Annotated in this window: 64 protein-coding genes and 1 tRNA gene (1 of these 65 cut by a window edge); 42 read left to right on the forward strand and 23 right to left on the reverse strand. The window is 67.4% G+C overall.

What is annotated here, in order from left to right; all coding sequences use genetic code 11:
• The 6 genes from nadC to ACFQZY_RS14740 form a co-directional block, all read left to right on the forward strand.
• Positions 1-503, forward strand: the 3' portion of a protein-coding gene (gene nadC / locus ACFQZY_RS14715) for a carboxylating nicotinate-nucleotide diphosphorylase (RefSeq protein ID WP_377417095.1). 367 nt of this gene lie to the left of the window's left edge; the window shows 503 of its 870 coding nt (coding positions 368-870); the start codon falls outside the window, past its left edge; its stop codon occupies positions 501-503.
• A 50-nt stretch (positions 504-553) separates the two neighbouring features.
• Entirely contained in the window at positions 554-1135 is a 582-nt protein-coding gene (gene purN / locus ACFQZY_RS14720) for a phosphoribosylglycinamide formyltransferase (RefSeq protein WP_377417097.1), read from the forward strand.
• An 8-nt stretch (positions 1136-1143) separates the two neighbouring features.
• Positions 1144-2400: an RsmB/NOP family class I SAM-dependent RNA methyltransferase gene (locus ACFQZY_RS14725; protein ID WP_377417099.1), complete on the forward strand. Its 1257-nt coding sequence runs from the start codon at positions 1144-1146 to the stop codon at positions 2398-2400.
• Positions 2401-2504: 104 nt separating this feature from the next.
• A complete protein-coding gene (locus ACFQZY_RS14730; protein WP_377417102.1) occupies positions 2505-3719 on the forward strand; it encodes an acyl-CoA desaturase in 1215 nt (404 codons plus the stop codon).
• A gap of 167 nt (positions 3720-3886) precedes the next feature.
• Positions 3887-4105 carry a hypothetical protein gene (locus ACFQZY_RS14735; protein ID WP_377417105.1) on the forward strand — a complete coding sequence of 73 codons (219 nt, stop codon included), beginning with the start codon at positions 3887-3889 and terminating at the stop codon, positions 4103-4105.
• Entirely contained in the window at positions 4102-4284 is a 183-nt protein-coding gene (locus ACFQZY_RS14740) for a hypothetical protein (RefSeq protein ID WP_377417107.1), read from the forward strand. The genes ACFQZY_RS14735 and ACFQZY_RS14740 overlap by 4 nt, the downstream gene beginning before the upstream one ends.
• Before the next feature lie 59 nt (positions 4285-4343).
• Here the strand turns inward: ACFQZY_RS14740 and rpmG are convergent, their stop codons facing one another.
• From rpmG to trxB, 3 genes are all read right to left on the reverse strand, one after another.
• Complete coding sequence (gene rpmG / locus ACFQZY_RS14745) at positions 4344-4514, reverse strand: 50S ribosomal protein L33 (protein ID WP_191820063.1); 171 nt, start codon at positions 4512-4514, stop codon at positions 4344-4346.
• 15 nt (positions 4515-4529) lie between these two features.
• Positions 4530-4763 carry a 50S ribosomal protein L28 gene (rpmB, locus tag ACFQZY_RS14750; protein ID WP_377417110.1) on the reverse strand — a complete coding sequence of 78 codons (234 nt, stop codon included), beginning with the start codon at positions 4761-4763 and terminating at the stop codon, positions 4530-4532.
• 232 nt (positions 4764-4995) lie between these two features.
• Positions 4996-5946, reverse strand: coding sequence for a thioredoxin-disulfide reductase (trxB, locus tag ACFQZY_RS14755; RefSeq protein WP_377417112.1), 951 nt, complete (start codon positions 5944-5946; stop codon positions 4996-4998).
• Between the two features lie 174 nt (positions 5947-6120).
• Between trxB and ACFQZY_RS14760 the strand changes: the two genes are divergently transcribed.
• The 8 genes from ACFQZY_RS14760 to ACFQZY_RS14795 all read left to right on the forward strand — a co-directional run bounded on the left by ACFQZY_RS14760 (position 6121) and on the right by ACFQZY_RS14795 (position 14887).
• Positions 6121-6795: a Crp/Fnr family transcriptional regulator gene (locus ACFQZY_RS14760; RefSeq protein WP_377417114.1), complete on the forward strand. Its 675-nt coding sequence runs from the start codon at positions 6121-6123 to the stop codon at positions 6793-6795.
• Between the two features lie 25 nt (positions 6796-6820).
• On the forward strand, positions 6821-9163 hold the full coding sequence (locus ACFQZY_RS14765) for a DNA translocase FtsK (RefSeq protein WP_377417117.1): 2343 nt from the start codon (positions 6821-6823) through the stop codon (positions 9161-9163).
• Between the two features lie 2 nt (positions 9164-9165).
• Positions 9166-9816, forward strand: coding sequence for an outer membrane lipoprotein chaperone LolA (lolA, locus tag ACFQZY_RS14770; RefSeq protein WP_377417119.1), 651 nt, complete (start codon positions 9166-9168; stop codon positions 9814-9816).
• A gap of 82 nt (positions 9817-9898) precedes the next feature.
• Complete coding sequence (locus ACFQZY_RS14775) at positions 9899-11203, forward strand: replication-associated recombination protein A (RefSeq protein WP_377417121.1); 1305 nt, start codon at positions 9899-9901, stop codon at positions 11201-11203.
• 150 nt (positions 11204-11353) lie between these two features.
• The gene (locus ACFQZY_RS14780; protein ID WP_377417124.1) at positions 11354-12283 is read left to right on the forward strand and encodes a branched-chain amino acid ABC transporter permease; all 930 of its coding nucleotides are present in this window, start codon (positions 11354-11356) and stop codon (positions 12281-12283) included.
• 16 nt (positions 12284-12299) lie between these two features.
• Complete coding sequence (locus ACFQZY_RS14785; RefSeq protein ID WP_377417128.1) at positions 12300-13388, forward strand: branched-chain amino acid ABC transporter permease; 1089 nt, start codon at positions 12300-12302, stop codon at positions 13386-13388.
• Positions 13389-13398: 10 nt separating this feature from the next.
• Complete coding sequence (locus ACFQZY_RS14790; protein ID WP_377417129.1) at positions 13399-14169, forward strand: ABC transporter ATP-binding protein; 771 nt, start codon at positions 13399-13401, stop codon at positions 14167-14169.
• 1 nt (position 14170) lies between these two features.
• Positions 14171-14887: an ABC transporter ATP-binding protein gene (locus ACFQZY_RS14795; RefSeq protein WP_377417132.1), complete on the forward strand. Its 717-nt coding sequence runs from the start codon at positions 14171-14173 to the stop codon at positions 14885-14887.
• A gap of 18 nt (positions 14888-14905) precedes the next feature.
• Here the strand turns inward: ACFQZY_RS14795 and ACFQZY_RS14800 are convergent, their stop codons facing one another.
• The 4 genes from ACFQZY_RS14800 to ACFQZY_RS14815 all read right to left on the reverse strand — a co-directional run bounded on the left by ACFQZY_RS14800 (position 14906) and on the right by ACFQZY_RS14815 (position 18144).
• Positions 14906-15502, reverse strand: a complete 597-nt coding sequence (locus ACFQZY_RS14800; RefSeq protein WP_377417134.1) for an outer membrane protein — start codon at positions 15500-15502, stop codon at positions 14906-14908.
• A 124-nt stretch (positions 15503-15626) separates the two neighbouring features.
• Positions 15627-16595 (reverse strand): tripartite tricarboxylate transporter substrate binding protein, encoded by a 969-nt coding sequence (locus ACFQZY_RS14805; RefSeq protein WP_377417137.1) that lies wholly within the window; start codon positions 16593-16595, stop codon positions 15627-15629.
• A gap of 45 nt (positions 16596-16640) precedes the next feature.
• Complete coding sequence (locus ACFQZY_RS14810; protein ID WP_377417140.1) at positions 16641-16955, reverse strand: hypothetical protein; 315 nt, start codon at positions 16953-16955, stop codon at positions 16641-16643.
• A 106-nt stretch (positions 16956-17061) separates the two neighbouring features.
• The gene (locus ACFQZY_RS14815) at positions 17062-18144 is read right to left on the reverse strand and encodes a CDP-6-deoxy-delta-3,4-glucoseen reductase (RefSeq protein ID WP_377417142.1); all 1083 of its coding nucleotides are present in this window, start codon (positions 18142-18144) and stop codon (positions 17062-17064) included.
• Positions 18145-18185: 41 nt separating this feature from the next.
• Between ACFQZY_RS14815 and ACFQZY_RS14820 the strand changes: the two genes are divergently transcribed.
• Positions 18186-19124 (forward strand): SDR family oxidoreductase, encoded by a 939-nt coding sequence (locus ACFQZY_RS14820; protein ID WP_377417145.1) that lies wholly within the window; start codon positions 18186-18188, stop codon positions 19122-19124.
• On the opposite strand, the gene ACFQZY_RS14825 is transcribed toward ACFQZY_RS14820, so the two are convergent.
• Complete coding sequence (locus ACFQZY_RS14825) at positions 19039-20703, reverse strand: hypothetical protein (protein ID WP_377417148.1); 1665 nt, start codon at positions 20701-20703, stop codon at positions 19039-19041. The genes ACFQZY_RS14820 and ACFQZY_RS14825 overlap by 86 nt on opposite strands.
• A gap of 306 nt (positions 20704-21009) precedes the next feature.
• Positions 21010-21459, reverse strand: a complete 450-nt coding sequence (locus tag ACFQZY_RS14830; protein ID WP_377417151.1) for an ATP-binding protein — start codon at positions 21457-21459, stop codon at positions 21010-21012.
• Between the two features lie 154 nt (positions 21460-21613).
• Here ACFQZY_RS14830 and ACFQZY_RS14835 point away from each other — a divergent pair, with 154 nt between their 5' ends.
• Together ACFQZY_RS14835 and ACFQZY_RS14840 are read left to right on the forward strand one after the other, a co-directional pair.
• Complete coding sequence (locus ACFQZY_RS14835) at positions 21614-22816, forward strand: PP2C family protein-serine/threonine phosphatase (protein ID WP_377417154.1); 1203 nt, start codon at positions 21614-21616, stop codon at positions 22814-22816.
• 67 nt (positions 22817-22883) lie between these two features.
• Entirely contained in the window at positions 22884-23354 is a 471-nt protein-coding gene (locus tag ACFQZY_RS14840; protein ID WP_377417157.1) for a type III secretion system chaperone, read from the forward strand.
• Between the two features lie 14 nt (positions 23355-23368).
• Here the strand turns inward: ACFQZY_RS14840 and ACFQZY_RS14845 are convergent, their stop codons facing one another.
• The 3 genes from ACFQZY_RS14845 to sctD are packed head-to-tail and all read right to left on the reverse strand — an operon-like array spanning position 23369 to position 25225.
• A complete protein-coding gene (locus tag ACFQZY_RS14845) occupies positions 23369-23608 on the reverse strand; it encodes an EscF/YscF/HrpA family type III secretion system needle major subunit (RefSeq protein WP_377417161.1) in 240 nt (79 codons plus the stop codon).
• Between the two features lie 40 nt (positions 23609-23648).
• Positions 23649-23864 carry a hypothetical protein gene (locus ACFQZY_RS14850; RefSeq protein WP_377417163.1) on the reverse strand — a complete coding sequence of 72 codons (216 nt, stop codon included), beginning with the start codon at positions 23862-23864 and terminating at the stop codon, positions 23649-23651.
• Between the two features lie 11 nt (positions 23865-23875).
• Positions 23876-25225 carry a type III secretion system inner membrane ring subunit SctD gene (gene sctD, locus ACFQZY_RS14855; protein WP_377417166.1) on the reverse strand — a complete coding sequence of 450 codons (1350 nt, stop codon included), beginning with the start codon at positions 25223-25225 and terminating at the stop codon, positions 23876-23878.
• A gap of 74 nt (positions 25226-25299) precedes the next feature.
• Here sctD and ACFQZY_RS14860 point away from each other — a divergent pair, with 74 nt between their 5' ends.
• On the forward strand, positions 25300-25632 hold the full coding sequence (locus ACFQZY_RS14860) for an STAS domain-containing protein (protein ID WP_377417168.1): 333 nt from the start codon (positions 25300-25302) through the stop codon (positions 25630-25632).
• Between the two features lie 11 nt (positions 25633-25643).
• Here ACFQZY_RS14860 and sctV read toward each other — a convergent pair whose 3' ends face one another.
• The 6 genes from sctV to ACFQZY_RS14890 are packed head-to-tail and all read right to left on the reverse strand — an operon-like array spanning position 25644 to position 30092.
• Positions 25644-27746 (reverse strand): type III secretion system export apparatus subunit SctV, encoded by a 2103-nt coding sequence (gene sctV / locus ACFQZY_RS14865; RefSeq protein ID WP_377417171.1) that lies wholly within the window; start codon positions 27744-27746, stop codon positions 25644-25646.
• Between the two features lie 7 nt (positions 27747-27753).
• The gene (locus ACFQZY_RS14870) at positions 27754-28095 is read right to left on the reverse strand and encodes a tetratricopeptide repeat protein (protein ID WP_377417174.1); all 342 of its coding nucleotides are present in this window, start codon (positions 28093-28095) and stop codon (positions 27754-27756) included.
• Between the two features lie 7 nt (positions 28096-28102).
• A complete protein-coding gene (locus tag ACFQZY_RS14875) occupies positions 28103-28510 on the reverse strand; it encodes a hypothetical protein (protein ID WP_377417177.1) in 408 nt (135 codons plus the stop codon).
• Between the two features lie 15 nt (positions 28511-28525).
• Positions 28526-28927: a hypothetical protein gene (locus tag ACFQZY_RS14880; protein ID WP_377417179.1), complete on the reverse strand. Its 402-nt coding sequence runs from the start codon at positions 28925-28927 to the stop codon at positions 28526-28528.
• Positions 28928-28930: 3 nt separating this feature from the next.
• Complete coding sequence (locus tag ACFQZY_RS14885; protein WP_377417182.1) at positions 28931-29227, reverse strand: TyeA family type III secretion system gatekeeper subunit; 297 nt, start codon at positions 29225-29227, stop codon at positions 28931-28933.
• Between the two features lies 1 nt (position 29228).
• Complete coding sequence (locus ACFQZY_RS14890; RefSeq protein WP_377417185.1) at positions 29229-30092, reverse strand: HrpJ domain-containing protein; 864 nt, start codon at positions 30090-30092, stop codon at positions 29229-29231.
• A 220-nt stretch (positions 30093-30312) separates the two neighbouring features.
• On the opposite strand from ACFQZY_RS14890, the gene ACFQZY_RS14895 reads away from it, so the two are divergent.
• Genes ACFQZY_RS14895 through sctC form a run of 21 tightly spaced genes read left to right on the forward strand, consistent with a single transcriptional unit; the run spans position 30313 to position 45952 of the window.
• Positions 30313-30606 carry a hypothetical protein gene (locus ACFQZY_RS14895; RefSeq protein ID WP_377417188.1) on the forward strand — a complete coding sequence of 98 codons (294 nt, stop codon included), beginning with the start codon at positions 30313-30315 and terminating at the stop codon, positions 30604-30606.
• Positions 30607-30655: 49 nt separating this feature from the next.
• Positions 30656-31579: a hypothetical protein gene (locus ACFQZY_RS14900; protein ID WP_377417191.1), complete on the forward strand. Its 924-nt coding sequence runs from the start codon at positions 30656-30658 to the stop codon at positions 31577-31579.
• Positions 31580-31611: 32 nt separating this feature from the next.
• Entirely contained in the window at positions 31612-32115 is a 504-nt protein-coding gene (locus ACFQZY_RS14905) for a SycD/LcrH family type III secretion system chaperone (protein WP_377417194.1), read from the forward strand.
• Entirely contained in the window at positions 32105-33295 is a 1191-nt protein-coding gene (locus tag ACFQZY_RS14910; protein ID WP_377417197.1) for a hypothetical protein, read from the forward strand. Before ACFQZY_RS14905 ends, ACFQZY_RS14910 begins: the two co-directional genes overlap by 11 nt.
• A gap of 28 nt (positions 33296-33323) precedes the next feature.
• Positions 33324-34085, forward strand: a complete 762-nt coding sequence (locus tag ACFQZY_RS14915; protein ID WP_377417199.1) for a hypothetical protein — start codon at positions 33324-33326, stop codon at positions 34083-34085.
• 19 nt (positions 34086-34104) lie between these two features.
• Entirely contained in the window at positions 34105-34572 is a 468-nt protein-coding gene (locus tag ACFQZY_RS14920; protein ID WP_377417202.1) for a tetratricopeptide repeat protein, read from the forward strand.
• On the forward strand, positions 34573-34947 hold the full coding sequence (locus tag ACFQZY_RS14925) for a tetratricopeptide repeat protein (protein ID WP_377417206.1): 375 nt from the start codon (positions 34573-34575) through the stop codon (positions 34945-34947). It begins immediately after the preceding gene.
• 1 nt (position 34948) lies between these two features.
• Positions 34949-35407: a type III secretion system inner rod subunit SctI gene (gene sctI / locus ACFQZY_RS14930; protein WP_377417208.1), complete on the forward strand. Its 459-nt coding sequence runs from the start codon at positions 34949-34951 to the stop codon at positions 35405-35407.
• A complete protein-coding gene (gene sctJ, locus ACFQZY_RS14935; protein WP_377417210.1) occupies positions 35404-36156 on the forward strand; it encodes a type III secretion system inner membrane ring lipoprotein SctJ in 753 nt (250 codons plus the stop codon). The genes sctI and sctJ overlap by 4 nt, the downstream gene beginning before the upstream one ends.
• Before the next feature lie 3 nt (positions 36157-36159).
• Complete coding sequence (locus ACFQZY_RS14940) at positions 36160-36852, forward strand: SctK family type III secretion system sorting platform protein (RefSeq protein ID WP_377417212.1); 693 nt, start codon at positions 36160-36162, stop codon at positions 36850-36852.
• Positions 36822-37463, forward strand: a complete 642-nt coding sequence (locus tag ACFQZY_RS14945; protein ID WP_377417214.1) for an HrpE/YscL family type III secretion apparatus protein — start codon at positions 36822-36824, stop codon at positions 37461-37463. Before ACFQZY_RS14940 ends, ACFQZY_RS14945 begins: the two co-directional genes overlap by 31 nt.
• Before the next feature lie 16 nt (positions 37464-37479).
• On the forward strand, positions 37480-38808 hold the full coding sequence (gene sctN / locus ACFQZY_RS14950; protein WP_377417216.1) for a type III secretion system ATPase SctN: 1329 nt from the start codon (positions 37480-37482) through the stop codon (positions 38806-38808).
• A gap of 2 nt (positions 38809-38810) precedes the next feature.
• A complete protein-coding gene (locus ACFQZY_RS14955; protein WP_377417218.1) occupies positions 38811-39317 on the forward strand; it encodes a YscO family type III secretion system apparatus protein in 507 nt (168 codons plus the stop codon).
• Positions 39314-39865 (forward strand): hypothetical protein, encoded by a 552-nt coding sequence (locus ACFQZY_RS14960; protein ID WP_377417220.1) that lies wholly within the window; start codon positions 39314-39316, stop codon positions 39863-39865. Before ACFQZY_RS14955 ends, ACFQZY_RS14960 begins: the two co-directional genes overlap by 4 nt.
• On the forward strand, positions 39862-40974 hold the full coding sequence (gene sctQ, locus ACFQZY_RS14965) for a type III secretion system cytoplasmic ring protein SctQ (RefSeq protein WP_377417222.1): 1113 nt from the start codon (positions 39862-39864) through the stop codon (positions 40972-40974). The genes ACFQZY_RS14960 and sctQ overlap by 4 nt, the downstream gene beginning before the upstream one ends.
• On the forward strand, positions 40971-41618 hold the full coding sequence (gene sctR / locus ACFQZY_RS14970; RefSeq protein WP_377417224.1) for a type III secretion system export apparatus subunit SctR: 648 nt from the start codon (positions 40971-40973) through the stop codon (positions 41616-41618). Before sctQ ends, sctR begins: the two co-directional genes overlap by 4 nt.
• Positions 41619-41624: 6 nt before the next feature.
• Positions 41625-41894 (forward strand): type III secretion system export apparatus subunit SctS, encoded by a 270-nt coding sequence (gene sctS / locus ACFQZY_RS14975; protein ID WP_377417226.1) that lies wholly within the window; start codon positions 41625-41627, stop codon positions 41892-41894.
• A 7-nt stretch (positions 41895-41901) separates the two neighbouring features.
• Complete coding sequence (sctT, locus tag ACFQZY_RS14980) at positions 41902-42717, forward strand: type III secretion system export apparatus subunit SctT (protein ID WP_377417228.1); 816 nt, start codon at positions 41902-41904, stop codon at positions 42715-42717.
• Positions 42714-43760: a type III secretion system export apparatus subunit SctU gene (sctU, locus tag ACFQZY_RS14985; RefSeq protein ID WP_377417230.1), complete on the forward strand. Its 1047-nt coding sequence runs from the start codon at positions 42714-42716 to the stop codon at positions 43758-43760. Before sctT ends, sctU begins: the two co-directional genes overlap by 4 nt.
• Positions 43761-43763: 3 nt before the next feature.
• Complete coding sequence (locus ACFQZY_RS14990) at positions 43764-44186, forward strand: hypothetical protein (protein ID WP_377417232.1); 423 nt, start codon at positions 43764-43766, stop codon at positions 44184-44186.
• A gap of 11 nt (positions 44187-44197) precedes the next feature.
• Positions 44198-45952, forward strand: coding sequence for a type III secretion system outer membrane ring subunit SctC (gene sctC / locus ACFQZY_RS14995; protein ID WP_377417234.1), 1755 nt, complete (start codon positions 44198-44200; stop codon positions 45950-45952).
• 46 nt (positions 45953-45998) lie between these two features.
• Here the strand turns inward: sctC and ACFQZY_RS15000 are convergent, their stop codons facing one another.
• The 3 genes from ACFQZY_RS15000 to ACFQZY_RS15010 form a co-directional block, all read right to left on the reverse strand.
• Positions 45999-46529, reverse strand: coding sequence for an RNA polymerase sigma factor (locus ACFQZY_RS15000; protein ID WP_377417262.1), 531 nt, complete (start codon positions 46527-46529; stop codon positions 45999-46001).
• Positions 46530-46716: 187 nt separating this feature from the next.
• Positions 46717-47130 (reverse strand): hypothetical protein, encoded by a 414-nt coding sequence (locus tag ACFQZY_RS15005; RefSeq protein WP_377417235.1) that lies wholly within the window; start codon positions 47128-47130, stop codon positions 46717-46719.
• A gap of 98 nt (positions 47131-47228) precedes the next feature.
• Positions 47229-47313, reverse strand: a tRNA-Leu gene (locus ACFQZY_RS15010).
• A 43-nt stretch (positions 47314-47356) separates the two neighbouring features.
• Here ACFQZY_RS15010 and cysM point away from each other — a divergent pair.
• From cysM to ACFQZY_RS15025, 3 genes are read left to right on the forward strand one after another with little or no spacing between them, the layout of a single operon-like run.
• The gene (cysM, locus tag ACFQZY_RS15015) at positions 47357-48259 is read left to right on the forward strand and encodes a cysteine synthase CysM (protein ID WP_377417237.1); all 903 of its coding nucleotides are present in this window, start codon (positions 47357-47359) and stop codon (positions 48257-48259) included.
• A gap of 6 nt (positions 48260-48265) precedes the next feature.
• Positions 48266-48799 (forward strand): NUDIX domain-containing protein, encoded by a 534-nt coding sequence (locus ACFQZY_RS15020; protein WP_377417239.1) that lies wholly within the window; start codon positions 48266-48268, stop codon positions 48797-48799.
• 26 nt (positions 48800-48825) lie between these two features.
• Positions 48826-49053, forward strand: a complete 228-nt coding sequence (locus ACFQZY_RS15025; RefSeq protein WP_377417241.1) for a sulfurtransferase TusA family protein — start codon at positions 48826-48828, stop codon at positions 49051-49053.
• A gap of 21 nt (positions 49054-49074) precedes the next feature.
• Here ACFQZY_RS15025 and galU read toward each other — a convergent pair whose 3' ends face one another.
• Both galU and ACFQZY_RS15035 read right to left on the reverse strand, forming a co-directional pair.
• Entirely contained in the window at positions 49075-49962 is an 888-nt protein-coding gene (gene galU, locus ACFQZY_RS15030) for a UTP--glucose-1-phosphate uridylyltransferase GalU (protein WP_377417243.1), read from the reverse strand.
• A 154-nt stretch (positions 49963-50116) separates the two neighbouring features.
• Entirely contained in the window at positions 50117-52942 is a 2826-nt protein-coding gene (locus ACFQZY_RS15035) for a valine--tRNA ligase (protein WP_377417245.1), read from the reverse strand.
• Positions 52943-52992 lie beyond the last annotated feature (50 nt).

Below are 52992 nucleotides of genomic sequence, written 5' to 3' on the forward strand. Positions count from 1 at the left end.
TCCGTGGCACCCGCGCCGCCATCCTCGACACGCGCAAGACCATCCCCGGCCTGCGCATCGCCGAGAAATACGCGGTGCGCTGCGGCGGCGGCAAGAACCACCGCATGGGCCTGTACGACGCGATCCTGATCAAGGAGAACCACATCGCCGCGGCCGGCGGCCTCACCCCGGCCTTCCGCGCGGCCCAGGCCCTGGCGGCCACCCGGCCGGTGGAATTCATCCAGGTCGAGGTCGAGACGCTGGCGCAGCTGCGCGAGGCCCTGGACGCGGGCGTGACCATGGTCCTCCTGGACAACATGGACATCGCCACCATCCGCGAGGCGGTGAAGATGGCGGGTGCGGGTTGCAGCCTGGAGATCTCCGGCGGCGTCACCTTCGACCAGCTGCGCGAGTACGCCGAGACCGGCGTGGACCGCATCTCGGTCGGCGGCCTGATCAAGGACATCCAGGCGGTCGATTTCTCGATGCGCTTCTCGGACAAGCCGGTCGAGCGCAGCGCCTGAGCCGGCCCGATCGGGGCAGGGGCGCCGCGCTTGGGATAATCGCGGCCTCCATGAAGAACATCGTGATCCTGATCTCCGGTGGCGGCTCGAACATGTCCGCCATCGTCCACGCGGCCCGGCGCGAGGACTGGGAGTCCCGCTTCGGCGCCCGTGTGGCCGCCGTCATCAGCAACCGTGCCGACGCCAAGGGCCTGGCCTTCGCCGCCGGCTCGGGCATCCCGACGGCCATCGTCGACCACAAGCAGTTCGCGGGCCGCGAGGCCTTCGACGCCGCGCTTGCCGCCGAGATCGACCGCCACCAGCCCGCGCTGGTGGTGCTCGCGGGGTTCATGCGCATCCTCACCCCGGGCTTCGTCGCCCGCTACGAGGGGCGGCTGGTGAACATCCATCCCTCGCTGCTGCCCGCCTTCCCGGGGCTGCACACGCACCAGCGGGCCATCGAGGCCGGCTGCAAGTTCGCCGGCGCCACGGTGCACCAGGTCACCGCCGAACTGGACCACGGTCCCATCCTGGAGCAGGCCGTCGTCCCGGTGCTGCCCGGTGACACGCCCGAGGTGCTGGCCTCCCGCGTGCTGACGCAGGAACACCAGATCTATCCCCGGGCCATTGCGCGCCTGCTGCCCACCCTCTGAGGCCCGCCATGCATCCCAAAGCCCTGCTCGACGCCTGCGCCGAACTCGTCGGCCTCGCCCTCAAGTTCGAGCACCCGGCCGATGCCGTGGTCTCGCGCTATTTCCGCGACCACCGCAACCTCGGCCCGCGCGAACGCGCCACCCTGGCCGAGACCGTCTACGCCGTCCTGCGCCAGAAGCTGCTGTTCGACCACTTCGCGCCCTCGGGCAGCGGCCCCAAGGAGCGGCGCATGGCCATCCTGGGTTTCGCCGGCCCGCGCGATTTCCTCCAGGGCGCCCTGAACGACACCGAAAAGCGCTGGCTGGACCAGTGCGACGCGGTGCGCCCCGAGGACCTGCTGGAGCGCCACCGCCACAACCTGCCCGAATGGCTGGTGCAGCCGCTCAAGGAGCAGCTCGGCGACGCGTTCTGGGCCCTGGTCGACAGCCTGAACCGCCCCGCGCCGCTGGACCTGCGGGTCAACGCGCTCACCGCCAAGCGCGAGGACGTCGCCAAGGAGCTGAAGGCCGCCGGCATTGCCTCGCAGCCCACGCCGTTCTCGCCCTGGGGCCTGCGCCTGGAGGGCAAGCCCGCGCTGACCAAGCTGGACGCCTTCACGCGCGGCGCCATCGAGGTGCAGGACGAGGGCTCGCAGCTGCTCGCCGCCATGCTCGACGCCAAGCGCGGCGAGATGGTCGTCGACTTCTGCGCCGGCGCTGGCGGCAAGACCCTGGCCATCGGCGCCACCATGCGCAACACCGGCCGGCTCTATGCCTTCGACACCTCGGCCCACCGCCTCGACGCGCTCAAGCCGCGCCTGGCGCGCAGCGGCCTGTCCAACGTGCACCCCGCGGCCATCGCCCACGAGCGTGACGACCGCATCAAGCGCCTGGCCGGCAAGATCGACCGGGTGCTGGTGGATGCGCCTTGCTCCGGACTGGGCACCCTGCGCCGCAACCCTGACCTGAAGTGGCGCCAGTCGCCCAAGGCGGTGGCGGAGCTCACCGCCAAGCAGGCCGCCATCCTGCGCAGCGCTGCGCGCCTGCTCAAGCCGGGCGGCCGGCTGGTCTACGCCACCTGCAGCGTGCTGCGCGAGGAGAACGAGGCGATCGCCCAGGCCTTCACCGCGGAGGACCCGTCCTTCCGCGTGCTGCCGGCTGCCGAGGCCCTGGCCGGCCTGAAGCTCGGCGATGTCCAGGCCCTGTGCTCGGGCGACTACCTGCGCCTGTGGCCGCACCGCCATGCCATGGACGGCTTTTTCGCCGCGGCGTGGGTCAAGACCTGAAAATCATGGGGTCATGGTGAGTCATTAAGTTCTCGGGGGTTGGCGTTGGGGAACCCTCAGCCGTAAAATCGATCGATTGACCTTTGAGGACTGACTCCCCCCCTATGATGCTTCCTGACTGGGCCGTGCTGAACGCGGCGATCGATTTCTTCGCCCACGGCCTGCTGGATCTGACCTGGTGGCAGATCGTCATCTACACCCTGGTGACGACCCACATCACCATCGCCAGCGTGACGATCTTCCTGCACCGCAGCCAGGCCCACCGCGCCCTGGACCTGGGCAAGATCCCCTCCCACTTCTTCCGCTTCTGGCTGTGGCTGGGCACCGGCATGGTGACCAAGCAGTGGGTCGCCATCCACCGCAAGCACCACGCCAAGTGCGAGACCGAGGACGACCCCCACAGCCCGCAGACCCGCGGCATCGAGACCGTCTTCTGGAAGGGCGCCGAGCTGTATCGCGCCGAGGCCAAGAACGCCGAGACCGTCGCCAAGTTCGGCCATGGCACGCCCGATGACTGGATCGAGCGCAACCTGTACACCCGCCACAGCGCGCTGGGCGTGTCGATCATGCTGATCCTGAACGTGCTCCTGTTCGGCGCCGCCGGCCTCACGGTCTGGGCCGTGCAGATGCTGTGGATCCCCGTCACCGCCGCCGGCATCATCAACGGCATCGGCCACTACTGGGGCTACCGCAACTTCGAGGCGCCCGACGCCTCCACCAACATCTCGCCCTGGGGCATCCTGATCGGCGGCGAAGAACTCCACAACAACCACCACACCTACCCGACGGCGGCCAAGTTCTCCGTCAAGAAGTACGAGTTCGACATCGGCTGGGTCTACATCCGCTTCTTCGAGAAGCTGGGCTGGGCCAAGGTCAAGAAGGTGCCGCCGAAGCTGCAGCTGGGCTCCATCCGCCCGGTGGCCGACGAGAAGACCCTGGAGGCGGTCATCGCCAACCGCTACGAGGTCATGGCCCGCTACGCCCGCGAGATGCGCCGCGCCTGCGCCGACGAGATCTCCGCCGTCACCGCCAAGGGCCAGGACTCCGCGCTGCTCAAGGCCTGCCGCCGGTGGCTGCACCGTGAGGACGACCGCGTGCCGGCCGACGCCCGCGCCCAGCTGGCCCAGGCCCGCGCCGCCCACCCGGCCATCGACAAGATGTTCACCATGCGCGAGGAGCTGCGCCAGATGTGGCTGAACACCAGCGTCTCGCGCGAGCAGCTGGCCGCCGACCTGGCCGCCTGGTGCAAGCGCGCCGAGGACAGCGGCATCGCCCGCCTGCAGCACTTCTCCCAGCGCCTGCGCGCCGCGCACGCCTGACGCGCCAGGCGTCGCCTTGAAAGAGCCCTGCACCGCGGGGCTTTTTCTTTTCCAGCGCGGCAACAGTTTTATCTCGACACCGACAACCCGTCCCCCCTACACTGCGCCGCGCACAGAGGGGGAGGGCGATCGTGGGAAACCACCGCGAACTGGTGAAGGAACAGCTCATGCACATGCTGTTCGGCACCTTCATCTTCGGTGTCCTGGGTGGGCTTGCGGTCGCGCTTGACCTGGCGGCCGGGTCGGTCCAGCGCCTGGGTGTGAGCTTGTTCACGCAGTGGGCGATCGAGTTCTCGGCCCACGTCATGCTGGCGATGGATTTGGTACTGTTTGCCCTGTATCTCGCTCGCAGTGGCTGGTCACTGGCCAAGGAGACGTTCAAATGACGAAGCAGCGCCTTGCACTCGGTCGTATCCTCAAGGACAGCATCCGCCTCTATTTCGCGCCCCTCACCGGCGCGTGGCGGGGTATCCGCATGGAGATCGACCGCATCGAACGCGAGATCGAAGCCCGCCGCCGCGCCGAGCGGGAAGCCTGCCCGCCCGAAGGCCGGCGCCCCGCCTGACCAGCGGCGCGCCAAAGAAAAAGCCCCGCGGTGCGGGGCTTTTCCTGGGGTGGGCCGAATTACTTCAGCTTCACTTCCTTGTACTCGACGTGCTTGCGAGCCTTGGGATCAAACTTCATGATCGCCATCTTCTCGGGCATCGTCTTCTTGTTCTTGCTGGTGGTGTAGAAGTGACCGGTACCGGCCGTGGACTCCAGCTTGATCTTCTCGCGTCCGCCTTTGCTAGCCATGTCTATTCTCCTTGATTAGGCCTGGCCGCGGGCACGCAGGTCCGCCAGCACGCTGTCGATACCGTTCTTGTCGATCAGGCGCAGCGCGGCGCTCGAAACGCGCAGGCGCACCCAGCGGTTCTCGCTCTCGACCCAGAAACGGCGGTATTGCAGGTTCGGCATGAACCGGCGCTTGGTTTTGTTGTTGGCGTGGGAAACGTTATTCCCGACCATCGGGCCCTTGCCCGTGACTTCACACTTGCGTGCCATGGAGCACTCCAGTCAAAACGGTGGTCGCTGTCGCGAGCACCTCACCTCGCCAGAATTATTCGGGTGGCGGTAACCCATCTGCCGGCATGTGCATTCCCAGGCACGGATCCAGCAAAGCCTGCGATTATAGCCCAGCCCGCAGCGGCTGCGCCACGGGCCCTGGCGGGGCACCCTCGAGGGCCCGGCAAGGCCGGTTCCGCGGCGGCGCGTGAACCGGCCTGTCGCGCCTCGATTACTCGTGCTGCTCGAGGAAGCGCTGTGCATCCAGGGCCGCCATGCAGCCGGTGCCGGCGCTGGTGATGGCCTGGCGGTACACGTGGTCCTGCACGTCGCCCGCGGCGAAGACGCCCGGCACGCTGGTCTGCGTGGCGAAGCCGTTGTTGCCGCCCTGGGTGATGAGGTAGCCGTCCTTCATTTCCAGCTGGCCCTGGAAGATCCCGGTGTTGGGCGAGTGGCCGATGGCGATGAAGCAGCCCTTGAGCTCGATGTCCTCGGTGCTGCCGTCGTTGACGTCCTTCACGCGGATGCCGGTCACGCCGGTCGCGTCGCCCAGCACTTCGTCCAGCGTCTTGAAGGTCTTGAGGACGATCTTGCCGGCCGCCACCTTCTCCATCAGCTTGTCCACCAGGATCGGCTCGGCGCGGAACTTGTCGCGGCGGTGCACCAGGTAGACCTTGCTGGCGATGTTGGACAGGTACAGCGCCTCCTCGACGGCGGTGTTGCCGCCGCCGACGACGCAGCAGGTCTGGTCGCGATAGAAGAAGCCGTCGCAGGTGGCGCAGGCGCTCACGCCCTTGCCCATGAAGGCCTCCTCGGAGGGCAGGCCCAGGTAGCGGGCCGACGCGCCGGTGGCGATGATCAGCGAGTCGCAGGTGTAGGTGCCGCTGTCGCCGGTGAGGGTGAAGGGGCGCTTGGACAGGTCGACCTGGTTGATGTGGTCGAACACCATCTGCGTCTTGAAGCGCTCGGCATGCTCCATGAAGCGCTGCATCAACTCGGGGCCCTGCACGCCGTGCACGTCGGCGGGCCAGTTGTCGACGTCGGTGGTCGTCATGAGCTGGCCGCCCTGGGCGATCCCGGTGATCAGCAGCGGGTTGAGGTTGGCGCGCGCGGCGTAGATGGCGGCGGTGTAGCCGGCCGGGCCGGAGCCGAGAATGAGGACTTTGGCGTGTTGTGTGCTCATGTTGGTAAAACTTGCGCGTACGGTTTCACGCGCGGTGTACATTTCTGGGCCAGTCGGCAAGTATCCCTCGCCTTGGCGGGCCGGGCACTTGTCCCTTTTGATGGCAGCGATTGTAAGAACCGATGGTCGAGGTTCGCCGCCACCCGGGCAGGCACCCGGCCGGGGAGGGTGGAGATGTCGATGCTTTCCAACCTGGAGCTCATTCGCCGGGTTCCCCTGTTCGCCTTGCTCACCTCGGCCCAGGCCGAGTCGGTGGCGGATGCCGTGGTCAAGCGCCGCTTCAAGCGCGGCGAGGTGGTGGTGGAGCAGGGGGACAAGTCCAACACCCTGTTCATCATCCTCACCGGCCGCACCCGCGTCATCACCTCGGACCGGCGCGGCCGCGAGGTCATCCTCGCCACCCTGCAGCCCGGGGACTACATCGGCGAGATGAGCCTGATCGACAACGAGGCCCATTCCGCCACCGTCCGCGCCGAGGTGCAGACCGACATGCTCGCCCTGGGCCGCGCCGAGTTCGCCCGCTGCCTGCCGGAGAACAGCTCGATGGCCTACGCCATCATGAAGGGCCTGGTGCAGCGCCTGCGGCAGGCCGACCGCAAGATCGAATCCCTCGCCCTGATGGATGTCTACGGCCGCGTCGCCCGCGCCCTGCTGGAGTTCGCCCAACCCGATCGCGAGGGCCTGCTCACCATCCGCGAACGCATCTCCCGCCAGGACATCGCCAAGATGGTGGGCGCTTCCCGCGAGATGGTCAGCCGCGTGATGAAGGACCTCGAAGAGCGCGGCTTCATCGAAACCCGCGAGGACGGGTCCATGCTGATCAAGGATCGGCTCAGTACCCTCGGATAATCTAGGCGGGTTCGCACCGCAGTCCATGACGTATTCGCTCCATACCCTGACCTCCCCCACGGCCTCGCGCGAGGCCGATGACCGTCCCGGCCTGGGCCGCTTCGCCCAGGAGATCGCCCTGGTGCTGGGGCTGCTGGCGCTGGCGTTCTGGCTGCTGGCCCTGGTCACGCACTCGGTGCAGGACGCGGCGTTCTCCACCTCGGGCACGGGCGGCCCGGTGCGCAACTGGGGTGGCCGCCTGGGCGCCTGGCTGGCTGATGCCAGCTTCTTCCTCCTGGGCTACTCGGTCTGGTGGTGTGTGGCGGCCGGCGTGCGGGCCTGGTTCGCGGCGCTGGCGCGCTGGATGCGCGCCGGCATGGACGATGCGCCCCCGCCCCGCGGCCTGCGTGACCGCCTGGCCTTCTGGGCCGGCCTGGCCCTGCTGCTGGTGGCCAGCTCGGCCCTCGAGTGGTCGCGCCTCTACCGTTTCGAGCCGCGCCTGCCGGACCACGCCGGCGGCGCCCTGGGCTACCTGGCCGGCCCGTCGGCCGTGCACTGGCTCGGCTTCACCGGATCGGGCCTGGTCTGCCTCACCCTGGTGGTGCTGGCGATGGGCGCCGTCTTCCGGTTCTCCTGGGGCCAGGTGGCCGAGCACATCGGCGCCCGCATCGACGGCTTCTTCGCGGCCCGCCGCGAGCAGCGCGAGATCCAGGAGGACCTCGCCTTCGGCCAGCAGGCCGCCCGCGAGCGCGAGGAAACCGTGCTCGAGGAGCGTCACGAGATCGAGGAGCAGCACCACACGCCGGTCCTCATCGAGCCGGTGGTGGTCGAGGTCCCCAAGAGCGAGCGCGTGGCCAAGGAGCGCCAGAAGCCGCTGTTCACCGAGCTGCGTGACAGCAACCTGCCCCAGGTCGACCTTCTCGACGGCGCCCCGGGCCGCCAGGAGACCGTCTCCGCCGAGACGCTGGAGATGACCTCGCGCCTGATCGAGAAGAAGCTCAAGGACTTCGGCGTCGAGGTGCGGGTGGTGCTGGCCCAGCCCGGCCCGGTGATCACCCGCTACGAGATCGAGCCGGCCACCGGCGTGAAGGGTTCGCAGATCGTCAACCTCGCCAAGGACCTGGCGCGCTCGCTGTCGCTGGTGTCCATCCGCGTGATCGAGACCATCCCGGGCAAGAACTACATGGCGCTGGAGCTGCCCAACGCCAAGCGCCAGTCCATCCGCCTCTCCGAGATCCTCGGCTCGCAGGTGTACAACGAGGCCAAGTCCCTCCTCACCATGGGCCTGGGCAAGGACATCATCGGCAACCCGGTGGTGGCCGACCTCGCCAAGATGCCGCACGTGCTGGTTGCCGGCACCACCGGCTCGGGCAAGTCGGTGGGCATCAACGCGATGATCCTGTCGCTCCTGTACAAGGCCGAGGCGCGCGACGTCCGCCTGCTGATGATCGACCCCAAGATGCTGGAGATGTCGGTCTACGAGGGCATCCCGCACCTGCTCGCGCCCGTGGTCACCGACATGCGCCAGGCCGCCCACGGCCTGAACTGGTGCGTGGCCGAGATGGAGCGCCGCTACAAGCTCATGGCCAAGCTCGGCGTGCGCAACCTCGCCGGCTACAACACCAAGATCGACGAGGCCAAGGCGCGGGAGGAGTTCATCTACAACCCCTTCAGCCTCACCCCCGACAGCCCGGAGCCGCTCGAGCGCCTGCCCCACATCGTGGTGGTGATCGACGAGCTCGCCGACCTGATGATGGTGGTGGGCAAGAAGATCGAGGAGCTGATCGCCCGCCTCGCCCAGAAGGCGCGCGCCGCCGGCATCCACCTGATCCTGGCCACCCAGCGCCCCAGCGTGGACGTGATCACCGGCCTGATCAAGGCCAACATCCCCACCCGCATCGCCTTCCAGGTCTCCAGCAAGATCGACAGCCGCACCATCCTCGACCAGATGGGCGCCGAGGCGCTCCTGGGCATGGGCGACATGCTGTACATGGCCAGCGGCACCGGCCTGCCGGTGCGCGTGCACGGCGCCTTCGTCAGCGACGACGAAGTGCACCGCGTGGTCAGCTACCTCAAGGAGCAGGGCGGCGAGCCCAACTACATCGAGGGCGTCCTCGAAGGCGGCACCGTCGACGACGAGGGCGGCCCCGGCGGCGAAGGCGGCGAGGGCGGCGAGGGCGGTGGTGAGAAGGACCCGATGTACGACCAGGCGGTCGAGGTGGTCCTCAAGAACCGCAAGGCCAGCATTTCTCTGGTGCAGCGCCACCTCAAGATCGGCTACAACCGCGCCGCCCGCCTGGTCGAGGACATGGAGAACGCCGGCCTCGTCAGTGCCATGAACGGCCAGGGCCAGCGCGACATCCTCGTGCCCAACCGGACCGCGGAGTGAGCGTGGCCCTGTTCCGACGTGCCCTGTGCCTGGGCCTGTGCGCCCTGCTGGCGGCCGCGGCGCTGCCCGCGCGCGCCGACGGCCTGGAGGCGCTCGAAGCGTTCCTGCGCTCCGCCCGCACCGGGCGCGCCGAGTTCACCCAGGCCGTCACCGGCCCGGTCCGCGAGGGGCAGCCGGCGCGCACCAAGGCCTCGTCAGGCACCTTCGAGTTCCAGCGCCCGAGCCGCTTCCGCTTCACCTACCGCAAGCCCTTCGAGCAGACCATCGTCGCCGACGGCCAGACCCTGTGGCTGCACGACCCGGACCTGAACCAGGTCACCGCCCGCCGCCAGGCGCAGGTGCTCGCCTCCACCCCGGCGGCGCTGATCGCCACCGCCGCCGACCTCGCGGCCCTGCGCCAGGATTTCGAGCTCGCCGCCGCGCCCGACCAGGGCGGCCTGCAGTGGGTGCAGGCCACGCCCAGGGCGAAGGATGGCCAGCTGCGCAGCGTGCGCGTGGGCTTCCGCGGCCCCGAGCTGGCGGCGCTGGAGATCCTCGACGCCTTCGGCCAGCGCTCGGTCATGAGCTTCTCGCGCGTGGAGGTCAACCCCGCGCTGCCCGAGTCCACCTTCCAGTTCCGGCCGCCTGCGGGCGCCGACGTGATCCGGCAGTGAACGCAGCGCCGGGCCGCCCCAAGCAAGTTCGTGCCCCCTCGGGGGGCAGCGAGGACACGCCGTCCCGGGCGCGGGGGCTCGAATGAGTTCCCCGAAGGCTTCGGCCCATCCCCCGCTCGCCGAGCGCCTGCGTCCCGCCACCCTGGCCGACGTCATCGGCCAGCAGCACCTGCTTGGCGAGGGCATGCCCCTGCGCATCGCGTTCGAGTCGGGCCAGCCCCACAGCTGCATCCTGTGGGGCCCGCCGGGCGTGGGCAAGACCACCATCGCCCGCCTGATGGCCCAGGCCTTCGACGCGCAGTTCATCACCATCAGCGCGGTGCTCGGCGGCGTGAAGGACATCCGCGAGGCGGTCGAACAGGCCCAGCACGCGGCCTCCGGCCTGCAGGCGCAGCGCACCATCGTCTTCGTCGACGAGGTCCACCGCTTCAACAAGAGCCAGCAGGACGCCTTCCTGCCGCACGTGGAGTCGGGCCTGTTCACCTTCATCGGGGCCACCACCGAGAACCCCTCGTTCGAGGTGAACTCCGCGCTGCTCTCGCGTGCCGCGGTCTACGTGCTGCAGCCGCTGTCGGAGGACGACCTCTCGCAGCTGGTGCAGCGGGCCCAGGCCATCGGCGCCGTGCCGGCGCTGGAGCCGGCGGCCCTGGCGCGCCTGCTGGCCTATGCGGACGGCGACGCGCGCCGCCTGCTCAATACCCTGGAGACCCTCTCGGTCGCCGCCGGCGCGCAGAAGCTCGCCGAGATCACCGACGCCTGGCTGCTCAAGGTGCTGGGCGAGCGCATGCGCCGCTACGACAAGGGCGGCGAGCAGTTCTACGACACCATCAGCGCCCTCCACAAGAGCGTGCGCGGCTCCGACCCGGACGCCGCCCTGTACTGGTTCGTGCGCATGCTCGATGGCGGCGCCGACCCGCGCTACATCGCCCGCCGCCTGGTGCGCATGGCTGCCGAGGACATCGGCCTGGCCGACCCGCGCGCGCTGCGCCTGGCGCTGGATGCCGCCGAGGTCTACGAGCGCCTCGGCTCGCCCGAGGGCGAGCTGGCGCTGGCCGAGTGCGTGGTCTACCTGGCCGTGGCCGCCAAGTCCAACGCGGTCTACACCGCCTACAACCAGATGCGCGCCTTCGTGCAGAAGGACGGCACCCGCCCGGTGCCCATGCACCTTCGCAATGCCCCCACGAAGCTGATGAAGGACCTCGATTACGGCAAGGGCTACCGCTATGCCCACGACGAGGAGGGCGGCTACGCCGCGGGCGAGCGCTACTTCCCCGAGGGCATGGCGCCGGCGCGCTTCTACCAGCCGGTGGAGCGGGGCCTGGAGATCCGCATCGCGGAGAAGCTGCGGATGCTGCGTGAGCGCGATCGCGAGGCTGGCAAGACGTAGCCACGGCGGCCGGCGCCGCGCAGGGAAAACCCGCCGGGGGCGCGTCAGCGCGGTGGCTAGAATCTTCTGCAGATCCGGGACCCGCGCATCACATGGCGGGTTTTTTGCTAACTGACTGACGGACCCGGGCCACAACGGAGAACACGCGTCATGGATATCCTGCTTCAGCAGATCATCAACGGTCTGGTCCTGGGCAGCATGTATGCCCTGGTAGCCCTGGGCTACACCATGGTGTACGGCATCATCAACCTGATCAACTTCGCCCATGGCGAGGTGCTGATGGTGGGGGCCCTCACGAGCTGGGCGATCCTCACCGGCCTGCAGGATGCGGTGCCCGGCATGCCAGGGTGGTTGATGCTGCTGGTGGCCCTGGTGGTTTCCTGCGTCGTTGCCGCCGCCCTGAACTTCGCCATCGAGAAGGTCGCCTACCGGCCCCTGCGCAACAGCCCCAAGCTCGCGCCCCTGATCACCGCCATCGGCATGTCCATCCTGCTGCAGACGCTGGCGATGATCATCTTCAAGCCGAACTACAAGCCCTATCCCTCGGTGCTGCCGGTGGCGCCCCTGAACATCGGCGGCGCGGTGATCACCACCACCCAGGTCCTGATCCTCGCCATCACCGCCATCTCGCTGGCGGTGCTGATGTACCTGGTGAACTACACCAAGCTGGGGCGCGCCATGCGGGCGACCGCCGAGAACCCGCGGGTGGCGGCGCTCATGGGCGTCAAGCCGGACATGGTCATCTCGGCCACCTTCATCATCGGCGCGGTGCTGGCCACTCTGGCGGGCATCATGTGGGCGCTGAACTACGGCACCGTGCAGCACACCATGGGTTTCCTGCCTGGCCTCAAGGCATTCACGGCGGCGGTGTTCGGCGGCATCGGCAACCTCGCCGGCGCGGTGGTGGGCGGGGTGCTGCTGGGACTGATCGAATCCATCGGCTCGGGCTACATCGGCATCCTCACCGGCGGCGTGCTGGGCAGCCACTACACCGACATCTTCGCCTTCATCGTCCTGATCATCGTGCTGACCCTGCGCCCCTCGGGCCTGCTCGGGGAGCGCGTGGCGGACCGCGCCTGAGACCGGAGACCCGCACATGCTGAACTTCCAGAACAAGCGCACCCTGGCCGTCACGGCGGTCCTCCTGCTGCTCCTGCCGCTGCTGCTGCAGTCCATGGGCAATTTCTGGGTCCGCATCGCCGACATGGCGCTGCTGTACGTCCTGCTCGCCCTGGGCCTGAACATCGTGGTGGGCTTCGCCGGCCTGCTGGACCTGGGCTTCGTCGCCTTCTTCGCCATCGGCGCCTACATGTACGGCCTGATGGCCTCGCCGCACCTGTCCGACACCTTCGCCTGGTTCGCGCAGATGTTCCCCACCGGCCTGCACACCTCCATCTTCCTGGTGGTGCCGCTGGGGGCGCTGCTCGCCGGCATCCTGGGCGTGATGCTGGGGGCGCCCACGCTGAAGCTGCGGGGCGACTACCTGGCCATCGTGACCCTGGGCTTCGGCGAGATCATCCGGGTGTTCCTGAACAACCTCGACCACCCGGTCAACCTCACCAACGGCCCCAAGGGCCTGGGCCAGATCGACCCGATCCGCATCTTCGGCCTGAACTTCGGCAAGCCGCTTGAGCTCGGCGGGTTCACCGTGTCCTCGGTCACCCTCTACTACTACCTGTTCCTGCTGCTGGTGGTCGCCAGCGTCGTGATCTGCCACCGCCTGGAGCTCTCGCGCATCGGACGTGCCTGGATGGCGATCCGCGAGGACGAGATCGCCGCCAAGGCCATGGGCATCAACACCCGCAACATGAAGCTGCTCGCTTTCGGCATGGGCGCCACCTTCGGCGGCGTCTCGGGCGCGATGTTCGCGGCCTTCCAGGGGTTCGTCTCGCCCGAGTCGTTCAGCCTGATGGAGTCAGTGATGATCGTCGCCATGGTGGTCCTCGGGGGCATCGGCCACCTGCCGGGCGTGATCCTGGGCGCGGTGCTGCTGTCGGCGCTCCCCGAGGTGCTGCGCTGGGTCTCGGGCCTGCTGGACCTGCAGGCCATGACCGGCGGGCGGCTGGACGCTTCCATCCTGCGCCAGCTGCTGATCGCCCTGGCCATGATCATCGTCATGCTGCTGCGCCCGCGCGGGCTGTGGCCCTCGCCCGAGCATGGCAAGTCCCTGAACAAGGCCGCCTGAGGAGACCGCCATGGCAGACATCGTCCTTCGCGTGGCCGGCATCTCCAAGCGCTTCGGCGGGCTGCAGGCCCTGTCCGATGTGGGCCTCACCATCGAGCGCGGCCAGGTCTACGGCCTGATCGGCCCCAACGGCGCGGGCAAGACCACGTTCTTCAACGTGATCACCGGTCTCTACACCCCCGACAGCGGCAGCTTCGAATTGGCGGGCAAGCCCTACCAGCCCACCGCGGTCCACGAGGTGGCCAAGGCGGGCATTGCGCGCACCTTCCAGAACATCCGCCTGTTCTCCGACATGACGGCGCTGGAAAACGTCATGGTGGGCCGCCACATCCGCACCGGCTCGGGCCTGGTGGGGGCGATCCTGCGCACCGCGGCGTTCCGCGCCGAGGAGGCCGCCATCGCGGCCCGGGCGCAGGAACTGCTCGATTACGTGGGCATCGGCAAGTACGCCGATTTCAAGGCCCGCACGCTGTCCTACGGCGACCAGCGCCGCCTGGAGATCGCCCGCGCCCTGGCCACCGACCCGCAGCTGATCGCACTCGACGAGCCCGCCGCCGGGATGAACGCCACCGAGAAGGTGCAGCTTCGCGAGCTGATAGACCGGATCCGCAAGGACAACCGCACCATCCTGCTGATCGAGCACGACGTGAAGCTGGTCATGGGCCTGTGCGACCGCGTCACCGTGCTCGATTACGGCAAGCAGATCGCGCAGGGCACGCCCGCCGAGGTGCAGCGCAACGAGAAGGTGATCGAGGCCTACCTCGGCACGGGAGGACACTGAGATGGCGGACGTACTGCTCAAGGTCGCGGGCCTGAAGGTCGCCTACGGCGGCATCCAGGCCGTCAAGGGCGTGGACTTCGAGGTCCGCGCGGGCGAGCTGGTCTCGCTGATCGGCTCCAACGGTGCCGGCAAGACCACCACCATGAAGGCCATCACCGGCACGCTGGGCATGGCCGGCGGCGACATCGAATTCCTGGGTTCGAGCATCAAGGGGCAGGGCGCCTGGGACCTGGTCAAGCGTGGCCTCGCCATGGTGCCCGAGGGCCGCGGCGTGTTCACCCGCATGACCATCCTCGAGAACCTGCAGATGGGGGCCCACATCCGCCACGACTCCGCGGACATCCTGGCCGACATCGACAAGGTCTTCACCATCTTCCCGCGCCTGAAGGAGCGCCGCGACCAGCTCGCGGGCACCATGTCCGGCGGCGAGCAGCAGATGCTCGCCATGGGCCGTGCCCTCATGAGCCGGCCGAAGGTGCTGCTGCTCGACGAGCCCTCCATGGGCCTGTCGCCCATCATGGTCGACAAGATCTTCGAGGTGGTGCGTGACGTCCACGCCCAGGGCGTGACCATTGTCCTCGTCGAGCAGAACGCCAGCCGCGCGCTGCAGATCGCCGACCGCGGCTACGTCATGGAGTCAGGCCTCATCACCATGTCCGGCGAGGCCCGCCGCATGCTGGACGACCCCAAGGTCCGCGCCGCCTACCTCGGCGAGTGAGCGGCGCGTCCGCGGGGGTCAGTACCGGTACTGCAGGCCCAGGCTGGTGGCCCGCACGCCCTCGCGGCCGGTGCCCGCGAACTTGAAGTCGTAGCGGTCCCATTCCAGCACCGCCGACAGCTTGGGCGTGAAGTCCCAGCTCACGCCCGCGCCGAAGGACAGGCCCAGCCCGTTCTCGGTGCCGGAGGGCAGGCCCGCGGCGGCCGCCGTGTTCACGCGTGTGTGGCCCCAGACCGCGCCCACCTTGCCGTAGGCGCCGAGGGACTGGGTCACCGGGACCCGGCCCACCAGGCTCAGGTCCAGCCCGTAGGCGCGGGTGCCGCCGCCCCCGCGGTCGGCTTCGCCCATGTGCACCAGGGACAGCTGGCTGCCCCAGCGGTCGCTGGCCATGTTGCGCCCGTACAGGCTCCAGTAGGTGTTTCGGTTGTCGCAGCCGAAGCCGGCGGCGCAGTCGGTGTGGAAGCGGGATCGGCCCAGGTTCAGCCCGATCGAGGTGCGGCCCGAGCCGGGCTCCCACCAGGAGGCGGTGGAGGGGTTGCCGCTGGTCTGCGCCATCGCCGGCATTTCAGCGGACAGGGCAGCCAGGGCGGACAGGAGCAGGAGGCGTGCTCGCATGATCGACCTTTCTTCGAGGCAGGCTCGAAGGGCCAATCTAGGAACCTGGCGTTGCCGGGCTCGTGGGACATGTCCCACGCCCGGCGTAGGACGGCGCGAGGGGCGCCGCCGGATCGACCGGCGCTCAGTCCACCTTGGCGCCCGAGGCCTTGACCACGCGCTCGTACTTGGCGAGCTCGGCGCGCATGAAGGCGCCGAAGGCCTCCGGCGTGGTGGGCACCGGCTCGGCCAGGAGCTGCCCGAAGCGGCTGCGCGTCTCGGGCGCACCCAGGGCCGCGACGAAGGCCTGGTTCAGGCGCTGCACCACGTCGGCGGGCGTGCCGGCCGGCGCCACCAGGCCCCACCAGGTGTCGATGGCGAAGCCCTTGAGCGTCTCGGCCACCGCGGGGATCTCGGGCAGCGCGGTGGAGCGCTGCAGCGTCGTCACCGCCAGGGCCTTGAGCTTGCCTGCGCGGATGTTGGGCGCGGCGGTGGCCAGGTTGTCGAAGTTGAAGTCGACCTGCCCGGACAGCAGCGCCAGCTGCGCGGGGTTGCCGCCGTTGTAGGGAATGTGCACCGCGAAGATGCCCGCATCGCGCTTGAACATCTCGCCGGCCAAGTGCCCGGCGCTGCCATTGCCGCCGCTGCCGTAATTGAGCCGGCCGGGGTTGGCCCTGGCGTAGGCGATCAGGTCGGCCAGGGTCTGGATCTTCAGGCGCTGCGCGGTCTCGGCGTTCATCACCAGCACGTTGGGCACCCGCACCATCTGGGTGATGGGGGCGAAGTCGCGCGCGGCGTCGTACGGCATCTTCGAGAACAGCCAGGGGTTGATCGCGTGGGTGGCCACCGCAGCGACGCCGATGGTCAGGCCGTCCGGCGCCGCCTTGGCCACCAGGTCGGCGCCGAGGTTGCCGCCCGCGCCCGGGCGGTTATCGATGATCACTGTGCCCAGCGTCTCACGCACCCGCTCGGCGAGCGCACGCGCGGTGACGTCGATCGGGCCGCCGGCGGCATACGGCACGACCAGCCGCAACGGGCGCGACTGGGCCAGCGTGGACAACGGGGCGGCGCAGGCCGCCGCGGCGGAAAGGGCAAGGAGGTGACGGCGTTTCATGACGCCGATTTTGACCCGGCCGCGGCCCGCCGCGCGACCGGTGCCTCAGAACTGGGGCGGAAATTCCGCTTCCACGGCCCGCAGTTTCGCCTCGGCGAATTCGTCCACCGTGGCGATGGAAGCCGCGATCGCAGCCTGCACAAATTCGCTGGGAGCCAGGGCCTGCTCCGTGCGCTGCGACAGCAGCACGTTGAGCGCCACGATGACGCCGGCAAGGGCGAGGCCCCCGAGTACCTGCAGCCCGCGGATTCCCAGTTGTTTGCGCCGGGCCTGCGTGACGCGGGCGGCTTTGGCCGCCTTCACGGGATGCTGCGCCGGGTGGCGGTGGAAGATGCCGTGGGGCAGGTGCAGGAGGCTCATGGCGGTCTCTCCTTGTTTCCAGGTGAGCGGGCCTGAAGTTATGGAAAGCCGCCGGGGTCTCATCAACCCCGGTTACGTGCTGTTACCGGGCGGCGGGTCAATGGCGTCAGCCGCCGTGCTTGTCCGCCTCGGAGGTGAAGGAGTCGGCGTAGAACTCCTCGGGCGGCAGGCCGGCCTGCGCGCTGTACTCGGTGCGAGCCGACTCCACCACGATGGGCGCGCCGCAGGCATAGACCTGGTGGCCGGACAGGTCCGGCAGGTCCTCCAGGACCGCCTTGTGGACGAAGCCGGTGCGGCCGGTCCAGTTGTCCTCGGGCAGGGCGTTGGAAACCACGGGCACGTAGCGCAGGTTCGGCATCTGCGCGCACTGTGCGCGCACCCAGTCGTCCATGTACAGGTCACCGGGACGGCGGCCGCCCCAGTACAGGACGGTGGGGCGGGTGATGCCCTTGAACTGCATGTGCTCGATCAGGGCCTTGATCGGCGCGAATCCGGTGCCGGAGGCGAGCAGGACGATGGGCTTGTCGGAGTCCTCGCGCAGGAAGAAGCTGCCGAACGGGCCTTCGACGCGCAGGATGTCCTTTTCCTTCATCGCGGTGAACACATGGTCGGTGAACTTGCCGCCCGGCATGTGGCGCACGTGCAGGTCCACCGCGGGGCCGCTGGCCACGCCACCTTCGTTGCGCACCATCAGGTGCGCGGCGTTGGCCATCGAATAGCTGCGGCGCGCGCCGTCTCGCAGGATGAACTCCACGTACTGGCCGGCATGGAACTTCATGGTGTCCGCGGCGGGCAGCTGCAGGCGCACCAGCATCACGTCGTGCGAGAGCTTCTGCAGGGCCTGCACGCGCACCGGCATCTTCTTGACCGGGAAGGCGCTCTCGTCGGTCACCTGGCGCGACTCCAGCACCACGTCGGACGAGGCGGTGGCGCAGCAGGTCAGGATGTAGCCCGAGGCCTCCTCGTCGGCGTTGAGCGCCTTGCTCTGGTGGGGGCCATGGGTCACGGTCCCCTCAAGCTTGCGGCACTTGCAGGAGCCGCAGGCGCCGTCCTTGCAGCCATAGGGCAGGCCGATGCCCTGGCGGATGGCGGCGGCCAGCAGGGTCTCGCCGGCTTCCGCGCCGAAGCTGCGCCCGCTGGGTTGCACGGTCACCTGGAAGGAGCCGCCCGCGGCGGTCACGCTGGTCATCTTGGGTATCCTCGTTTTCTTCGATATCAAACCCACGAATTTTGCCTTCAAACCAGACCCCCCTCGGCGCGCTGCCGGCCCGTTTCCGGCGCGAGCGCCTGCTGGTCGTCGGCTGCGGCGACGTCGGGCTGCGGGTCGCCCGCGCCCAGGCCGGCCGCGCGCGCCTGCTGGCCCTGAGTTCCTCGCCCGCACGCGCGCCCCTGCTGCGGGCCGCGGGCATCACACCGCTGGCCGGCAACCTCGACCAGCCTGCCACCCTCGCGCGGCTCGCAGGGCTGGCCACCCGCGTCGTCCACCTCGCGCCGCCCCCGTCGGAGGCGGGCGGCCAGTGGTGGCGGGACCCGCGGACCCAGGCCCTGCTGCGCGCGTTGCGCCGGCGCACGCCGCCGCGGTCCCTGGCCTACGGCTCCACCAGCGGCGTGTACGGCGATTGCGGCGGCGAGCGGGTCGACGAGAGCCGCCCCGTCGCGCCCTCCACCCCGCGCGCCCAGCGGCGGGCCGATGCGGAGGCGCTGGTGCGCCATTTCGGCCGCGCCGCTGGGGTGCGGTCGAACATCCTGCGTATCCCCGGCATCTATGCCGTCGACCGCGAGGGCGGAACGCCGCGTGAGCGACTGCAGCGGGGCACGCCGGTGCTGCGGGCCGAGGACGACGTCTACACCAATCACATCCACGCCGACGACCTCGCCCGCGCCATGCTCGCGGCGCTATGGCACGGCGCACCGCAGCGGGTCTACAACGCCAGCGACGACACCGAGCTCAAGATGGGCGACTACTTCGACCTGGCGGCCGACCTGTACGGCCTTCCGCGGCCGCCTCGGCTGGCGCGCAGCACGGCGCAGTCGCAGCTGCCGCTGGTGCTTCTGAGCTTCATGAGCGAGTCGCGCCGCCTGGTCAATCGGCGGATGAAGCAGGAGCTTCGGCTTCGCCTGCGCTATCCGCAGGTGGCGGCCGGCCTGCTGGGGCGCCCGGCGTACTGAGGGGCGATTCGAGGGGCGAGCCGAGCGCCTCCTCGGCCAGGCGCAGGCCGATCCACGCCGACAGCGAGGGCGCCCCCGCCGCCTCGAGGTCGGCCTGGAGCTGCCGCAGACGGTCCTCGCGCACCTGGGGCGGCGCCTCCAGCAGCCAGGACCGGGCCTGCGTCAGGGCCAGTCCCGCCACGCGTTGATCGACGAACGCCCGGGCCGGCACCTGCAACGCCTGGGGCAGCCGGGGCAGCACCTCGCGCTCGACGCGCAGGCGCTGCTCGACGAGGTCCGCCAAGGCCTCCGGAGGCACCAAGGCCACCGGGGTGGCCGTCTGGGCCGATGCGGCCTCCGGCGTTTTGCCGTCGTCCCGTGGCGCCATGAACGGCTCGCGCAACAGCGCCCGGAGGCCTTCGCGCAGGGCAGCGCGACCGGGGGGTAGGGTGAGTCGGTGATGGTCCCGATCCCAGGCCAGGCGGTCGGCGCTGCGGGCGAGCCGTTCGGCGAGTCGCGCCTGCAGCCGCTCGCGCCAGTCCTGCGCCGAGTGTTCGAGCGCTTGCGCGAACTCCGGCCCCAGCGAGGTCATCGTCCTCATGCGATCGACCAGCGCCTGGTGGGCCCTGCCGAACGGCGCGGCCTCGTCGCCCATCCAGCCATGCGGCTGTGTCGCCAGCAGCGCGTCGAGCGCCTCGAGCTGCCCAGAGGCCCGGTGCAGGCGCGCCAGGGCGGTGCCTTCTTCACGGTTGAACAGGTCGGCGCGCGCCGACAGCCAGGCCGCCTGCTCCAGGGCCAGGAGCGGGTTGTCCTCGACCAGTCGCCGGTGCAGCCTGTCCATGGCGGCGCGCACGCCGCAACGCATTGCTCCCTGTAGCCGCAGCGTCATCGCGTCGAACCCGGGGTCCTGCGGGTCTCCATGGGCGGCGAACCAGGCGAGGCTGCGCGGGGTCGACCCGCGCAGCGCCGTACCGAGGATCGAGTCCGCCAGGAGCCGCAGGTCGTCCGCGTGCGCGTGCGGGTGCCGCAGGCGGCGCAAGGCTGCGGTGGCCTGGTCCAGTCGTTCGGCCTCTTCGACCAGTCGCAACACGGCGATGAACTCGGGCGTCGCCTCGACCGGCAGCTCCAGCCCGCCGGCGGCAACCGGGGGGAGGCCGCACCCTCCGCCTTCCTCGAGGTATCCCGTGCCGGGGTGCAGGGACGCGCCGCTCGCGGCCGCCGCCCGGCGCTCGACCTCTCGGCCGAGCGCCTGTACCACGCCCTGGCCGAAGGTCCGCCCGATGCGGGCCAGGGCGCGTTCCTCGAGGTCATCGAACACCGACCAGGAGCCCGGCATGACCCATGTCCAGGCCGCACCGTCCTGCAGTCGCTCCACGGCCGTCATGAGCGCGATGGCGCGCTGGCGCTGCCACTGGGGCTGTGCGGCGCCGGCCGCTCCCCCTGGGCTGGCCCGCACCAGGGCGTCCGCCTGGACCTCGGCCAACACCTGTGCCATTTCCTGCTGCCAGGCCTGCAACCGCGCACTTGCCACCACCAGGCCCACGGCCCAGGCGCCCAGGATCGCGCCGACCGCGGTCTGGACCCGCACGGAAGGTTTCAAGGGGGGGGCGCCTCGAGAGCGTTCAGCAGCGTCCTGACGGGCCATGTCTGCCATCGCCATAGCAACTGCGAAACAGCCAACAACGCCAGCGCCACGATCGCATAGGGGACCCACCGGTGCAGGCTGGGCGCGATGCGCCTGCAGGGGGGGCAGGAAAGCCGCGGATGCATGGTCGTCGCGCGAGGAGCGCGGGGTCGTCGCGCCAGAAGCGACGCTAGCGCGGTCGAACCGGCGCCGTGTCGGCTGGCGCCGGTGATGCCTGTGGGCGGGCGGATGCGCCGCGTGCCGCCACGCGGCTCGCGGACCTCAGGCGACGCGCTTGGCGTACCTCAGCACGTTGGCCGGCCGGCCCTGCGCATCGAGGGACTCGTAGGCGAGGGCATCGGCGGTTCGGCGCACGAACAGCAGCCCGAGGCCGCCGATTTCCCGCTCCTCGAGATCCAGGCTGATGTCCGGCTCGTCGACCTCGAGCGGATTGAAATGCGGGGCGTGGTCGGTCAGCGTCACCTGCACCTGACCATCGACCAGCATGGCCTCGATGGCGACATCGCCGTCCGGATCGTCCCGGTAGCCGTGCATGACCACATTCGCGAACAGTTCGTCGAGTATCAGCACGACGCCCTGCATGGCACGGGCGGACACGCCCTGGGTCTCGCCCCAGGCCGTCAGCGACCTTGCGAGCGCATCGAACTCGCCGACCCGGCTGCGCAGGTCTCGCCGGAACGGTGCGCTGGGCGGAAGCGTGCTTGCGTTCATCTGGACGCCGTGTGAAAGGTCACAGTCGATCGATGTTAACCTGATGGTTCGCGTTTTGGCGCGAACGTGATGGTCTTGGCGCGAGTGGCTTGCGGGGAGGAACACCACATGAGTGATGGCGATGTCGTCTAGGGTTCGAACCGCGCCCCCCTTCGTGCTCGCCTGGGCTGGCCTGTGGATCGTATTCGCGGTGGCCCTCTGGCATCGTGACCGGCTTCCGTGGATGTCGCCGGAGCTGGCCTCTGCAGGGGCCAGCCTCCTCCTTGCGGCGCTTGGTTTGGGCCTGTCCTCGGTACGCAACGAGCTGCTGCGGATGCACGCCCTGAGCGAACCCTGCGATGCGCCGCGCATGCTCCAGGCCGGATCGATCCACCAGCAGTTGAGGCTCCTTGCCGACAGCCTCGACGCCGATGTCCGCTCCGACATTCTCCGTGCCCTCGAGGTCGTTCCGGGGGTAGCTGGGTCCGCCGCTGCCGGCGAGGACTCGCTGGCTGAACTCACCCGCATCCTCGCCCGAATGACCGGGCTCCTGAGCATCCAGCACGGCCGGCTGGTGGGGCTGCTGCGCGAACTCCACCAAGCCATGGCACACCAGACCGTACTGGCCGGCCTCCAGCAGGAGCTGGAGATCGCGCGCCACATGCAGCAGTCCATCCTGCCGCGTCACCCGCCGCCGGCGCGGGATGTCGAGGTCAACGCACTCATGGTGCCCGCCCGCGAGGTCGGCGGCGACTTCTACGACTACTTCATGATCGACGATGACCACCTCGCGCTCGTCGTTGCCGACGTGTCGGGCAAGGGCATCCCGGCCGCCTTTTTCATGGCGATCTCGCGCACGCTGTTCAAGAGCAATGCGATGTTCCTGCGTGAGCCCGCGCAGGTGGTGGCCCGACTCAACGACCAGCTGTGCGCCGAGAACGAGCAGATGATGTTCGTCACCGCCTTCTTCGCCGTGCTGGACCTGCGCAGCGGCGCGCTCGACTTTGTCAATGCCGGCCACAACCCACCGGTCATCCGCGATCGCTGCGCCGGGGTGTCCATGCTTCCTCGCAACCAGAACGCGGCGCTCGCCATCTTCGACGAGGTCGACTTCCTGTCGGGGCATGTGCAACTGCGTGCCGGGGACACCCTGCTGCTCTACACGGACGGCATCACCGAGGCGCATGACCCGGGAGGCGGCATGTTCGGCGAGGACCGGCTTCTCGACACCGTGATGGCCCATGGCGGCGTGGGCGACCTGCCGCAGGCCCTGCTGCGCCAGGTCCGGCGATTCGAGGGCGGGACGGCGCAGGCCGACGACATCACCTGCGTGTCGTTGCGCTATGTGCCTGGGGAGCGGGGACTGGCCTGCGCATGACATCTCGTCTTCACAAGCCACGTCGCGGCGGCTAAGCTGGACCATGTCGGCCGTTTCGGGGAACGCAATGAACGCAGCAGACCTTCTCCAGAACCTCGGGCGCGGGGTGAACCTTCCCGGCTTCACCTTCGACGCCAACGGGTGTGCGCGTCTGCTCGTCGACGGCAAGATCGCAGTCAACTTCGAGCACGATGCCGCCAACGACTGCCTGCAGATCTACAGCACGCTGGGGACCGTGCCGAGCGAGGGTCGCGAAGCCGTCTTCCTGCAGCTGCTTGAAGGCAATCTCTTTGGCGCACGGACCGCGGGTGCCACGCTCGCGGTCGACACCCTCTACAACGAAATCGTCTTGTGCCGTTCGGTGCCCCTCGAGGGTGCGGACCCGGCATCATTCGCGGACTTGGTGGCCCGCTTCATTTCGGCCGTCGAGGAATGGGGCGTACTCCTCGAGGCGCCAGCAGGCGCGCCCGCCGTCCAGGGGCAGCCAGACCCGGATCGGGGCGAACCACGCGTGCAGGCCCACTTCATGCGGGTCTGAGTGCGCAGGCGCCCTCAGTTCATCTTCGAGATCACGCCCTGCATCGCGTCCTTGAAGTCCTTGACCAGCGTGCTGTGGATCTGCACCAGCATGGTCCACCGGGTCATCTCCTGCTGCATCAGCATCATTTCGCCGGTACTCGGGTTCTCGCCGAGGCCCTCGATCCGGGTCAACAGTTTCGTCTCTGCGCTGTTGTAGACCGGCGTGAGCGTGGTGTTGAGGGACTCCATGCTGATCGAATTGCTTGCTGCCATCTTGACCTCCTGGGTGATGAGCGTTTCCTGGATGGTGGGATCAACGGTGCTTGCCCGTCGAGGGCCAGCGTTCGAGAACCTCGCGTGCGGCGAGGGTGGCATCGAGCAGCGCATTCGCAGTCGCAAATTCGCCCGCCGGAAGGCCGGCGTTGATCCGCGTGCGAAGGCGCTGCTCGATATGGTCCAGGGTCTGCTCTGACGCCCGGCGAACCTGGTCGCCCTGATGTCCCGCCAGTTGTCCTTCGAGTTCGGTCATGTGCTCCATCGTCATCGCTCCATGCTGACCCTGCGCCCGCCGACGCCTTCGAACACCACCGCGCGGGCCTGGATCTCGACCAGCGTCCATCCATCCGCATCGCCGCCTGGAATCACCTTGCGCCCATCGACCAGCACCACATAGGGCAGGGGTCCTCCCATGACGCTTCTTAGCGCGGGCTGTGGCGGGCCGGGCCGTGCTCGGGGCGGCTGGCGAAGCGTCATCGTCGCGCGCAGCGGCAGGTTGTGCGTGCCTACGAGCCGGGCTAGCGCAACCTCCCATGCACGGACCCTGCTCTCGTCGAGGCTGACGCTCAGGCGCGCCGCGCCTTCGTCCCACCTCCCGGCGACGTCGTCGAAGCCGGCGTTGCGCAGGTCTTCGACGAGGCTCGTGGTGGCCTCCGGCGATGTCACCAAATGCCACTCGAATTCGCGCGCCTGGGCGAACGCTTGCTTGAGGTCCGACTGGATCTCTCGCCGCAGGCCGTCATCTGCCACCCGCCCGGCCACCGCGAAGCGACCGTCCCCGAGGTAGCGGACCCTCAGCCCAGGCGCCTTTTCGCGGGCCATGCGGGACACGAATTCCGCGACCGCGGCGGCCAGCTCCTGGTCGGATGTGATCTCGAGCGCGGGCCTTGGCGACAGCCGTGACAACGCGATGGCCAGTACCTCCGCCTCCTCGTCCGAGATGCCCACGGCCCGTACGACCGAAATCATGCCGGGACGGGTCTCGACCCGCACGCGATGGGCCATCCCGAGCTGGCGGATCACCCGGTCCAGGGTAGCGGCCTGGGTTGGCGGCGCGGCATCCAGGGCGGGCACGGGCGTCTGCGCGACGGGGACCGCCAGCCGCATCCGCCAGTTCCATGCACCGATGGTGAGCAGAACCGCGAGCATCACCGCGCCTCCGAGGGCCGCCCGACGGTGCCAGTTCGACGCAGTCTTCGGTCTGCGGCGAGCGCCAGGAGCGCCCAGGGCCGACGGCGCGACCGCTCCCGGTTCGATGCCGGCATGGGGCGCTTCGTCCGCGTGGGGGCCGGTGGCGCCCGTGCCTGTCCTCACGGGGGTTCGCAGCGGCATGTCGGTACGCCACGGTGCGCCGGCTTCGTCGATGGCGATCTGCACCGGTCCGATGTCCGCGCCTTCACCGGCCGCGATACGCAGCGGGGTGACGGCCTCGTCCTCCCATCGCAGGACGATCCCGCCATCCGGATCGCGCTCGATCCGAAGGTGCCTCCCCTGCACGCCCTCGTCGCTCAGGATCAGGTCGCAATCGCTGGCGCTCCCCAGGACCTGGGGGCCCTCGGACAGCAGCGCCCGCGCACCGGCGTGGGTGCCAGTCAGCACTCGCAGTTCGAGCATGCGGTCTCTGTCCATGGGTATGTTTTTAGCAATAAATGACTAAAATAAAAACCTTCTTTTTAAGGTTGCGAGCGATGAACCTCCATCAGGAAACACGCGGTGACATCACCATCCTGCGTCCCGTGGGCCGCCTCGACAGCGCCACCTCCCCCGAGCTCGAACGCGTCGTCCTCGAGCGCATAGAAGCCGGGTGCACCCGGCTCGTCTTCGACCTCTCCGACATGGATTACGTCAGCTCCGCGGGCCTTCGCGTGATCCTCCTGGCAGGCAAGAAGCTGCGCGCGGCGCAGGGCCGGCTGGCCCTGTCCGGCATGCGCGACATGGTCCGCGACGTCTTCGAGATGAGCGGGTTCCTGAAGTTGTTCGTCGTCACGCCCGGCATCGATACCGCGCTTGCCAGCGTCTGAGGCCCGCGGACTCATAGTTCCACCCTGGCCAGCGGCTGGATGTTGATGTCCTGGGTCAGTTCCTGGTAACTGAGGACCGGCAACTCGTACAGGTCCTGCTCGATCATCTTTCGCAGGTAACGGCGGATGTCCATGGATGTCAGGAGCACAGGCTTCTGGACGCCTGCCGACAGGTCGCCCACCGTCTTCTTGATGTTCTCGACCAGCCGCTTGCTGGTCGCTGGCTCCAGCGCCAGATAGCTGCCGGCGCTGGTCTGCCGGATCGCGCCACGCAGCACGTCCTCGACGTTGGGCGCCAGCAGGTAGGCCGGAAGCAAGTTCTGCCCACTCGAGTACTTGTGGCTGATGTGCCGCTTGAGCGTGGACCGCACGTACTCGGTCAGGAGCACCGAGTCCTTTTCCTTCTGCCCCCATTCGATCAGGGCCTCGAGGATCGTCCTGAGATTTCGAACCGAGATGTCCTCGGACACCAGCCGCTGCAGGATCTCGGCGATCTTCTGGATCGGCAGGACCCGAGTCGCTTCGCGAACGAGGTCCGGGAACTTCGCCTCCATCGCGGACAGCAGGAATTTGGTCTCCTGGATGCCGAGGAAGTCCCCCGAATACCGCTTGAGGACGAATGCAAGGTGGTAGGTGAGGATCTGGCCCGGATCCATGAACGCGATCCCGGCTTTTGCCATCGATTCCTTCAGTGAAGTGGTGACCCACAGGGTCGGGATGTTCGGAAGGAACTTCTTGTCCGTCTCGTAAGGCACCTGCAGTGCGTCGAGGTTGTGGGTGGCCTCCCGCACCAGGAGGTGGTCCGGGCGCAGCTTGCCCTGGGAGACCGGGACCTCGGCCAGCATGATGTTGTAAGTCTCCGGAGCAAGGCTGTCGTTGAACTGCAACTGGATGCCGGGGAACGGTACGCCAAGGTCGAAATAGAGGGCCCTGCGGATCTTGAGCAGTTCGTCATTGAGCATCTGGGGGTCGAAGCTCGCGCGAAGGTGCGAGGCCACGTCCATCAGGAGGGGAACGGTCGGGGCGAACTCCTCGCCTGCGTCGGGCTTGGTCTTCTTGTCGGTCTCGCCGGCGGCCTGCATGGCCGGTACTTCGGTCACCTGACCGGTCCGGGCGTCGACCACTTTGCGGGTTCCCCGTATGAGGGTGAATCCGACGCCGCCAAGGACGCCGGCCAGGGCCAGGAAGGTGAGCGTTGGCATGCCCGGGATCAACCCCATGCCCAGCGCCACCGCGGAGGCGATCACCAGCGCCTTCGGCTGCGCGAGGACCTGTGCCCCGATATCGCGCCCCACGTTCGATGGACCTTCGTCACCCTGGACCCGCGTCACGATCATGCCGGCGCAGATGGCGATGAACAGTGCCGGAATCTGCGCGATCAATCCATCGCCGATCGTGAGGATGGAGTAGGTCTTGACCGCCTCGCCGGCGGTCATCCCGCGCTGCATCGTTCCAATCAGGATCCCCCCGAGCAGGTTGACCGCCACGATGATCAGTCCTGCAATGGCGTCGCCCTTGACGAACTTCATCGCGCCGTCCATGGCGCCATAGAGCTGGCTCTCCTTTTCCACCACACGGCGGCGGCGCTTGGCCTCTTCCATGTCGATCGTCCCGGCGCGCATGTCGCCGTCGATCGACATCTGCTTTCCCGGCATGGCGTCCAGTGAAAAGCGCGCAGCGACCTCGGCCACCCGCTCGGCGCCCTTGGTGATCACCACGAACTGCACGATGGTGAGGATCAGGAAGACGACGAGACCTACGACGAGGTTGCCGCCGACGACGAAGTTCCCGAAGGTGAAGATGATGTGTCCGGCGTCCCCCTGGAGCAGGATCAGCCGCGTGGTGGCGATCGAGATCCCGAGGCGGAACAATGTGGTGACCAGCAGGACGGAGGGAAAGCTGGAGAAGGCCAGCGGGGAGGGGAGGTACATCGCCACCATCAGAAGCATGGCCGAGACGGTCATGTTCACCCCGATCAGCACGTCCACCAGCCAGGTCGGGAGTGGCAGGATCATCATGAAGATGATGGCCACCAGCATGAAGGCGAGGACGAGGTCGTTGCGGCTCGTGGCAAGAAGAACGACCCGCTGGAGTTGGGCTTGCAAGGCTTGCATAGTGGCCTCAGGGTTCGGGGACTGGCGGGACAGACTTGCGCTGGGCGAGGAACGCCTGCATCGCCGCGTGCGCCTCGTCAGACCGGTCCAGCGCCAGCAGGGCCTGGGACCGCAGAAGGTGGAAGACTGCGTCGCCCCCGCCAGCGATGGCTAGGCGGTCCAGGGTCTCCAGCGCTTGTCCGGCCTTGCCGGCCCTCAGCAGGCTCACGGCGAGGCTTCTCAGGACCTGGGGTTGCTCGGGCTCCATCACGTCCAATGCGGAAAGAAGGATCGCCGCCTTCTCTGGCCGTGCGTTTTGCAGGAGGACATGGGCGAGCATCCGGAGGAGTGAGCGTTCGTCCTTGTCCATGTGGGTTTCAGCCTTGGTAGAGCGTGGACAGGTACATCTGTGCCAGGTCGCGGAGCTCGTCCTCCTCTGCGAGCAGCCCGGCAGCCCGGGCCAGCGCGCGGGCATTCCTCGACCGCGGATCCTTTTCCTTCTCCGACCGGCGCCTCAATGTCGCCAAGGTGTTCTTGAGGACACCCCTGAACCGGGCCGGAAGAAGGAGTTCCGGGTCCTCGATATCGGGCGTGATGGCGTCCTCGACGAGGCTGTCCAGCGTCGGACGTGCCAGCAACCTTTCAAGTTGCGGCCGACTGGCCTGGTCGGCGGGGATCAGGTGGTGCCGGTCAGGAAGTCCCTGCGCACCCTCGTTGCGCCGGAAGGTGATCTGGTCGATCCCGCGCTCGAAGAAAGGACCGGAACCGATTCGGAAGTCGCTCATGGCGCCACCGTTGCCTCAGCGGCTCCCGCCGGCCGAAACTTCATCTAGCCACCGGCCCAGGTGATCCGTGGCGTGCACCAGGGCCTGCGGCGTGAAGGTCCGGTGGGGCAGCCGTACCAGCGCAATCAGCATGGCATCCGGTCCGGTGCCCCTCGAGGCGACCTGGATCGGCATCGAGCCGCCATGGTCGACGTGGGCCTTCGTCATCGCGATGCGCAGCAGGGGCGCGAGCTGGTGACCGACGGGGCGGCCCATGTAGACCAGGATTTCATCCTCGTCGAGCCTGTGGGTCGGCTCGACGGCCAGGATGCTGCCGGAGGCGAAGGTCAGCTGGACCGATTCTTCCGGCCCCAGCTCCAGGGAATCGATGCCGATGTGTCGGCCGAAATCAGCAACGGTGTCGCGGATCCACGTCATGGCCTACTCCTCTTGTTCTTCGTCTTCCTGCTCGATCGCATGGTCGAGAGCATCTTGGACAGCGTTGAGGATCGCCTGGCGCGCGTCCATGTCCGGAAAGACCTGGACCGGGATATCGCGCATCAAGGCCTTGATTCCGGTCAGGAACACGATGCGCTGCTGCGTCTGGCTAGCGCCAAAGCGGTCGGCGATCGCAGAAAAGCGGCTGGCGCTCACCCACTTCTCGCCCGTGATCGCGACCAGTTCCTTCATCAACTCGAATGCCTGCGCCTGCACGTCGGCATCGGAGGCGGGGAGCATCTCAGGCTCCCCTGGCGGCGCTCTCGAATGTCCGGACGAGCAACTCCTCGCAACCGGCCTTGACCGTGTTCATGACCTTGAGGTCGTTCAAGGTCGTGTTGACGGCTTGGAGGTGCTCCTTCTCCGGGGCGGAGCAACAGATCGCCAGCTGCCGGCCCGTAGCGGCAATCAGGGCGTCGAATCCGGACTCCAGCTTCGAGCCGGTCCGGTCGCCGGCCAATTGCCGCACGACCAGGTCGAGCGTACCGGCGACGCTCATGCGGCGAGCGGCGAGAACGTCGAAGCTCGCCTGGAAGGTCGAAATCTCCTTCGCGGTCTCGCCGTAGCTGACGGCGGCATCGATCGTATTGAGGCGGGTCTCGATCTCCTTGCCGTAGGTATCGGCCAGGTTTTCGAGCGCGGCCTCGATCCGCGCCATGACGTCCGGGGGGGCGTTGCGTGCCTTTCCCTCCAGGCGAGTCATTTCGAGCAGGGCATATTGCTCCGTCGGGTTTCCCGGGGCTTGCCGGCCCGCTTGTTCATGTGCCTGCCGAGCGCCGGTCTGCAGGCATTGCCGCGTGAATTGCTCTTGACGTGCCTTGTCGTCGAGGGACCGAGCCTTTTCAAGGTACTCCTGGCACTTTTCAATCGACAGCGTCATGGGGCGCTTGCCCGCCTTGACCTGGCGTGCACCGAGGGACTTCTGGCCCACCTTGTCGGCCAACTCGCGGCTCGTTTCCTCCGCTGCGTCCGCCAGCATCCGCGCCGGGTCCTTCGCTACGCAAGCGTCGCCACGCAGGGAGCCGGAGGGCGTGGACGCCTGCTGGCTGAAGCCGGGACCTGACGGGATCGGGCCAAAGGCGTTGCTGTCGACACGGGGGTGCATGCTGGCTCCTGGGTGAGGCGGTCGTGAGGCGGGATGGCGGGTGGCGAGGGCCGTGCTGGCCGGTAGTAACACGGCCTCCGGCGTGGTTCCTTTGACGATCGTCCGTAGATTGGCCGGAACCGAATCCAAGCCCCGGTTACTGATGCTCCGACCTGCCGTGATGGCATCGCAGCTCACGCGGGGCCGAGGCAGAACAAGACCACTTGCATGGAGACGATCCGTGGACGAATCCGACGACCGCATCGCGAGGATCCTGGCCGAAGCCGACGCCCTACTGGAGCGTGTTCGCGAGGACCGTGATCGAACCAACCGCCTGCTCGAGGACAGCGGCATCGATCTCGCCAAGCTGGCGCGCGTCATGGACAGGCTCGATCCGCTCGACCGAGAGAGCGTGAAACGCATGGTTCGAGAGGAGCAGCAGCGTGCAGACGAAGAACTCGAGAGAGTGATGGCTTCCGCGGATGGAGGCGCCCCTGCTAGGCGCTCCATACGCAGGAATCGCCAGTTGGTCTGACCCCTCGGGTCCGGAAAGAGCCAGATCAAGTCCAACAAGGGAGCCGCCCATGTCCACAATGCAAGTCGGGGGCAATACCCCCGTCGCGCCGGTCGAAAGCAAGCCGGTCCAGCGCCTCGATCCGCCAATGCTCTACATGCTGGCGCTGGCGGAGAGGACCCAAGTGGTCGACATGCAGATGGAAAGCATGATCAAGACCTTCAGCTCTACGACCCAACGCATCAAGGACTTCACCGAATTGAAATCGGCGTTGCAGGACCTGGATGGCCTGTGCAGCAACAAGAAGCCCAATGAGGACATCAAGGCCATCCTCGATGCCAACCCGGCGCTGAAGACGAAGATCGACAACCTTTCGAGCAAGTTGGGTGTGCAGCCTTTTGAGTCGACCGCGGCTATTGGCTCATCGACCGTAACCAGCTCGACAGTCGTCGCGGCAGAAGAGCCTTTGCCAGCGTTGGCCGCAAGTCCCGAAGTGCTCGAGAAAGTCACTCCGGAGATCCTCACTTTCCTCACTGACGCGAAGGCGCGTGAGCGTCTGATGCGTGTGGTGCCATTTACGAAAGACACTTACGTTGAGAGTAAGGATGCTGCCGCCCTAACAGGGGTTGGGGGCCCTGTTCTTCTGGACGAGGTCCGAACCTTCCTGAAGTCACCCGCGGGAAAGGCGCTCGCCAGCTACACGGATCGACATGGCGACCGTGGCGATGCGCGTCTTCGCCAGGAGATGGCCAAGGTCGGCGGCGGCGCAGCGGGTGAGCCGGCTGCGTCCGTGACTTCTGGCGTGATTCCCAAGTCGCAGATCCAGGCCGCCCTCACCCGCATCCAGGGGGAAAGCGATTCGGTGAGCGCGATGCAGCAGATCGAAACGATGCGGCTCACTCAGACGAACAACTTGCGGACCACCTACTTCGAGGGGATGGCGACGATGAACCGGACGCAGCGGGAAGTCTTCCAGACCATTTTCGGCCGTTGACGCTAGCGATCCACGGACCCTGTGAGCGACCGATGAACGAAACATTCGATTCTGCCGCGCTTCTGGCCGACCGACTGGGCGATGCGTTGCTGGCGGGCGAGCCGCTGGGGCATCTGCGAGGATTGGCCGATGCCGACCTTCAATCGCTGTATGCGGTCGCCCACGGGCTCTATGAGCAAGGTCGCTACCAGGATGCGGTCCATGTCTTCGGCTACCTGGCGCTCAACGACCACATGGAGCCGCGCTTCGCCATCGGCTTGGGCGCCAGTCTGCAAATGGCCGGGCGGCTCGAGGATGCCCTCAAGGTCTACACCGTCGCTATCGTCCTTGACCCCGCAGACCCCGCGCCTACTTTTCACCTGAGCGAATGCCTTCTATCCCTCGGCCGGGTGGATGACGCGCTCGAGAGTCTCGATACGGTGATCGCGCAGTGTGAGCCCGGCGTCCACGACGCCCTCCTACAGCGTGCGCAGGGGCTCGCATCCCTGCTGGTAAGACATGCCGCCGATGGCACCGGAGACGGTCATGAGCACTGACATCCGTGCGGGCGGCCATCTGCCGCCGACAACCTGGCTGGGCGGTGAGGGTCAGGCTGGCAAGACGTCCGGGCCGGGCGGCGGCGCTTCTCCACGTTTCATCGAAATCCGTGGACGGGACGGTGAACCGGCGCGAATTGGTCTTCCGCGCGGAGGCGTTCCGCGCATCACCGATGGCAACGGAACTCCAATGCTTGAGAGGCCTTCGGCATCCCAGGTTTCGGCAGCCGGCATCTTCGGGTTGGCCTACCTGATTGAGGAGTCGTCGCAACTACAGATCAAGGCTGCGCAGAAGGGTCTCGAGGGCGATCGAACGATCAACAAGCGCAACAACGAAGAGCAGATCCGAAAGATCGAGGAGTGGGGCCGAAAGTGCGCGCGCATTGCTGCCAAGATGAAGGGCGGCGGCGTGTTCGGCATGTTCGGCCGGTTGTCGAAATTCCTCAGCATGGCCACGGGTATTGGCCTGCTGACCTCCATTCCCGGGGTCAAGATGCCCGCTGTCAAGGCGGCGATCTCGAACTTCGCCTTCCTCAGCCTTGGGACGGCCATCCTGAGTGACATCAGCCGAGCCGCTGGAGGCCCTCCGCTGGATACAGATCGCCTGATCAAGGGCGCACTGACGGAGTCACTCAAGGCCTGCGGTGTCAAGGCATCGGCAGCCGAGTCGGTCGGAAAGATCATGGGCGGACTGGGCCAGGGAGTCATCAACCCGGCCGCCTATGGCGAAGCGATGGGCGAGATCGCAAGCCAGATGGGGGCCGACGATCAGCAGGTGATGATCGTTTCTGCCACCTTCACCGTTGCCGCATCTGTTGCCCAGATGGTTGCCTTGAGCATGTTGACCGGGGGCAGCTCAACAGCGGCGAGTTTGGCCCGTAACGCATCTACGATCCAGAAGGCCTCCTTGATCATGCAAAGCATGCAGGCGGTCGACAAGGGGATGATCAACATCGAGGTCGCCAAGGCCACCTACGAGGCCGACAAGGTTCAGGCCCAGATCCAGCGCGTGAAGGCGTTGGCCGAGACGCTCTACGCGCAGATGAACCTCAATCAGGAAGTCCTGAAGGAGGCCTACACGAACCAGACTGAGCTCACGCAAATGGTCAGCCAGATCCTCCACGAGATGGGGGAGAGCCAGAAGCAGGTCATGAGCCAGAAGCCTCCCGCGCGAGGGTGAATCCGACCACGAAATCCTGGAGCGTTCCATGCCTGAAATCTCGAATTCGAATGTCCATACGGCGTCGTTGCCGACCTTTGCATCCGCGCCAAGACACGGCGAGCCGCTGAAGGGCCTTGTGTTGGCCCGTGTCGGCATTGAAGTCTCGTCAGAGCAGTATGCAGCGGCGGCAGGCCGGATCCGGACGGCACTCGCAGAGGGCTGGGATCCCACGAGTCAGCTGGAGGAAGCCAAGCCCGACCCTGAGCGTTTGGCTGCGATGAGCTCCGCCGCCGGGAAGATCGAGTCCGAGTCGCGAGGTCCGAGCCTCTACGAGTTCCAACTCCTTTTCATCCAGGTAATGCATGAGATTCGCAACCTGGAGCGAGAGGTGGGAGCAAAGGAGCGATCCATCGCTGAGGAAAAGGCGGAAGAGTCTTTCAAGACCAGCCTGCTCGCCGCACAGAAGGAGCGCGATGCCTCCACGGTCAAAGGCGCTGGAATGATCGTCCAAGGGGTCATTCAGGCAAAGGTTGCCGCCAGCACGCCCAATGTGGCGACGGCCCAGGGCGTTGGGTCGGCGCTGGGCGGGATCACCGAACTCGCTGCCGCTGGTAGCCAGCAGGATGCCTCCGTGGGACGCGCCAAAGCCTTGCTGATCGACAAGGAGCGCGAAGGCCGACTCGGCAATGCGCAACGTGCCCAGGAGAACGCCTCGAACGCCAAGCAGGCGGCGGACGAGTTGACACGCTCGCTGAGGGAGATGTGGGCCGCCAACGCCGAACAGGCGAAGGTGATCGCACGCGGCTGAGGCCGCTCGGGATCAGGCCATGGACACGACGTTCAACCCCGCAGGCGCTTCCATCGAAGAGATCCGCCGTGTACTGGAGGAGCTTCCCTCCAGCAACCTGCTGACGGATGCGGAGGCCGAATCGATCTACGCACTGGCCCGCCAGCAGGTCGCCGCAGGCCAGCACGAGGCTGCGTTCCGGCAGTTCTGCATGCTGACCACCTTCAAGCCCACCCAGCCTCGGTATCTCAATGGGCTGGCGCTGGCGCATCGCCTCCTTGGCAGGTTCGAGGATGCGATGGAGGTCTACCACTTCGCGCTCCAGCTGGACCCGGACGACCCGCGTCATGCGCTCAACGTCGCGGAGTGCCTGCTGTTGATGCAACGCCCCCAGGATGCCTTGGCGGCGCTGGAGGTGGTGATCCGATTCTGTGAGGGGAGAGACACAGTGCCGGGCGTGCTGTCACGCGCCAAGGCATTGGCGGAACTGCTGTCATCGAAAACATGAATGTCTGTCGAACCCAATGAAGCCAGGCTGTTGACGGAGATCGGTTTCCTCGCTGCGGCACGTGGCGATGCACGTCGGGCGCAGCGTATCTTCGAGGCGCTGGAGCGCGTCAGGCCTGAGAGCGCTGCGGTGTATGTCGGGCTCGCGTCCGCCCAAATGAACCATGGCAGTGCGAACGACGCCGTCCTAACCCTGGACCGCGGGCTGCTGCGCGTGAATGACCAGGACGCGCCTGTACTCCACACCTTCCGTGCGTTGGCACTCCAGCTGGCCGGTCGCGGCAGCGAGCACGTGCGTGCGCTGCGCCTTGCCGGCGGCTTCCCGCTCGCGAAGGCCATGCTCGGCGAGTCCGCCACCGTCCTTGAGGGGAAATGACATGGACCTGACCGCCATCGCCGCAGCTGCGGCCTCTGTCGCGGCGACACCGGCACCCGCTGTCGTGACTGTCCCTGCTTCGCTTCCGCCCGCCGACGGTGCCGCGGCCGCGCGATTCGCCGAGATTATGCGGCCGGCAGGTTCCGTCGCACCGGACGACCCCGCGGGCCCGGCCGCCCTAACCAGTGGAATCGCTCTGCCGGTCGGATCGATGGCGCCCGGAAGGCCACTCAACCTGGGCGAATCGATCCTCTCCACCATGCAGAACGTCTCGAACGACATGCGAGCCGCCCACGGGAAGATCCAGGCGGTCCTGGACCCCAATGCGGCTCCGTTGACGCTCCAGCAAGGTTTGTCGCTGCAGTTCCAGGTGGCGGTGACCTCCTTGCAGTACGACCTCCTGGGTAAGGTGGTCAGCAAGTCGATCCAGAACGTGGACCAACTGGTCAAGATGCCATGACCTTCCTTCGATCGCTCCTGTCATGGGTGGCCCTGGCAATCCTGGCGATGGCCGTCTCAGGGTGCGGGCGGAAGGTCGAGCTGATGTCCGCCATGCCCGAGTCCGAGGCCAACGAGGTCATGGCGGCCCTGCAGAACGCGGGTATCCCGGCGGAAAAGGTGCCAGGCAAGGAGGGGATGGTCGGTGTGAGCATCGCGTCCGACCAGATGGGGCGGGCCGTCGATCTTCTGCGAGACAAAGGGTTGCCCCGTGAGCGCTTTGCCGGCATGGGGCAGGTGTTCAAGAAGGAAGGCCTGATTTCCTCCCCCCTGGAGGAGCGGGCGCGGTACCTGTATGCCCTGTCGCAGGAGCTTGGCGCGACGCTGTCGCAAATCGACGGTGTCGTGGTGGCGCGCGTCCATGTGGTGCTGCCCGAGCGCAGCCCGACGGGCGAGGCCGGTGTCCCGTCCTCGGCGGCGGTCTTCATCAAGCACCAGGAGGGCTACAACCTCGACACCGTCCAGCCGCTGGTGCGCCGGCTGGTGACCAACAGCATCCCCGGGCTGACCGCGGACAAGGTGTCGATCATCCTGGTGAATGCGCAGCCCGGGAAGCCCGCATCCCCGGGCGAGGCGCGACAGGCTTCGGACGCCTTGCTCCCCGTCGTCGTCGTCCTCGCCATGCTCCTGTTCCTGTGCGTCGGCGGGACAGGATTCCTGGCGTGGAAGTACTGGTGGCCGAACCGCGCCACCCCGAAGCCGGAGGCCTGACCGATGCCAGGCGTCGCCCAACCCGGATGGATGGATCAGCCCTGGACCGAGGCCTGGTTGTCGTTCAACCTGTGTCCTGCCCGCTGGGTCCATGCGTCCCGCAGAACTCAATTCCTGCCGGCCTCGATGCGCGTATGGGGTGAGGCTGGCAGTGGGGGTGGCAGGATCGACCGGATCGTGCACCGCCATTGGTCTGCCGCCTTTTTGCAGGACGCCGCATGGGATCCGGTCGAAAGGCTCGACGATCCCGTTCTGCCAATCGCCTTGCTACCCGACCCGGAGTTCGAACGATTGGCCCTGTGGTGTGGCCTGGTCGTGATCGCCTCTGCGGTGCGCCAGGTCATTTCGCGGGAGGAGGTCGCAACCCTCACGCAGAGCCTGGGCGAAGATGGCCTCGACTTCGCGCGGCATCGCGCAGGTGTGCTGGCGGGTCGGGATGCGCTGCATCGGCTCGACGTGTCGGATGTCCGGGCGGCAGCGTCCCGCCTGGGAGGCGCGATGCTCGCACTCGCCCTGGCCGAAGGGGCGCCGCCGCTGGCGCATCGAGCCACCTGGCGCCTGCCCACCGTCGCTGGCCAGGCCGTCGAAGAATTGCCCGAGGGCCTGGCGGCGGGCCCCGCCGCGCTGGGCGTCGCACGCGCCGTACTCCATGAGATGGACCCGCAATGGCTTTCTTCATTCCCCACGGCGCATTGACGCCACGCCACAGCGTGCAGATCGGGTTGCAACCGGGGTGCAGGATCGTGCGGGCCTCGGAGCTTGGCGCGTTGCGGAGTGTGGAGGCAACGATTGCACTGGCCAGGAATCAGGCCGAGGAGATCGTCGCGTCTGCCCGGGAAGTATTCGAGGCAGAGCGCCGCCGGGGTTACGAGGAGGGCCGGGAGGAGGCCCGGCTCGAGCAGGCCGAACAGATGATCGAAAACGTCACCCGGAATGTCGACTACTTCAGCAAGGTCGAGTCGAAGATGGTCGACCTGGTCATGCAGGCCGTGCAGAAGATCATCTGTGACTTCGACGAACGCGAGCGGGTCCTGATCACCGTGCGCAATGTCCTGTCGGTGGTCCGAAACCAGAAGCAGATGACCCTGCGTCTGAACCCGCAACAGGTCGATGCGGTGAAGGAGCGGATCAACGACCTGCTGGCTGCGTATCCGGGCGTCGGTTACCTCGACATCGTGGCGGACAGCCGGCTGGGGCGAGACGCATGCATCCTGGAAAGCGAGATCGGTCTGGTGGAGGCCAGTATCGACAGCCAGCTCGAAGCCCTGCGGACCGCCTTCCTGAAGGTCCTGGGAAGCAGGGTCTGACCGGGGAATGAGCTCCATGCGCCAGTTCGACTACGTCACCGACATGATGTCCCTGGCCTTGGAGGACACGCCGATCCTGCGCATCAAGGGACGGGTGACGCAGGTCATCGGGACCATCATCAAGGCCGTCGTCCCGACGGTGAAGGTCGGGGAAGTGTGCCTGCTTCGCAATCCGGGCGAGGACTTCGAGATGAAGGCCGAGGTCGTCGGCTTCGTCAAGGATGCGGCGTTGCTCACGCCGATCGGGGACATGTACGGCATCAGCGGGTCGACCGAGGTGGTGCCGACCGGCAGGGCCCACATGGTGCCGGTGGGCAGCGGGCTGCTGGGGCGGGTGCTCGATGGCCTGGGCCGTCCCCTCGACGAGAAGGAGCGCGGCCCGCTGGTCTCAGAGAAGTTCTATCCGGTCTTCGCCGATGCGCCTGACCCACTCAAGCGGCGGCTGATCCACCAGCCGCTGGAGTTGGGTGTCCGGGTACTCGATGCCACCCTCACCTGCGGCGAGGGGCAGCGCATGGGAATCTTCGCCGCGGCTGGCGGCGGCAAGTCGACGCTGATGGGAATGCTGGTCAAGGGCGCCAACGTCGACGTAACCGTGATCGCCCTGATCGGCGAGCGGGGCCGGGAAGTGCGCGAGTTCCTCGAGCACGAGCTGGGCGAGGAAGGGCGCCGCAAGAGCGTGATCGTCTGTGCCACATCCGACAAGAGTTCGATGGAGCGGGCCAAGGCCGCCTATGTGGCCACCGCGATCGCCGAGTACTTCCGGGACCAGGGCAAGAGGGTCCTGTTCCTGATGGACAGCGTCACCCGCTTCGCCCGGGCACAGCGCGAGATCGGCCTGGCAGCGGGAGAGCCTCCGACCCGCCGGGGATTTCCACCCAGCGTCTTCGCCACATTGCCCAAGCTGATGGAGCGCGTGGGCATGAACGAGCGCGGATCGATCACTGCCCTCTATACGGTGCTTGTCGAAGGCGACGACATGACCGAGCCGATCGCCGACGAAACGCGGTCCATTCTCGACGGCCACATCGTCCTGTCACGCAAGCTCGGGGCGGCCAACCATTACCCCGCGGTCGATGTGCTCGCTTCAGCCAGCCGGGTGATGAACAACGTGGTGTCGCCGGAGCATCGTGCAGCTGCGGGCCGGCTGCGGGAGCTGATGGCGAAGTACGCGGAAGTCGAGCTGCTGGTCAAGATCGGTGAATACAAGCGAGGGGGAGACGAGACGACCGACGAGGCGATCGACCGGCAAGAGGCCATCCTCGCCTTCCTGCGGCAGCGGACGGACGAGAAATCGGCCTTCACGGACACCCTGGACCAACTCCTGGCCCTCGTGGGGAGATAGCCATGGCCCTGTCGATGTTCCGTGAGCTGCTGGCGATCAAGACCTTCAGGGAGGGGAAGGCCGAACTCGCGGTGCGCAAGCAGCGGCTGGTCCTGGCCCGTGCGAAGGCCGAGCGGGAGTCGGCCGAACGGCGTCTGATGGAGTTCCGCGCCCACGCCGAGCGCCAGGAGCGGGCGTTATTCGACGACCTGTGCAGCGCCATCGTGCTGCTCCGCGATATCCAGGATGTCTACACCTCGGTTGCCGCCATGCGCTCGCAGGAACGAGACCACTCGGTCCTCCTCGATCGCGCTCACGAGGAGCAAGTCCGGGAGCAGCAGGAGCTCGACGACTGCCGCACCACCCACGTGCAGGCGACGCGGATGAAGGAAAAGTTCGTCGAGCTAGCCCGCAACCACGCGGTGGCGCAGATCCGCGAAGTCGAACGCAAGGAGGATGCCGAGATGGAAGAGGCCGCCGAGATGCGCAAGAGCCGTGCGGAATGGGGCGGCGGGGAGGCAGACGAATGAGTACCGACCGCAGCATCCGCCTGGACGTCTCGGTCCCCCGCTTCGGCGCCGGAACGCCCGACACAGGTGCGTCCGGCCAGCAGGCGCAACCGGACGCCGGAGATAGTGACCGGTTCGCTCAGGCGATGGCCTCGCCACCGCCGGGGCCCGCGCCCGTCGCCGCGGGGTTGCCGTCGCCGGCATCGCTCCTGGGGTCGCTGAAGCCGGCGGCCGGTGCGGCCGATCCGCTGACTTCGGAGCTCGCTTCCCGGGTGGGCGAAGCCTTGAGCCGCCTGATGGTGGGCGAGGGGCGAGCCGGCGGAAAGCAGGTCCGGATGAACCTGAAGGACGACCTCCTGCCCGGGGTGACCGTGTCGATCGAGGAAATCGAGGGGCGGCTGCAAGTCGACTTCCTGTGCCGCGACGAGACCTCCCGGCGACGCCTGGTGCGTGCGGCGCCCTTGCAGGCCCCCGAGCTGGCGCGGCAGCTGCGGCGTGATGTCTTGCTGCGGGTGCAGGCCGACGACGAGGAAGATCCCCAACTGTTCGAGGTGAGCGGTGCGCCATGAAGCATGACATCCTCGATCTGATGCCGGCGGCCCTGTCCGCTCCCGCCATTGCGACGGAGTGGCCGCGCCTCACCCGGCAGGAGGCCCTCGCGCGTACGGCACTGGCGCAACGCGCCCATGCGCATGCCGTGCAATGGGGCGGGCGAGAGTGGACGCTCAGGTTCGTTCCCTTGATGGAGCCGTGGCAGTCCGAGCCGGACGACAGCGAATGGCGGATTCGGCTGCAGTGGGGCGGGGCGCCTTTCGAACTCGCCGTTCCGGCGAGTGCCGCCCAGGCCTGGGTCCAGGCGTGCCATCCCGCGCTGGAGGTGCCCGCGCTGCCCGATGCCTTCGTCACTCCGTTGCTGGAGGCCGCTGGCTCGCAAGTCATGCAGGCGCTGGAAGCCCTGCGCAAGGGGCAGGTCACGATCGATGCCGTGGTGCGGGGTGGCAAGCGTCCCGCAGAGCTGCGCCATGTCTTTCTGATCGAGGCGGCGCATGACGAATCCGTGATTCATGCACGTCTGGCCACCTCCAGCCTCGGGCTCATGCTCGCCGCAGGCCTGGTGGCCCGGCTTCCTTCCGTTCGCAACGAGCTGGCTGTCGATTCCTTGCCGGTGCGCCTGCGGGCCGAGATCGGGCGTTCCGGCCTGACGGTGGAGGAGTTCGCGCAGCTGCGCCCGGGCGATGCAGTGCTTCTGCAGCATCCCTTCCTCACGGCGGCGGGCGAGTTCTGGCTGTCAGCCGGTGAAGCGGGCCTGCGCGTGCGATGCGAAGGGGCGGGACTGGTGGTGGTCCAGCCATTCATGCAAGGAGGTCATGCCATGGTCGACGAAGGCGATATTTCCCAGGCGGGAGACTTGGACCAGTTGCCATTCCAGGTGTCGTTCGATTTGGGGCAGCGGACGATGACCCTGGCGGAGATCCGCACGCTGCAGCCGGGGCAGGTCATCGACCTGGAGCAGCCGCTCGCGTCGGCAGTCAACCTGCGCGTCAACGGCGTCCTGGTGGGGCGGGGCGAGCTGGTGGAAATCGACGGCCGGCTGGGCGTGGTCGTCGGGCGCCTCATCGAGCCGGAGAGGCCTCCCGAACCGGCCGAAGCCTCCGGCGAGGAAGAGGCGTCCGAATGAACAGCCTCGACCCCATCACCCTACTCGCCGTCCTGGCGCTGCTCGCGCTGGTGCCGCTGGTGGTGGTGGTCACGACGTCGTTCCTCAAGATCTCGGTCGTGATGATGCTGGTTCGCAATGCGCTGGGCGTGCAGCAGATCCCGCCGAATATGGCCTTGTACGGCCTTTCGCTGATCCTGACCTTTTACGTCATGGCGCCGATCGGAAACCGGATCTACGACGGCGTGATGCAGCAGCCTGCCGCGACGCGCAATGTCGCTGCGCTGGTGACTGCCGTCCGCACGGGGGGAGAACCCTTGCGGGGCTTCATGGAGCGGCACACCAAGCCCGAACAGCGTGACTTCTTCGTGCGTACCGCCCAGAAGATGTGGGGGCCCGAGCTCGCCGCGGACGTCAAGCCCACCGATTTCCTGGTGCTGATGCCGGCCTTCCTCGTGAGTGAGCTGACCTCCGCATTCCAGATCGGGTTCCTGCTGTATCTGCCGTTCGTGGTGATCGACCTGATCGTCTCCAACATCCTGCTGGCGATGGGGATGATGATGGTCTCGCCGGTGACGATCTCCCTGCCCCTGAAGCTGTTCCTGTTCGTCGCCGTCGATGGATGGACCCGCCTCATCCAGGGCCTGGTATTGACCTATGCGTGAGGGACCATGGATACCGCCGAACTCGTCAACTTCATGATCAAGGCGCTGTACCTCACCTTGTGGCTGTCGCTGCCGCCCATCATCGTGGCCTCGGTGGTCGGCACCCTGTTCTCGCTGTTCCAGGCGCTGACGCAGATCCAGGAGCAGACGCTGTCCTTCGCCGTGAAGCTGATTGCCGTGATGGCGATGCTCGCGCTCACCGCGCGATGGGTTGGCGGTGAGTTGTACAACTACACGATCTCGGTGTTCGAGATGTTCCCGCAGGTCGGGCGCTAGGCCGGTCATGGACGAGGCCACGCTCTACACCCAAGGCAAGGCCTTCCTCGTGGCGCTGGCGTACTCGCAGCCCAGGATCCTGGGGATGTTCATCGCCATCCCGATCTTCGGGCGCGCCCAGTTGCCAGGCATGCTTCGCCTCGGGGTGGCCGCGGGATTCGGCGCCCTGGTAGCGCCGACGCTGATGCCCCAGGTGACCTCGGCCGGGCCGGACGGCGCCGTGGTCTTCCTGATCCTGGTGAAGGAGGCGATCGTTGGTTTCATTCTCGGGTTCATGGTGGCCATTCCCTTCTGGGTCTTCGAGGCCATCGGCTTCCTGATCGACAACCAGCGGGGGGCGAGTATTGCGGCCTCCCTCAATCCCCTCACCGGCAACGACAGCTCGCCACTGGGAATCCTGTTCAACCAGGCCTTCATCGTCTTCTTCTTCGTCAGCGGCGGATTCCTGCTCCTCCTGGAGGTGATGTACGAGAGCTTCCGGCTGTGGAACGTCTTCTCGTGGGCGCCAGTGCTGCATGAGGGAGCGGCGCCATTCTTCCTCGAGCAGTTGATGCGGATCGTGCGCACGGCGCTGGTCCTGTCGGCGCCCGCCATCGTTGCCATGTTCCTTTCGGAGATGGGGCTAGCGCTGGTCAGTCGCTTCGTTCCGCAACTGCAGGTGTTCTTCATGGCCATGCCAATCAAGAGTGCCCTGGCCCTGCTGGTCCTGATCCTGTACATGACCACGCTGTTCGACTACACGGGGAGCCAGCTGCAGCAATTGCGCGAGATCGTTCCGGCCCTGGATGGCCAATGGCGGTCCTCCGCGGGAGGCGGGCGATGAGCGAGAAGACCGAGCTGCCGACACCCAAGAAGCTGGAGAAGGCGCGCGAGGACGGCCAGGTCGCCCACAGCAAGGACTTCACCCAGACGGTCCTGATCCTTGCGCTGTTCGGGTACATGCTGGCGGATTCCGAGGCCATCGTGCGCCGCCTGGGGGAGATGATGGTGCTGCCGGCGAGCGTGCTGCGCATGCAGTTCGAGGACGCGGTCAACGTGGTGGTGACGCAGCTGCTGCGCGATTCGATCGCGCTGCTCCTGCCCTACCTGCTGATCGTGATCGGGCTCGGGCTGTTCGTCGAGATGCTCCAGACCGGCATGCTGGTTTCGATCAAGTCGGTCACTCCCTCCGGGAAGAAACTGAACGTCGTCAACAACGTCAAGAACATCGTCGGCAAGAAGAATCTGGTCGAGTTCCTCAAATCGAACCTCAAGATCGCCGTACTCTCGGCCATCATCTACGTGGTCCTGCGCGACTCGCTGCCGGTGCTACTGACCTTGCCTCAAGCGGGTTTGGCGGGGGTCGGGGTCGCACTGGGCCTGCTGCTCAAGTCCATGATGGTGAAGATCTCCGTGGGCTACGCCATCATCGCCGCAGCCGACTTCGCCTGGCAGCGGCACCAGCACGTCAAGCAGTTGATGATGTCCAAGGACGAGGTCAAGCAGGAGTACAAGGAAGCCGAGGGCGATCCGCACATCAAGCACCAACGCAAGCACCTGCACCAGGAGATGTTGCAGGAAGGGGCGGTGCAGAAGACCCGGCAGGCTTCCGTGGTGGTGACCAACCCAGTCCACTTGGCCATCGCCATCGACTATGAAGAAGGCCGGACGCCCCTGCCGGTCGTGCTGGCCAAGGGGGAAGGCGCGCTGGCGGCGCGCATGGTGCAAGCTGCCCGCGAAGCGGGCGTCCCTGTCCTCGAGAACGTGCCGCTGGCCTGGGCGCTGATGGAGACCGCCTCGGTCGACCAGTACATCCCCAGCGAGTTGATCGAACCCGTCGCCGCGGTGCTGCGCATGGTGCGGGAGATCGGCCAGAGTGAGGAGTGAGCGATGACGATGACTACGATTCATCCGCTGGCGCGTGCCTACGCGGACCGCAACGGCCTCGGACCCGAAGCCTTCCGCCCGGACGGGCGGCTGGTTCTGGAGTTCGATGATCGCTACCGGGTGCAACTGCGGCCCGCATCCGAAGGGCGGATTGCCCTGGTCGCGAGGCTGGCCGACCTGGGGCAATGGCCCCGAGGCATGGCGGACGACCTGCTGCTGCGCCTGTCCGCCAAAGGGGCCGGGCTGCTGCGCGCCCATGCGGCCGGCTTGGTGATAGAGGAGGCCTTCGACAGCCTCCAACTCCAGCGGGTGCTGCCAAACACCCTCGGGGTCGAGGGGCTCGAGAAGGAGCTGGGCGCTTTCCTCAACCTGCTGACCTTCTGGCGCGACGTGTGCAGCGAATGGGCGGCCCGGCGCGTCGCCTGAGGGGAGACACCATGAACTTCCATGTCCTGAAAGTCTCCGGCTGGTCGACGCTTCGTGTTGCGGTGCGGCGCGCCCGCGTGATCGTGGCCTGGATGGCAGCCTGTGCGGGAGCGGCCCACGCAGGGCCGGTGCCATGGCCCGATGCCCCCTACAGCTATTTCGCCAACAATGTGTCCCTCGAGAGTGTCCTGGGCGAGTTCGCCTCGGGGTTCAGCCTGTCGCTGTCCCTGCAGCCCGGCGTGGCAGGGACGGTGAATGGCCGCTTCACGACGCGCAACCCCACCGAGTTCATCTCCCGCCTCGGTGGCGTTTACGGCTTCAGCTGGTTCACCCATGCCGGTACGCTGCATGTCAGCCGCGCGAGTGATGCGGTGACCCGCAGCCTGCCCGTCCCGAGCGGCAGCCAGGCGCAGCTGCGACAGGCGCTGGGGGACCTTGGCGTCCTGGACGCGCGGTTCGGGTGGGGCGAGCTGCCTGATCAGGGCATCGTGCTGGTGTCCGGGCCTCCAGCTTACGTGGGCCTGATCGAGGCGACCTTGCGTCAGTTGCCGCCGGGGGCGAGCGCTCACCAGGTGATGGTGTTCCGGCTGCGGCACGCGTCGTCCGAGGACCGGTTGATCCAGTACCGCGACCGGCAGGTCCGCCAGGCTGGGCTGGCGACGGTGCTGCGCAACCTGGTGGGTGTAGGCGCGGGCGCTTCCGCCGCAGCGGGGGGCGTGACGGAGTCGCCGCTGCCGGTGCTCTCGGGGCTGCGGCCGTCCACCGTGGCCTCCGAATCAGTTGCGGGCGTCGGCGCGTCGTCCGGTACGGCCGGTCCTGCCGCTGAGGCACCGGCGTCACGGGCCGGCGCGCCAGCCGGAGGGGCACCGGCCCAGGGGGCTGCGGGCAATGCGAGAGGAGCGTCGGACGGGCGCGCGCGGACCGTGGCCTCGATCCAGTCAGACCCCCGCCTGAACGCCTTGGTCATCCACGACATTCCCGAGCGGATGCCGATGTACGAGCGGCTCATCGCACAGCTCGACGTGCCGACGGCGCTGATAGAGATCGAGGCCATGATCATCGACATCAACACCGAACGGGCGCGTGAGCTCGGGATCAACTGGTCCAGCCGCAGGGGCGACACGGCGGCTGGATTCGGCGTCATCGGGCCGCCGGCACCGGGGACGCTGTCGGTGGTCCGTGGGCCGTCGGGGGGCAGTTTCAATTCGAGCACGCTGGCGTTCGACGTGGGCAATCACCTGATTGCTCAGATCCGCCTGCTCGAGAACCGGGGCGACGCCCGCATCCAGAGCCGCCCTTCGGTCTTGACCACGGACAACATCGGGGCCCTCCTTGACCTGTCGGAGACCTTCTACATCCGTGTGCAGGGGGAGCGCGTGGCCACGGTCTCGCCCGTCACCGCCGGAACCACCCTGCGCGTGACGCCCCGGCTCGTGGACGGCGTACAGCCGTCGATCCAGTTGACGATCGATATCGAGGACGGACAGATCCAGGACCGCCAGGTCGACTCGCTGCCGACGGTGCGGCGCAGTGTGGTGAGCACCCAGGCGATCGTCCAGCAGGACGAGGCGCTGTTGATTGCCGGCTACAGCTCGGACCAGGCGGTCGACTCTGACCAGAAGGTGCCGCTGCTGGGGGACCTCCCGGGGGTCGGGCTGCTGTTTTCCAACAAGACGCGTGTGATCCAGAAGCGTGAGCGGCTGTTCATGATCCGCCCGAAGCTGGTGACTTCGATGCCGCCGCTGAAGGTGGGCGGCGGCCCCTGAGTGGAGGTTGGGGGCCGGCTCGTGGAGGAGCCGGCCGTGCGGGGGGTCAGAAGCCCAGGCCGAGGTGCTGGCCGGCAAGTCGCTTGCGCAGCGAGGCGCGGGCGCGGGACACGCGGCTGCGCACGGTGCCTACCGGGATGGAAAGCATCACAGCGGCCTCTTCGTAGCTCAATTCATCTAGTGCCACGAGCAGGAGCACATCTCGCATTTCCGACGGGAGTTCCTCGAGGGCCTTCTGCAGGGCCTTGACGGATTGAGTCTGAGCCAGCTGCTCGGACGGGTCTGGCCGGTTGCTGGAGGTTTCATTGAGAACTTCGTCGTCCTCGAAGACATAGCGACGGTGGGGGGAGCGTGACAGGTAGTTGCGCACCAGGTTCATGGCAATGCCGTAGAGCCAGGTGGACAACTCAGACTCACCCTTGAATGTGGAGTAGCTGTGTGCCGCCTCGACGAATGCTTGCTGGGTGATGTCTTCGGCATCGGTGCCCCAGCCGATGTGCTTGACCACAAACCGGTACAGGCGCTGCCTGTGGTCATGAACGAGCTTGCGGAAGAGGGCTTCGTCCGCCGGCGCCAGGAGCTGGCCGCGAGGGGCGGGAACCGCGGAGGCTGCGGAGGGGGTGCTCCGGGCTTCGGCTTGGGTGGGATGGGTAATCACAGCAACTCCAAGGCACTACAGACGAGTAGTAAAGATGCCCTAGAGTTCTTAATTAGTCAAACAAAGTAGTACGTTTTTTATTATCTTCCTGTGACTGACTGGTCGGTCAGTCGGTTGGGCGTTTGCCGAGCGCCCTGAACCGGTCCGCATCGGCCACGCCCAGCATCACCAACTCCAGGTCCCGTTGCTGCTGTATGGCCTGGGCCTCGGCGACCAGTGCTTCGACCGCGTGCCCTTCGAGGCGGCTGGAGGCATCCGCCAGGCCGTGCCGCGAGGTGATCGTCTGGCTGGCGAACGGACTGATTTCTTCGCTGATCACCGCACGGAAGGATCGGATCGCCAGGGTGGGGCCGACCATGGCGACATCGCGTCCGCTCAGGCTGCCTTTGCCCAGCACGGTCAGCTGGTTGCCTTCCACCGTGAGCACGGCGCCGGGCGGGCACTCGCGCGCGACTTCGCGGAAGGTGTTCAAGGTCAGCTCGGCGCCGCCGGCTGCGGGAAGAGGCTTGGCGATGGACATGAGGTTCATTTTGGAATGACTCTAGCCGCGAATGCGGCAGTGCCAGTTCGTGACCATGTCCGGAGGAAGGTTCCGCCCGGGAAGGGCGGTACATCGCGTGGTGCCCGAGGCCGGAATCGAACCGGCACGCCTTGCGGCGGGGGATTTTGAGTCCCCTGCGTCTACCAATTTCACCACTCGGGCCAGGCTCGAAGGAGCGGTCGAAAATTATGGCACAGTGACACGCATGAAGTACCCGACCATCGAAGACGCCATCGGCAAGACGCCGCTGGTGGCGTTGCAGCGCATCGGCGCGCAGGAGAACCAGCGGCGGGGCAACGTGGTGCTGGGCAAGCTCGAAGGCAACAACCCCGCAGGGTCGGTGAAGGACCGGCCGGCACTGTCGATGATCCGCCGCGCCGAGGAGCGCGGCGACATCAAGCCCGGCGATACCCTGATCGAGGCCACCTCGGGCAATACCGGCATCGCCCTCGCCATGGCCGCCGCCATCAAGGGCTACCGGATGGTGCTGATCATGCCGGAGGACCTGTCGATCGAGCGGGCCCAGACCATGAAGGCCTTCGGCGCCGAGCTCGTGCTCACGCCCAAGAGCGGCGGCATGGAGTACGCCCGCGACCTGGCCGAGAACATGCAGCGCGAAGGCAAGGGGCGCGTGCTGGACCAGTTCGCCAACGCCGACAACCCGCGTATCCACTACGAAACCACCGGCCCGGAGATCTGGGAACAGACCGGGGGCCGCATCACCCACTTCGTGAGCGCGATGGGAACGACCGGAACCATCACCGGCGTGTCGCGTTTCCTCAAGGAGAAGAACCCCGCGATCCGGATCATCGGGGCGCAGCCCAGCGAAGGTTCGCGCATCCCCGGCATTCGAAAGTGGCCGCAGGAGTACCTGCCGCGGATCTACGACCCGAGCACCGTCGACGAGCTGGTGTACGTGTCCCAGGACGATGCCGAGGACATGTGCCGCCGCCTGGCCCGCGAGGAGGGCATCTTCGCCGGTATCTCGGCGGCTGGCGCCCTGTGGGTGGCGCAGGAGATCTCCCGGAAGGTCGAGAACGCGACGATCGTCTTCGTCGTCTGCGACCGGGGGGACCGGTACCTGTCCACCGGCGTGTTCCCCGCCTGACGTGCGATGACCCCGGCGACGCCCTGCTTCTGCCTGATGTGCGCCGCCCGGCTGGCGCCTATCACCGCGCAGGAGGACGGCGGGCCGCGCGAGCGTTTGCGTTGCCCGGCCTGTGGCTGGACCCATTGGAACAACCCGACGCCGGTGCTGGCGGCGGTGATCGAGTACGAAGGCGGCGTGCTGCTGGCCCGCAACGCGGCCTGGCCCGGCAAGACTTATGCGCTGATCACCGGCTTCATGGAGGCCGGCGAGACCGCGGAAGCGGGCATCGTGCGTGAAATCCGGGAGGAAACGCAGCTCGAGGTGAGCGCGCTGAGCCTGATCGGCGTGTATGACTTCCAGCGCATGAACCAAGTCATCATTGCCTTCCACGCCGTGGCCCATGGCGAGGTGCGCCTGTCGCCGGAACTGGTGGACTGGCGACGGTTCGCGCTCGACGAGGTCCGCTGCTGGCGTGCCGGCACCGGGCTGGCGCTGGCGGACTGGCTTCGACGCCGGGGGATCGAGCCGCGTTTCCTCGAGCCGCCGGCCAGCGCCTAGAATCGATACAGCTTAAGGATGCACCCATGGACATCGCCAAGGAAATCGACACCCGCGGACTGAACTGCCCCCTGCCCATTCTCAAGGCGAAGAAGGCGCTCGCCGAGATCGAGTCCGGCCAGCTGCTGAAGGTGGTGGCGACCGACGCCGGGTCCGTCCGGGACTTCCAGGCCTTTGCCCGCCAGACCGGCAATGAGCTGGTCGAACAGAGCACGTTCGGCAGCGAATACATCCACGTGCTGCGCCGCCGCTGAGGCGGATGGCCTGGCCAGGCCTCAGCAGATCTGGCTTCTCAGGTACTGCCTGAATTCCTGCCCCACCTCGGGGTGCTTGAGCGCCAGTTCCACGGTGGCTTCGAGGAAGCCCTGCTTGCTGCCGCAGTCGTAGCGCTTGCCTTGGTACTGGAAGGCATGGACGCCCTCCGTGTCGATGAGGCGGGCGATGCCGTCGGTGAGCTGGATTTCGCCCCCGGCCCCCTTCGGTTGCTGGCGGATGTGGTCGAACACGGCCGGCGTGAGGATGTAGCGGCCGGCCACGCCCAGGCGTGACGGCGCGTCCTCGGGGAGCGGCTTCTCCACGAGGCGCCGCACGCGCAGCAGGCCGTCGCCAGCCGGCTCGCCGGCCGCGATGCCGTAGCGGCGCACATGCGCCAGCGGAACTTCCTGGACGGCCAGGAGCGAGGTCCCGACTTCCCTGAACTTCTGTGCCATCTGCGAGAGCACGCCGCGGCCGCCCTCGGGCCCGATCATGAGGTCGTCCGCCAGGAGGACGGCGAAGGGTTCGTTGCCCACCAGGGGCTGCGCGCACAGGACGGCGTGTCCGAGGCCGAGCATGCGGGACTGGCGCACATAGGAGCAGTCCATGTCCTCGGGCTTGATGGAGCGCACGAGCTCCAGAAGCTGGTCCTTGCCGGCGGCTTCGAGTTCGGTCTCGAGTTCGTAGGCGGTGTCGAAATGGTCCTCGATGGCGCGCTTGCTGCGGCCGGTGACGAAAACCATGTGCCGGATGCCCGCCTCGTAGGCCTCTTCCACGGCGTACTGGATCAGGGGCTTGTCGACGATGGGCAGCATTTCCTTGGGCTGGGCCTTGGTGGCCGGCAGGAAACGCGTGCCGAGCCCGGCGACGGGAAAGACGGCCTTCTGGAGCGTGCTGGAGGGCTTCATCGACTGCGTTCGTGGGGATCGGTGGGTTCGCCTGAATGTCCCGGCCGGAGCCGGCCGGGGGCGTCTGCCTCAGGCGCGAGCTGCTGTCGGACGGGGACACCTGCCGCGGGTCATCTTAACGGCCGGATGCCGCGGCATCCAGCCGGCCCCGGCTTCAGGCACCCAGGCGCTGCAGTTGCTCGCGCACCCGGGCCAGCGTGGCGCTGAACTGGGCGATGCGCAGGCGCTCCTGCTCGATGACCGCGGGCGGCGCCTTGGCGACGAAGGACTCGTTGGCGAGCTTGCCGTTCGCCTTGGCCAGCTCGCCCTCGAGGCGGGCGGCTTCCTTGGCCAGGCGGGCCTTCTCGGCGGCGACGTCGATCTCCATGAACAGGCACAGGCGGGCATCGCCCACCACGGCCACCGGCGCAGCCTGGGCGGCCGCGGCCCAGGCGGCCTCGTCGTCGAAGACCTTGACCTCGCTGAGCTTGGCCAGGGCCTGCAGCACCGGGGCGGCCTCGCGCAGGAAGGCGGCGTCGCCGACGGCGTACAGCGGCAGGCGGGTGGAGGGCGAGACATTCATCTCGCCGCGCAGGTTGCGGCAGGCATCGACGACCTGCTTGAGGCGTCCCATCCAGGCGATGGCGGCGGCGTCGATGAACTCGGGCTGCGACTGCGGGTAGGGTGCGACGGCGACGGAGTCGCCGCCCTTGCCGGCCACGGGGGCGACCACCTGCCACAGCGACTCGGTGATGAAGGGGATGACCGGGTGGGCCAGGCGCAGGATCGCTTCGAGCACGCGGATCAGGGTGCGGCGGGTGCCGCGCTTCTGGGCATCGTCACCGGTCTGGATCTGGACCTTGGCGATCTCCAGGTACCAGTCGCAGTACTCGTCCCAGACGAACTGGTAGATGGCGTTGGCGACATTGTCCAGGCGGTACTCGTCGAAGCCCTTGGCGACCTCGGCCTCGACCTGCTGCAGCAGCGAGACGATCCAGCGGTCCGCGGCGGTCCGGGTCGCGCCTTCCTCGGCCAGGTCCTGGCCCTCGCAGTTCATGAGGACGAAGCGGGTGGCGTTCCAGAGCTTGTTGCAGAAGTTGCGGTAGCCCTCGCAGCGCTTGGAGTCGAAGTTGATGCTGCGGCCCAGCGAGGCGAGCGAGGCAAAGGTGAAGCGCAGGGCATCGGCGCCGTAGGCCGGGATGCCCTCGGGGAATTCCTTCTCGGTGAGCTTGCGCACCTGCGGCGCGGTCTCGGGCTTGCGCAGGCCGGTGGTGCGCTTGTCCAGGAGCGGGGCCAGCGAGATGCCGTCGATCAGGTCCACCGGGTCGAGCACGTTGCCCTCGGACTTGGACATCTTCTTGCCCTGCGCGTCGCGCACCAGGCCGTGGATGTAGACGTGACGGAACGGCACCCGGCCGGTGAAGTGCGTCGTCATCATGATCATCCGGGCGACCCAGAAGAAGATGATGTCGTAGCCCGTGACCAGCACGGTGGACGGCAGGTACAGGTCCATGTCCTGCGTCTTCTCCGGCCAGCCGAGGGTGGAGAAGGGAACCAGGGCCGAGGAGTACCAGGTGTCGAGCACGTCCTCGTCTCGGCGCAGCGTCTTGCCGGGCGCCTGGGCCTGGGCCTCGGCCTCATCGCGGGCGACGTAGACCTTGCCGTCCTCGTCGTACCAGGCCGGGATCTGGTGGCCCCACCACAGCTGGCGCGAAATGCACCAGTCCTGGATGTTGTTCATCCACTGGTTGTAGGTGTTGACCCAGTTCTCGGGCACGAAGCGGACCTGGCCAGATTCGACCGCGTCGATGGCCTTCTGGGCGATGGACTTGCCGGTGGGGTCCTTGTCGCTGACCTTGCTCATGGCGACGAACCACTGGTCCGTGAGCATGGGCTCGACGATCTGCCCGGTGCGGGCGCAGCGCGGGACCATCAGCTTGTGCTTCTTGACCTCGACCAGCAGGCCCAGGGCCTCCAGGTCGGCGACGATCTGCTTGCGCGCCGCGAAGCGGTCCAGGCCCTGGTATTTGGCGGGGCCGTTCTCGTTGATCTTGGCGTCGAGCGTGAGCACGTTGATCATCGGCAGGCCCTGGCGCTGGCCGACGGCGTAGTCGTTGGTGTCGTGCGCCGGGGTGACCTTGACCACGCCGGTGCCGAACTCGCGGTCCACGTACTCGTCGGCGATGACCGGGATGGTGCGGTCGCACAGGGGCAGGGTGACCTGCTGGCCGATCAGGTGCTGGTAGCGCTCGTCTTCGGGGTGGACCATGACGGCCACGTCGCCCAGCATGGTCTCAGGACGGGTGGTGGCCACGGTCAGCGCGCCCTGGCCGCTGGCCAGGGGATAGCTGATGTGCCAGAGGGAGCCGTCTTCCTCCTCGCTTTCGACCTCGAGGTCGGACACGGCGGTCTTGAGCTCCGGATCCCAGTTGACGAGGCGCTTGCCGCGGTAGATGAGGCCCTGCTCATAGAGCTGGACGAAGGTCTCGGTCACGATGCGCGAGAGCTTGTCGTCCATCGTGAAGTACTCGCGTGACCAGTCCACCGTGTCGCCCATGCGGCGCATCTGGGTGGTGATGGTGTTGCCGGACTGCTCCTTCCACTCCCACACCTTGGCCACGAAGTTCTTGCGGCCCAGGTCGTGGCGGCTCACGCCCTGCTGCTGCAGCTGGCGCTCCACCACGATCTGCGTGGCGATGCCGGCGTGGTCGGTGCCGGGGATCCAGGCCGTGTTGAAGCCCTTCATGCGGTGGTACCGCGTGAGGCTGTCCATGATGGTCTGGTTGAACGCATGGCCCATGTGCAGCGTGCCGGTCACGTTCGGCGGCGGCAGCTGGATGGCGAACGAGGGGGCGCCGGTGTCGGCCGCACCCGTGCCGCGGAAGCCGGCCCGGCCGTAGCCGCGCTGCTCCCACAACGGGCCCCAGTGCGCCTCGAGGGCGGCCGGCTCGAAGGACTTGGACAGGCTGGAAAGGCCGGGTTGCTGCGGGATGTCGCTCATGGTCTTCGTCAAAAAGAAAAGACGGCATCCGGGGATGCCGTCGGTGTCTG

The organism is Ramlibacter sp. GCM10027632 (assembly GCF_042675325.1).
In the GTDB taxonomy this organism is placed as follows: domain Bacteria; phylum Pseudomonadota; class Gammaproteobacteria; order Burkholderiales; family Burkholderiaceae_C; genus Ramlibacter.

Bases quoted from the DNA above. Each gene is read 5' to 3' on its own strand.
- purN (WP_377417097.1), top strand. From the start codon at position 554: ATGAAGAACATCGTGATCCTGATCTCCGGTGGCGGCTCGAACATGTCC.
- ACFQZY_RS14725 (WP_377417099.1), top strand. From the start codon at position 1,144: ATGCATCCCAAAGCCCTGCTCGACGCCTGCGCCGAACTCGTCGGCCTC.
- ACFQZY_RS14730 (WP_377417102.1), top strand. From the start codon at position 2,505: ATGATGCTTCCTGACTGGGCCGTGCTGAACGCGGCGATCGATTTCTTC.
- ACFQZY_RS14735 (WP_377417105.1), top strand. From the start codon at position 3,887: ATGCACATGCTGTTCGGCACCTTCATCTTCGGTGTCCTGGGTGGGCTT.
- ACFQZY_RS14740 (WP_377417107.1), top strand. From the start codon at position 4,102: ATGACGAAGCAGCGCCTTGCACTCGGTCGTATCCTCAAGGACAGCATC.
- rpmG (WP_191820063.1), bottom strand. From the start codon at position 4,514: ATGGCTAGCAAAGGCGGACGCGAGAAGATCAAGCTGGAGTCCACGGCC.
- rpmB (WP_377417110.1), bottom strand. From the start codon at position 4,763: ATGGCACGCAAGTGTGAAGTCACGGGCAAGGGCCCGATGGTCGGGAAT.
- trxB (WP_377417112.1), bottom strand. From the start codon at position 5,946: ATGAGCACACAACACGCCAAAGTCCTCATTCTCGGCTCCGGCCCGGCC.
- ACFQZY_RS14760 (WP_377417114.1), top strand. From the start codon at position 6,121: ATGTCGATGCTTTCCAACCTGGAGCTCATTCGCCGGGTTCCCCTGTTC.
- ACFQZY_RS14765 (WP_377417117.1), top strand. From the start codon at position 6,821: ATGACGTATTCGCTCCATACCCTGACCTCCCCCACGGCCTCGCGCGAG.
- ACFQZY_RS14775 (WP_377417121.1), top strand. From the start codon at position 9,899: ATGAGTTCCCCGAAGGCTTCGGCCCATCCCCCGCTCGCCGAGCGCCTG.
- ACFQZY_RS14780 (WP_377417124.1), top strand. From the start codon at position 11,354: ATGGATATCCTGCTTCAGCAGATCATCAACGGTCTGGTCCTGGGCAGC.
- ACFQZY_RS14785 (WP_377417128.1), top strand. From the start codon at position 12,300: ATGCTGAACTTCCAGAACAAGCGCACCCTGGCCGTCACGGCGGTCCTC.
- ACFQZY_RS14790 (WP_377417129.1), top strand. From the start codon at position 13,399: ATGGCAGACATCGTCCTTCGCGTGGCCGGCATCTCCAAGCGCTTCGGC.
- ACFQZY_RS14795 (WP_377417132.1), top strand. From the start codon at position 14,171: ATGGCGGACGTACTGCTCAAGGTCGCGGGCCTGAAGGTCGCCTACGGC.
- ACFQZY_RS14800 (WP_377417134.1), bottom strand. From the start codon at position 15,502: ATGCGAGCACGCCTCCTGCTCCTGTCCGCCCTGGCTGCCCTGTCCGCT.
- ACFQZY_RS14805 (WP_377417137.1), bottom strand. From the start codon at position 16,595: ATGAAACGCCGTCACCTCCTTGCCCTTTCCGCCGCGGCGGCCTGCGCC.
- ACFQZY_RS14810 (WP_377417140.1), bottom strand. From the start codon at position 16,955: ATGAGCCTCCTGCACCTGCCCCACGGCATCTTCCACCGCCACCCGGCG.
- ACFQZY_RS14815 (WP_377417142.1), bottom strand. From the start codon at position 18,144: ATGACCAGCGTGACCGCCGCGGGCGGCTCCTTCCAGGTGACCGTGCAA.
- ACFQZY_RS14830 (WP_377417151.1), bottom strand. From the start codon at position 21,459: ATGAACGCAAGCACGCTTCCGCCCAGCGCACCGTTCCGGCGAGACCTG.
- ACFQZY_RS14840 (WP_377417157.1), top strand. From the start codon at position 22,884: ATGAACGCAGCAGACCTTCTCCAGAACCTCGGGCGCGGGGTGAACCTT.
- ACFQZY_RS14845 (WP_377417161.1), bottom strand. From the start codon at position 23,608: ATGGCAGCAAGCAATTCGATCAGCATGGAGTCCCTCAACACCACGCTC.
- ACFQZY_RS14850 (WP_377417163.1), bottom strand. From the start codon at position 23,864: ATGACCGAACTCGAAGGACAACTGGCGGGACATCAGGGCGACCAGGTT.
- sctD (WP_377417166.1), bottom strand. From the start codon at position 25,225: ATGCTCGAACTGCGAGTGCTGACTGGCACCCACGCCGGTGCGCGGGCG.
- ACFQZY_RS14860 (WP_377417168.1), top strand. From the start codon at position 25,300: ATGAACCTCCATCAGGAAACACGCGGTGACATCACCATCCTGCGTCCC.
- sctV (WP_377417171.1), bottom strand. From the start codon at position 27,746: ATGCAAGCCTTGCAAGCCCAACTCCAGCGGGTCGTTCTTCTTGCCACG.
- ACFQZY_RS14870 (WP_377417174.1), bottom strand. From the start codon at position 28,095: ATGGACAAGGACGAACGCTCACTCCTCCGGATGCTCGCCCATGTCCTC.
- ACFQZY_RS14875 (WP_377417177.1), bottom strand. From the start codon at position 28,510: ATGAGCGACTTCCGAATCGGTTCCGGTCCTTTCTTCGAGCGCGGGATC.
- ACFQZY_RS14880 (WP_377417179.1), bottom strand. From the start codon at position 28,927: ATGACGTGGATCCGCGACACCGTTGCTGATTTCGGCCGACACATCGGC.
- ACFQZY_RS14885 (WP_377417182.1), bottom strand. From the start codon at position 29,227: ATGCTCCCCGCCTCCGATGCCGACGTGCAGGCGCAGGCATTCGAGTTG.
- ACFQZY_RS14890 (WP_377417185.1), bottom strand. From the start codon at position 30,092: ATGCACCCCCGTGTCGACAGCAACGCCTTTGGCCCGATCCCGTCAGGT.
- ACFQZY_RS14900 (WP_377417191.1), top strand. From the start codon at position 30,656: ATGTCCACAATGCAAGTCGGGGGCAATACCCCCGTCGCGCCGGTCGAA.
- ACFQZY_RS14905 (WP_377417194.1), top strand. From the start codon at position 31,612: ATGAACGAAACATTCGATTCTGCCGCGCTTCTGGCCGACCGACTGGGC.
- ACFQZY_RS14910 (WP_377417197.1), top strand. From the start codon at position 32,105: ATGAGCACTGACATCCGTGCGGGCGGCCATCTGCCGCCGACAACCTGG.
- ACFQZY_RS14915 (WP_377417199.1), top strand. From the start codon at position 33,324: ATGCCTGAAATCTCGAATTCGAATGTCCATACGGCGTCGTTGCCGACC.
- ACFQZY_RS14920 (WP_377417202.1), top strand. From the start codon at position 34,105: ATGGACACGACGTTCAACCCCGCAGGCGCTTCCATCGAAGAGATCCGC.
- ACFQZY_RS14925 (WP_377417206.1), top strand. From the start codon at position 34,573: ATGTCTGTCGAACCCAATGAAGCCAGGCTGTTGACGGAGATCGGTTTC.
- sctI (WP_377417208.1), top strand. From the start codon at position 34,949: ATGGACCTGACCGCCATCGCCGCAGCTGCGGCCTCTGTCGCGGCGACA.
- sctJ (WP_377417210.1), top strand. From the start codon at position 35,404: ATGACCTTCCTTCGATCGCTCCTGTCATGGGTGGCCCTGGCAATCCTG.
- ACFQZY_RS14940 (WP_377417212.1), top strand. From the start codon at position 36,160: ATGCCAGGCGTCGCCCAACCCGGATGGATGGATCAGCCCTGGACCGAG.
- ACFQZY_RS14945 (WP_377417214.1), top strand. From the start codon at position 36,822: ATGGCTTTCTTCATTCCCCACGGCGCATTGACGCCACGCCACAGCGTG.
- sctN (WP_377417216.1), top strand. From the start codon at position 37,480: ATGCGCCAGTTCGACTACGTCACCGACATGATGTCCCTGGCCTTGGAG.
- ACFQZY_RS14955 (WP_377417218.1), top strand. From the start codon at position 38,811: ATGGCCCTGTCGATGTTCCGTGAGCTGCTGGCGATCAAGACCTTCAGG.
- ACFQZY_RS14960 (WP_377417220.1), top strand. From the start codon at position 39,314: ATGAGTACCGACCGCAGCATCCGCCTGGACGTCTCGGTCCCCCGCTTC.
- sctQ (WP_377417222.1), top strand. From the start codon at position 39,862: ATGAAGCATGACATCCTCGATCTGATGCCGGCGGCCCTGTCCGCTCCC.
- sctR (WP_377417224.1), top strand. From the start codon at position 40,971: ATGAACAGCCTCGACCCCATCACCCTACTCGCCGTCCTGGCGCTGCTC.
- sctS (WP_377417226.1), top strand. From the start codon at position 41,625: ATGGATACCGCCGAACTCGTCAACTTCATGATCAAGGCGCTGTACCTC.
- sctT (WP_377417228.1), top strand. From the start codon at position 41,902: ATGGACGAGGCCACGCTCTACACCCAAGGCAAGGCCTTCCTCGTGGCG.
- sctU (WP_377417230.1), top strand. From the start codon at position 42,714: ATGAGCGAGAAGACCGAGCTGCCGACACCCAAGAAGCTGGAGAAGGCG.
- ACFQZY_RS14990 (WP_377417232.1), top strand. From the start codon at position 43,764: ATGACGATGACTACGATTCATCCGCTGGCGCGTGCCTACGCGGACCGC.
- sctC (WP_377417234.1), top strand. From the start codon at position 44,198: ATGAACTTCCATGTCCTGAAAGTCTCCGGCTGGTCGACGCTTCGTGTT.
- ACFQZY_RS15005 (WP_377417235.1), bottom strand. From the start codon at position 47,130: ATGTCCATCGCCAAGCCTCTTCCCGCAGCCGGCGGCGCCGAGCTGACC.
- cysM (WP_377417237.1), top strand. From the start codon at position 47,357: ATGAAGTACCCGACCATCGAAGACGCCATCGGCAAGACGCCGCTGGTG.
- ACFQZY_RS15020 (WP_377417239.1), top strand. From the start codon at position 48,266: ATGACCCCGGCGACGCCCTGCTTCTGCCTGATGTGCGCCGCCCGGCTG.
- ACFQZY_RS15025 (WP_377417241.1), top strand. From the start codon at position 48,826: ATGGACATCGCCAAGGAAATCGACACCCGCGGACTGAACTGCCCCCTG.
- galU (WP_377417243.1), bottom strand. From the start codon at position 49,962: ATGAAGCCCTCCAGCACGCTCCAGAAGGCCGTCTTTCCCGTCGCCGGG.
- ACFQZY_RS15035 (WP_377417245.1), bottom strand. From the start codon at position 52,942: ATGAGCGACATCCCGCAGCAACCCGGCCTTTCCAGCCTGTCCAAGTCC.